This is a genomic window from Streptomyces sp. NPDC020807 (genome assembly GCF_040641575.1).
Classification (GTDB): domain Bacteria; phylum Actinomycetota; class Actinomycetes; order Streptomycetales; family Streptomycetaceae; genus Streptomyces.
Genome location: NZ_JBFADU010000038.1, coordinates 1 through 49712 on the forward strand (window position 1 = coordinate 1; position 49712 = coordinate 49712).

Sequence of the window (49712 nt, forward strand, 5' to 3'; positions counted from 1 at the left end):
CCCGACACCCCCATCATCACCACCGACGCCCGCCACCGCGCGGACGCCAAGAGCGCGCTCATCACCCTCGTCGAGCACGCCCTCATGGCCCGCCTGCGGTAGTCCCGACGGACGTCGGTACCGGTACACACGCGCGAAGGCCCCCGCTCCTCGGAAGGAACGGGGGCCTTCGGCGTACGGCCGGTGGGCGGGGTCAGCCCTGCCAGGAGTGGGAGGGGCGGAAGCCCGACTGGCGCTCGAGGCGGCGCCAGCCGGCCGTGGAGCGGCCGTGGGCGGTCTCGTCGGCGGGCTGGGAGGCGGCGCGGGCGAGCAGGACCGCCGTGATGGCGGCCAGCTCCTCGGGGTCGGCGTGACCCTTCTCGACGCGAAGGATGTTGGCAGGGGTGGACACGTGTGTGGCTCCTCTTACTGAGGCGGGTTGCCGTGCTTGCGGGACGGCAGGTCGGCGTGCTTGGTGCGGAGCATCGCGAGGGACCGGATGAGCACCTGGCGGGTGTCGGCGGGGTCGATGACGTCGTCGACCAGGCCGCGCTCCGCCGCGTAGTACGGGTGCATCAGCTCGGCCTTGTACTCCTTGACCATGCGGGCGCGCATGGCCTCGGGGTCCTCGGCCTCGGCGATCTGCTTGCGGAAGATCACGTTGGCGGCGCCCTCGGCGCCCATGACCGCGATTTCGTTGGTGGGCCAGGCGTACGTCAGGTCGGCGCCGATGGACTGGGAGTCCATGACGATGTAGGCGCCGCCGTAGGCCTTGCGCAGGATCAGGCTGATCCGGGGCACGGTCGCGTTGCAGTAGGCGTACAGCAGCTTCGCGCCGTGGCGGATGATTCCACCGTGCTCCTGGTCGACGCCGGGCAGGAAGCCGGGCACGTCCAGAAGGGTGATGATCGGGATGTTGAAGGCGTCGCACATCTGTACGAAGCGGGCGGCCTTCTCGGAGGCCTCGATGTCGAGGACGCCGGCGAGCGACTGCGGCTGGTTGGCGACGATGCCGACGACTTGACCGTCGAGGCGGGCCAGGGCGCAGATGATGTTGCGGGCCCAGCGCTCGTGGATCTCCAGGTAGTCGCCGTCGTCGACGAGCTCCTCGATGACCTTGTGCATGTCGTACGGGCGGTTGCCGTCGGCCGGGACCAGGTCGAAGAGGACCTCGGAGCGGCGGTCCGCCGGGTCCTCGGAGGCGACGGTCGGCGGGTTCTCGCGGTTGTTCTGCGGGAGCATCGACAGGAGGTAGCGGACCTCCGCGATGCAGGTCTCCTCGTCGTCGTACGCGAAGTGCGCGACGCCGGAGGTCTCGGCGTGCACGTCGGCGCCGCCGAGGCCGTTCTGCGTGATCTCCTCGCCGGTGACCGCCTTGACGACGTCCGGGCCGGTGATGAACATCTGCGAGGTCTCGCGGACCATGAAGACGAAGTCCGTGAGGGCCGGGCTGTAGGCCGCGCCGCCGGCGCAGGGGCCGAGCATCACGGAGATCTGCGGGATGACGCCCGAGGCCCGGGTGTTGCGCTGGAAGATGCCGCCGTAGCCGGCGAGGGCGGAGACGCCCTCCTGGATGCGGGCGCCGGCGCCGTCGTTCAGGGAGACCAGCGGGGCACCGGCCGCGATGGCCATGTCCATGATCTTGTGGATCTTGGTGGCGTGGGCCTCGCCCAGGGCGCCGCCGAAGATGCGGAAGTCGTGCGCGTAGACGAAGACCGTGCGGCCCTCGACCGTGCCCCAGCCGGTGATGACGCCGTCGGTGTAGGGCTTCTTCGCCTCCAGGCCGAAGCCCTGGGCGCGGTGGCGGCGGAGCTGCTCGACCTCGTTGAAGGAACCGGCGTCGAGCAGGAGCTCGATGCGCTCGCGAGCGGTCAGCTTGCCCTTGGCGTGCTGCGCCTCGGTGGCGCGCTCGCTGGGGCCACGGAGGGCCTGCTCGCGCAGGACGTGCAGCTCGGCCACTCGGCCACGGGCGTCAGCGGGCTCGCTCGGGATCTGGTCCACAACGGTCATGTACCGACCCTACGAACTCGAGCAAGAAAACTCCGCCGTCGACTCCGTACAGTCTCCCGTGTCGATTCCTGGTGGGGCTGGACAGAACCCCCACCCCTCCGGCACGAGTCGACAGCCCGGAACCCCTGGTGTTTGTAGGGTTCTGACATAGACCTGTGCCGGAGGAGGGGGCTTCCAGGGGGTGGGGGCCCGCTCCCCCTGTACGCGCCCGGGCTCAGCCCCCGCAGTGGAAGCGGGCGCCGCCCCAGTCCGCGTGGTCGTTGCCGACGCCGTCCCCGCCGTCGTCGACCACCAGGTCGACGTAGGAGGCTCCGGTGACGTCCGCCGTGAGCGCCCAGGCGCCGTCGGTGGCGCGGAGGACCGGCGAGGCCGCCTTCTCGGCGCCGTCGGCGCGGACGGAGAAGCGCACCGTACCGCGGGTGGTCTGGACGTCGTCCACCCCGACCTCGGCGGTGAAGGAGGCGCACCTCCCGCCCAGGTAGTAGCGGACGGTGGACGCGGCGTGGGTGCCGAGGCCCTTGGCGTACGTCACTCCCCCGACGCGCAGCGGGGTTCCGTCGCCCGTGCCGGTCTCGCCGTTGGAGAGGTCGCGCTCGACGGGGCCCCAGCCGTTGGTGGCGGAGGTCCAGTCGAGGTCGCTCGCCCAGCTGTCGGCGCTCGGCGGCGGGGGCAGGGTGCGGACGGTCCGGGCGGCGGTCACCCTCCGCTCGGTGCCGTCGACGGTGTACGAGACGCCCGCGCCGAGCGTGTACGGCTGGTGGGCCGCGTCCGCCGGAGGCGTGACCCGCCAGGTGGCGGTGGCGGTGGCGCCGGGCGCGACCGCGTCGAGGGTGACGGGACCCGCGGGCTCGGCGGTCCAGCCCTCGGGGAGGGTGAGCTCGGCGCGGGCGCCGGAGACGGTGGCGGCCTCGTCGTTGCCGAAGGCGGCGGTCACCTCGTTGGGGCGGCCGGGCTCCAGGGTCTCGGGGGCGGTGACGGAGAGCGTGCCGCAGGCGGCGCGCTCGGCGGCCGGGCCGAGGTCGGTGACGGTGAAGCCGTCGAGGACGAAGTCGGCCCCGGCGGGGGCGTCGTCGCGCTTGCGCAGGCCGACCCAGGTGTCGCCGCAGCCGGCGGTGACGGTCTCGGTGAAGTGGCCGGTGGTCCGCCGCTCGCCGATCGGGGTGCGGCGGGTCTCCAGGGCGTCGCCCCGGCCGGAGGTCCGGTCGTAGCCGGTGACCCACTCGTAGGCGCCGGCCGCGCTGGACTGGTAGTCGTACGCGATCCGGTAGCGGTGGCCGTCGGCCATCGGGACGGTCCAGGGCGCGGTGCGGTAGACGAGGCCGCTGTTCTCGTCGTGGGACTTGAGGGTCTCGGCGCCGCCGATGACGTCGTCGATCGCCTTCCCGTTCCAGCCGGCCTGGGTGTAGGGGGCGTGGAGCTGTGCGATGTGGGTGCGCGGGTCGGTGGTGCCGCCCGCGTCGCCCTTGAGGAAGGGGCCCCAGCCCTGGTCGACGGCCTCGAAGTCCTCGTACACGAGCGTGTCCGGCCGGGTCGCGGGGGAGTTCGCGACGATCCGGACGTCGTCGAGGCGGACGGCGGCGGTGGAGCCGCCCGCGGCCTCGATCCTCAGCGTGGTGACGCCGGTGGCGGGGGCGGTGAAGGTGACCTTGGCGCGCTGGAAGTGGGTGCCGCTCCAGTCGGAGGCGGCGACCCGGTCCTCCAGGACCGACCGGTGGACGGTGACGGACCGGCCGCCGGCGGAGAGCGTGGTCGGGCGCGCCTTGCCGGGTTCGACCTCGACGAGCGCGGAGGCGGTGTAGCGGGCGCCCGGGGTCAGGCCGGTGACCTGCTGGCGTACGGAGGCGGCGGCGGAGCCGGTGAGCCGGGCGCTGTTGCGGCCGCGGTCGTCGGTGTCGCGGGCGACGGCGCCGGCCTTGGTCCAGGCGGTGAGCTTCGCGTCGTTGAAGCCGGGGTCCTTGACCGGGGTGCCCTGGCCCCACCGGGGGTCGACGGCGGCCGGCGCGGTGGCGTGGAGCACGTACGGCTGTCCGGCTACGGCGTCGAGGGTGACCCGGCCGTTCACGGGCCTGGCGGTGCCCACGCGGACGCGGCCGTTGTCGGTGAGCTTGTACACGGTGAAGGTGCCGCTCCCGGCGGGGACGGCCCAACTCGTCCTCCCGCCGCTCTTGTTGTAGTGGTAGAGCTTCGCGCCGTCGTCCCACGGGAGCAGGTAGGCGTCGCCGTCGAGGACCTTGCGGCCGTTCTCGTAGAAGGTGCGGCGGCCGTTCTCGACGGTGCCGCGGACGCCGCCGGTGAAGGTGATGTCGTCACCGTTCCAGCGGGTGATCTCCTGCTGCTGGAGGTACTTGGCGGGCAGGTTGCGCTGCCAGATGTTGGCGGAGAAGGCGGTCCAGTCGTTCTCGCCGGTCCAGCCCTCGAAGTCGACGAGGGCGGTCTGGCCGAGGACCGGGTGGTTGTTCCACACGTCCTTCTCGCCGTTGCGGACGAAGCGGATGATCTTCGAGTTGAGGCCCTTGTTGGTGGCGCCGCCGTAGTCGAGGTCGTTGGCCCAGTGGGACCAGAGCGAGGCGCGCTCGAACTTCTCGGACCACTCGGTGGCGACGTTCCAGCCCTGCGCCTGGACCGCCTGGATCGTCTTGTCGGCGATCCAGCCGTGCGTGTAGTAGACGTCGACGTAGAGCGTGGAGAGGCCGGGGTCGGTCTCGTCGCGGAGCTGCTGGAAGCGGCGGGCGAGGTCGCCGCTGTTCACGTCCCTGCGCTGGTCGATGTAGTAGCTCTGGCCCAGCCAGTCCCAGCCGGGCCTGGTCCTGTCGACGAGGGTCTCGCTGAAGTTCTTCGCCTCGGCGTACGACTCGGTGGCGTTGACGTGGACGCCGAAGTCCGCGCCCCACTTCTTCCCCTCCCGCAGGAGGGTGTTGAGGTCGGCGAGGCCGCCGGCCCGCTTGTTGTAGTTGCCGCCGTAGTCGGGGTGGGCGGAGTCGTGGCCCTCGGAGCCGTACCCCTTGAGCAGGGCGAACTGGCCGAGCCCGTCGGTGGAGAGCGAGATCCGCTTGACGTCGTCGAGGGTGCGCAGGAACGGGTGGGTGGCGTTCGAGGCGAAGTTGAAGGGGATGTGGGCGACGACCCGGTCGGGGGTCCCTTCGCTGCCGGGGGCCTTGATCCCGATCCTGCGGAAGGCGATGGCGCCGTCCTGCCAGTCGGTGGCGCCGTCGGCGTTGGCGTCGGGGGTCACGACGACCTTGGCCCAGGGGAGGTTCTCGCCGCTCTCGGGCGCGGGGGCGCCGGCGCCCCGGTAGGTCCACTGGCCGGACCAGACGCCGACGCGGGTCTCGGTGCCGGTGGCCCTCGCCTGGTGCCAGAAGCGGGCGCCGTCGCGGGCGGAGGCGCCGGAGGGCTTGTCGTAGCTGGAGTTCGACTCGACGGCGGCGGCGAGGCGCCCGGTGCTGACGATCGCGTAGCTCGCGCCGACCGGGGCCGCCTCGGTGGGGGTGGCGGCGCTCACCTGGGCGAAGACGTCGGCGGTGCGGGTGGAGTCGGGGTCGAGGCGGGTGAAGGCGGTGGCGGCTCCGGCGTCGGAGGAGCCGACGGAGACGAGGTCGTGGCCGGGGATGTCGAGGGTGCCGACGCGGAAGGCCTCGGTGTCGCGGACGGCGGTGACCCGGAAGGTGGTGGTCCGGCCGGTGACGGCGAGGCTCGCGTCGATCTCGACGCCGGGCAGGGCGGGGAAGGCCAGGGTGTACGTGGCGGTGGTCGCGGTCAGGACGGGAGCGGCCTCGGCCTCGACGGCGTAGGCGGTGCCGTTGAGCACGACCTGCGTCACCGGGGCCGTACTCCCGAGGAGACGGGCGCCGCTGACGTTGTCCGTGTACGAGAGGACGCGGGGGAAGTCCTCGGCGACGGCGACGGTGAGCTCGGCGGAGGCGATGGCGGCGGCCGCGCTCGCGGCCGGTGCGGCGGCCGCTCCGTCGGCTCGCGGGCCCGCCGCCTGGACGGGGCCCGCGAGGGCGAGGGCGGTCGCCGCGACGGCCGCGAGGGCGCAGGCCGTGCGGAGCCTGGATGTGCGGAGGGGGAAGGACATGCGGACCAGTCAGCCGCGCCCCGCCCGTACCGTCAACGAGATCGCGCGCCGGGGGGCCCGCCAGTCCAAGAACCCCTTCCGATTAGTCCAAGCGGCGTGAAGTGGCTCAGCAGCCACCGCAGTTGTAGAAGGTCACGTCCCAGTGGTTGCCCTCGTCGGCGTAGACGTTGCCCGCGCCGGACCGCCACTGCGGGGCTCCGTCGCCGCGCAGGCCGATGTAGGTGAAGGTGTTCTTGATGTAGCTGCCGAGGCAGGTGTACTTGCTGAAGTCGAGCTTGTAGCCGTTCCAGTGCGAGTACGTGCCGCTCGCGTGCCCGGTCTCGGTGCCGCCGGTGATGTTGAGGGCGCAGCCGCTGGCGCTCCTGAGGGTCTGGGCGCCCTGGGCGGTGGCGAGGTTGAGCTGCTCGAAGGACGTGCACGTGGAGTTGTAGCGGTCGGAGCAGCCGCCGGAGGACGACCAGGTGATGCCCGAGCTGCGGAACATCGAGGTCGCGGTGGCGTGGCTGATCTTGGTGACGGCGTGGGCGTCGGTGGCGGCGGTGAGGGCGCCGAAGCCCGGGGCGAAGAGGGCGCCGAGGACGAGGGCGAGTGCGGTGAGGACGGAGCGGAGCTTCACGGGGGTTCCTCCTGCTGATGACCGTGTGGGTGGGACGGCTGCGGTGCAGGTGGTGCTCGTCGCGCAGGGAGATGGTGCACCAGGTCTACGCGCGTCCGGAAGAGGGCGTACCGATTCCCCTCGACCTGTTCCCGCGCCACCCCTCACCTCCCCCTGAACCAGAAGGTTGAAAGTTGAACTGAATCGCGCTACAGTCATTCTCGTTGAAGGTTAAACAACTCCTTCACCCCCTCCCTCCCCACGTCCTGATCGAGGAGCTGTTCGTCATGGGTCTCTTCAGCCGCAAGAACACCACCGAGTCCGCCGTCGCCGTCGCCACCCTCCCGGTCGACCCCGCCCTGGCCGCCCTGACCGGCGACTACACCATCGACCCCTCGCACAGCAGCATCGGCTTCACCGTCCGTCACGCCATGGTCACCAACGTGCGCGGCACCTTCGGCGAGCACGAGGGCACGCTGAAGCTGGACGGCTCGAACCCGGGCGCCTCCACCGCCTCGATCGACGTCAGGATCGCCTCCGTCGACACGGGCATCGGCGACCGCGACAACCACCTGCGCAGCGGCGACTTCTTCGACGCCGAGCAGTTCCCGCTGATGAGCTTCCGCTCCACCCGCGCCGAGCAGCTGGGCGGCGACAAGTACCGCATCACCGGCGACCTGACCATCAAGGACGTCACGAAGCCGCTCTCCATCGACCTGGAGTTCAACGGCTCCGCCACGGACGTCTACGGCAACGAGCGCGTCGGCTTCGAGGGCTCGACCGAGATCCTGCGCTCCGCGTGGGGCCTGACCTGGAACGCGGCCCTGGAGACCGGTGGCGTCATGGTCAGCGACAAGGTCAAGCTGAACTTCGACATCTCGGCCATCAAGAACGCCGCCTGAGCCTGCCCCGCACACCGGCACCACGAGCGCGCCCGCCCTCCGCAGCAGCGGAAGGCGGGCGCTCGGCGTCGGCCGGGGCGACGGTCGGGGGCGACGGCCAACGGCGTTGTCAGTGGCGGTCGCTAGCGTCGGCGGCATGGAAATCCGCATCGACAGCAGTGCGTTGACCGACGCCGTCGCCTGGGCCGCGCGCGTGCTCCCGGCCCGCTCCCCCATGCCCGTGCTCGGTGGTCTGCTCCTGGAGGCGACCGGCAGTGGGCTGCGGGTCTCCGGGCTCGACCACGAGGCCTCCGCACAGGTCGAGGTGGCGGCCGACGTCTCGGCGCCGGGGCGGGTCCTGGTGCTCGGTCGGCGGCTGCTCGACATCTGCAAGGTGCTGCCGCGCGCGGAGGTGGAGCTGGCCGTGGAGGGCAGCCGTCTCGCGGTGGCCTCGGGGGACGCGCGTTTCGGGCTCTCCCTGCTGCCGCTCGACGACTATCCGGCGCCGCCCGCGCTGCCGGAGGTGCGGGGCCGGGTGGACGGGGACGCCTTCGCGGCGGCGGTGGCGCAGGTGGCCGTGGCGGCGGGACGGGACGACGCGCTGCCGGTGCTGACCGGGATACGGCTGGCGCTGGACGGGGCGACGATGACGCTCGCGGCGACCGACCGCTACCGCTACGCGGTCCGGACGCTGGAGTGGGCACCGGACGACGGGGCGTCCCGGCCGGCCGCCGACGTGGTCGTGCCGGCCCGGCGGCTCACCGAGATCGCGCGCTCCCTCGCGGGCGCCGGGGCGGCCCGGCTCGCCCTGGACTCCGGGTCGATCGGCTTCGAGCGGGACGGCCTGCGGACCACGACACGGCTGATCGACGGGCGGCTCCCCCGCCACGACAAGCTCTTCGCCCTCGGCGACCACGCGCTCGCGATCACCGAGCGGGCACCGCTGGCCGAGGCCGTGAAGCGGGTCGCGGTGGTGACGGAGGGCGACAGTCCGGTCCAGCTGACCTTCACCCCCACAGGGGTGCACCTCCAGGCGGGGTACGAGGACGACGTCGCCTCTCAGCGCCTCCCGGCCACGCTGACGGGGGCGGAGTCGACGACCGTCGCCTTCAACCCGGCCTATCTCCTGGACGCGCTGGGCTCCCTGGCCGGTGCCCCCGAGGTCCGTTTCCACCTCCTCGGACCCGGCCAGCGGGCGCTGCTCACCGACGCCCCCGAGCCGAGCCACCGGCATCTGCTGATGTCCGTGAAGGCTTTGCCCTGAGGGGGGTTGCCGTGGAGTCGCGGATCTTCTCCCCGGTTCTCCCGGGTCCGGGTGTCAGAAGCCTCCGCCGCCGTCGAAACCGCCGCCTCCGCCGAAGTCGCCGCCCCCGAAGCCGCCGGAGTCGCCGAATCCGCCGCCCGAGCCGAAGTCGCCTCCCGAGCCGAAGTCCCCGCCGGGGTCGCCGCCCGCGAAGTCGCCTCCGCCAAAGTCCCCGCCGCCGTACTCGGAGGCGTACGCGGGGGTGGAGAGCATGCCGCCGAGGACGGTGCCCATGAGGAGGCCGGGGAGGATCCCGCCGCCGAAGTAGCCGCCGGCCCAGGGTCCGTACGCGGGGCCCGCCTCCCAGTAGGGGCGGCGGCCGGCGTCGGTGTCGACCGTACGGGAGAGGGGTTCGAGGCCGTCGTCGATGCGGGCCGCGTCGGCGGCGCAGACCGGAACCTGGCGGCTGGTGCCCGCGCCGCCGGAGGGGGTCCAGGCGCGGTCGTCGACGGAGGGGCCGTGGCGCGGGTCGAAGAAGCAGGGGGCGCGGCGCTCGGGCAGCGGTTCGCCGGTGCGGCGGGCGGCGAGGACGGCGAGGGAGTGGCGGCCGTCCTCCAGGGACTGGGTGACCGGGCGGACGTCGTGCGGGTGGCGCGCGGAGCCCATGAGGGACTTGGCCCGGTCGTAGGAGTCGAGGGCTCGCTCGTAGTCGGCGCGCATGGCGTCGTCGGCGCCGGGTTCGGCGGGGTGGAAGTCGAGCCGTTCGAGCTCCTCGCCGAAGGCGGTGATGTCCTCGTCGACGACGACCCGGAGCCGGTCGAGTGCCGCCCGCTCCTCGGCCTCCTTGCGGAGGCGCTTGCGCCGGGAGACGGCGAGGAGTCCGGCGCCTCCCGCGACGACGACCGCGCCGACGGTGACGAGCCCGGCGACGGGGACTCCCGAGCCCTCGCCGACCGCGCCCCATGAGTCGGGGGCGGAGCCGCGCATGGCGGGGAGCGCCTGGTCGACGAGGGCGTTGAGCTCGGTGGCCGCGTCGGCGCCGGGCCGGTCCACGGCGGTGACGATGTTGTCCACGGCCGACCGGGACATCACGGAGGGGTCGGCGTCCGCGTCGAAGAGGTCGCCCTGGCGGGCCGCGTACAGCCCGGCGACACCGGTCTGGGCGCGCAGGTTGGCGAGGAGGCCCCGGGTCGGGAAGTCGGCGGTCGCCGGGACGACGGCGATGAAGAGCGGCTTGTCCGCGTCCTTGATCTTCTGGGCGAGGGCGGCCGCGTCGGAGCTCGACAGCTGGTCGGCGGCGCCGGGGGCCACGTACACCGGCCCCTGCTTGAGGGCGGCGGCCGCGTCGGGCACTCCGCCGGCCCTGGCACCCACGGCGGGGGCCAGGGCCAGGAGCAGCATCAGTGCCAGGCCGGCGAGGGCCGACCATACGGAGAGCGCCCTGGTCCTCATGGTCTGACGCTACCCGAAAAGGTGCACATCAGAACATAGGTGCACATCGGAACGTAGGGGACCGCCCTCGGCTGCTCGGCACTGTCCTCGGCTACTCGGCGGGGTCGACCCCGACCCGCAGCAGCCCGTACGTGAAGGCGTCCTCCAGGGCCTGCCAGGAGGCGGCGATGACGTTCTCGGCGACGCCGACCGTCGACCACTCGGCGTTGCCGTCGCTGGTGGTGATCAGGACCCGGGTCGTGGACTCGGTGCCGTGGCGGCCCTCCAGGATGCGGACCTTGTAGTCGACCAGCTCGAACTTGGCGAGCTGCGGGTAGATCCGCTCCAGGGCCACCCGCATCGCGAGGTCGAGGGCGTTGACCGGGCCGTTGCCCTCGGCGGTCGCGACGATCCGCTCGCCCTTGGCCCAGAGCTTCACGGTGGCCTCGTTGGCGTGGGTGCCGTCGGGGCGGTCCTCGACGATCGCGCGCCAGGACTCCGTACGGAAGTACCGGCGGGCCCGGCCCTCGACCTCCTCGCGGAGCAGCAGCTCGAAGGAGGCGTCGGCGGCCTCGTACGTGTAGCCCTTGAGCTCGCGCTCCTTCACCCGCTCGACGACGCGGCCGACGAGCGCGCGGTCGCCGCCCAGGTCGACGCCGAGCTCCTTGCCCTTGAGCTCGATGGAGGCGCGGCCGGCCATGTCGGAGACGAGCATCCGCATGGTGTTGCCGACGAGCTGGGGGTCGATGTGCTGGTAGAGGTCGGGGTCGACCTTGATGGCGGAGGCGTGCAGCCCGGCCTTGTGCGCGAAGGCCGAGACGCCGACGTACGGCTGGTGGGTCGACGGGGTCAGGTTGACGACCTCGGCGATGGCGTGGGAGATGCGGGTCATCTCGGCGAGGGCGCCCTCGGGGAGGACCTTCTTGCCGTACTTGAGCTCCAGGGCCGCCACGACGGGGAAGATGTTGGCGTTGCCGACCCGCTCGCCGTAGCCGTTGGCGGTGCCCTGGACGTGGGTGGCGCCCGCGTCGACGGCGGCGAGGGTGTTGGCGACGGCGCAGCCGGTGTCGTCCTGGGCGTGGATGCCGAGCCGGGCGCCGGTGTCGGCGATGACGGTGGAGACGACGGCCTGGATCTGGGCGGGGAGCATGCCGCCGTTGGTGTCGCAGAGGACGACGACGTCGGCGCCGGCCTCGTGGGCGGCGCTGACCACGGCCTTGGCGTAGGCCGGGTTGCCCTTGTAGCCGTCGAAGAAGTGCTCGCAGTCGACGAAGACGCGGCGGCCCTGGGAGGTCAGGTAGGCGACGGTGTCGCGGACCATCTCCAGGTTCTCGTCGAGCGTCGTGCGCAGCGCGAGCTCGACGTGCTTGTCGTGGGACTTGGCGACGAGGCAGACGACCTCCGTGCCCGCGTCGAGCAGCGCCTTGACCTGCGGGTCCTCGGAGGCCTTGCCGCCGGCCCTGCGGGTCGCGCCGAAGGCGACGAGCTTCGCGTTCCTGAACGTGATCTCCTCGCGGGCGCGGGCGAAGAACTCGGTGTCACGCGGGTTGGCGCCGGGCCATCCGCCCTCGATGAAGCCGACGCCGAACTCGTCGAGGTGGCGCGCGATGGTCAGCTTGTCGGCGACGGTGAGGTTGATCCCCTCACGCTGCGCCCCGTCGCGCAGGGTGGTGTCGAAGACGTGGAAGCTGTCGTCGAGACGCGGGCTTTCGCCGCTCTCCGTGGTCATGGCTGTGATGGCTCCTGTCGGATGTGGCTCCGGAAGGTCTGGATCCACTTGCCCCCATTCTCACGCGCGGTCCGCCTCCGGCACGGGTGGGGCCGGAAAACGAAAAAACCCCTCGCGGGTGCGAGAGGTCTGCGCGCGGGTCTGGGGCACGGTGTCCACCGCCGCGGGGGTTGTGCCGCGGGTCAGTGGCCACTGCGGACCGGCGCGCTGCTGCCGATAATCATCGTGGTAGCAAGCACGCCGGAAGTCTGACACACGGACGGCCGCGGGCGACGACCGGTCTCACGATACGGGCAGCAGTTCCTGCTCCACGAACTCGCGTACGTGGTCGAGGACCTGCTCGCGGCCCGTGCCGGGGATCCCCACGGCCACGTGCACGCTGAAGCCGTCGAGCAGGGCCCGGGTGCGGGTGGCGAACCGGTCCGGGTCGACCGGCCGGAACTCCCCGCGCGAGACGCCCTCGGCGAGGATCGCGACGAGGTCCCGGTGCCAGGCCATCTCGATGGCCGCCTGGCGGGCGCGGGCGTCGTCGTCGGCGGTCTGCGAGCGGTTCCACACCTCCAGCCAGAGCGTCCAGTGCGGGTCGCGCGGGCCCTCGGGCACGTACACCTCGACGTATCCGTCGAGCCGCTCGCGCGCCGTTCCGGGGCGGGAGAGCAGCGCGCTCCGCTCGGCGCCGAGCCGCCCCTCGCTCCACTCCAGGGTCTGCAGCAGCAGCTCGTCCTTGGTGCGGAAGTAGTAGAGGAGGTGGCCGCTGCTCATGCCGACCTGCCGGCCGAGCCCGGCCATGGTGAGGCCGTCGAGCCCGCGGTCGGCGATGGTCTCCATGGCCGCGGCGAGGACGTCCTCGCGGGGCGGGGCGGCCTGGTTGCGGCGGCGGGGGTGGGCGGGGCTCGGGTTGCTGCTCTGACTCACTCGTACGTTCTACAGGACGTTGCGCGAGGGGACTTCACGCGCGGCGCCTCGCCACGGCCCGCTCCGGGCACGGCGGCCGGGGCCCCGCCGCACGACGGGGCCCCGGTCGCGCCGGTCACACGCGCGGCTGCTGCTGCGTGATGCAGTGGATGCCGCCGCCGCCCGCGAAGATCGTCCGCGCGTCGACGAGGACGACCTCGCGCTCGGGGAAGAGGCGGCGGAAGATCTCGGCGGCCAGCTCGTCGTGCGGGTCGTCGAAGGCGCAGAGGACCACGCCGTCGTTGCAGAGGTAGTGGTTGATGTAGGAGTAGTCGACCCAGTCGCCCTCCTCGTCCTTGAGGACGGTGGGCGCCGGGACCTCGATGACCTCCAGCGGGCGGCCCTGGGCGTCCGTCTGGCCGCGCAGGAGCTCCACGTACAGGCGCGAGCGCTCGTAGTCGGGGTGGGCCGGGTCCTGCTGGCTGTGGACGAGGACGGTGCCGGGGCGGGCGAAGGCGGCGACGATGTCGACGTGGCCCTGGGTGCCGTAGGTGCCGTAGTCGCCGGCGAGGCCGTGCGGCAGCCAGATGGCCTTGGTGGTGCCGAGCTTGGCGTGGATCTCGGCCTCGACCTGCTCGCGGGTCCACTCGGGGTTGCGCCCGGGGCCGAGCTGGACGGTGTCGGTCAGCAGAACCGTTCCCTCACCGTCGACGTGGATCGCGCCGCCCTCGTTGACGAGCGGCGAGGAGAGCACGGGCACCCCGGCGGCGTCCGCGACATGGCGGGCGATCTTCGAGTCGTGCTCCCAGCGGGCCCAGTCCTGGGCGCCCCATCCGTTGAACACCCAGTCCACGGCCGCCAGTCCGGTGCCGTCGGTGACGAAGGTCGGGCCGATGTCCCGCATCCAGGCGTCGTCGAGGTCCCGCTCGACGAGCTCGATCCCGGGGCCGAGGAGCTCGGCGGCCGACTCGGCGTCGCCGGGGGCGACGACCACGGTCACCGGCTCGAAGCGGCTGACCGCGCGGGCCACGGAACCCCAGGCCTCGCGGGCCTCGGCGAGCTCGGCCTCGTTGGTGAAGGTCGGGTTGGGGCTGGGCCAGGCCATCCAGGTGCGCTCGTGCGGCATCCACTCGGCGGGCATGCGGTACGCGGTCATCGATGAGGTCCTCGGTCTTGGCGGAAGGCGGGGGAGGCCCGGCGTACGGTCTCGCCGGCCCTCCCCCGCTCCTTTGAGCGTCACTCTAAATGCTGGAAAGCCCGATGCCAAACATTGACTCGGAGACCGGCGGTAAGTCACATTGAGCGTCACTCTAAATCTCCCCCTGCTTCCTCCCCCGCCAAGGAGTACCCATGCCGAGAGAACAGCGCGGAGTCGACACCATCCCCGAGGCCGAGCGCACCAGCGGCCCCCGCGACCTGATCGCGATCCTGCTCGGTTCCAACCTCTGCCTGGGGGTGATCGTCTTCGGCTGGCTGCCGGTCTCCTTCGGCCTCGGGCTGTGGGGGTCGGCGACCTCCGTCGTCGCCGGAACCGTCGTCGGGGTCGCCGTCACCGCCCCGCTCGCCCTCGTGTCGCTCCGTACCGCCACCAACCTCTCCACCTCCTCCGGCGCCTTCTTCGGCGTCCGCGGCCGGCTCGTCGGCTCCGTGGTCGGCCTGCTGCTCTCCCTCGGCTACACGGCGCTGACGCTGTGGATCGGCGGGGACGTCATGGTCGGCACGCTCGACCGCCTGATCGGCCTGCCCACCGGCGGCGCCTCGCACGCCGCCGTCTACGCGCTGCTCGCCGCCTGCACGGTCGTCGCCGCGGTGTACGGGTACGGGCTGCTGCTCCGGCTCAGCAAGGGCCTCGCGATCGGCATGACCGTGCTCCTCGCGCTCGGCCTCGTCGCGTACGCCGGCGACTTCTCGGCGGCCCCGGTCGCCGACACCCCGTACCTGCTCGGCTCGTTCTGGCCGACCTGGCTGCTCTCCGCCGTGGCCGCGGGCCTCAGCGGACCGGTCGCCTTCATCACCCTGCTCGGCGACTACACCCGGTACGTCTCCCCCGAGCGCCACAGCGCGAGGAAGGTCTGGGGAGCCACCTGTCTGGGCCTCCTCGTCGGCCTGCTGATCCCGCAGCTCTTCGGCACCTACACGGCGCTCGCCGCGCGCGGGGCCCTCGACTACGCGGGACCGCTCGTCGAGGCCTCCCCCGGCTGGTACCTCGTACCGCTGCTCCTCGCAGCCACCGCCGGAACCGTCGGCAACGCGGGCCTGATGCTGTACTCGATGGGCCTCGACCTCGACGCGATCCTGCCCCGCGCCACCCGCGCGCACGCCACGCTCGTGGTCGCGGCCGTCGCCACGGGCTTCGTCTTCCTCGGCCACTTCGCCTCGGACGCCCAGTCGGCGATGACCTCCTTCGTCCTGCTGCTCACCGCGATCGGCACCCCGTGGGCGGTCATCACCCTGATCGGGCACGCGCGGTGCGGCGGCCTGTACGACGCCGAGGCGCTCCAGGTCCACAACCGCCGGTCGCGCGGCGGGATCTACTGGTTCTCGGGCGGCTGGCACCCGCGCGCCACCGCCTCGTGGGCGATCGGCGCGGCGGTCGGCCTGGCCGCGGTGTCGACGCCGCTCTACGAGGGGCCGCTGCTCGCCCTGACGGGCGGGATCGACTGCAGCTTCGTGCTCTCGGGCGTGGTGGGCGGCGCGCTGTACGCCGTACTGACGCCGAAGAGGGCCCCCGGGGCGGCCGAACCGGCCCCGGAAGCCCTCGTGACGAGCAAGTAGCCGCTCGACTCGGCCGGACGGCTACTTGCCGAGCTGGTGCATCCAGCCGTGGACGTCCTCGGCCTTGCCGGTCTGGATCGCCAGCAGCTTCTCGCGGAGCTTCATCGTGACCTCGCCGGGCTCCCCGCCCGACTGCCGCCACTCGCCCCGGGCGGACTTGACCGTGCCGACCGGGGTGATGACGGCGGCGGTGCCGCAGGCGAAGACCTCGTGGAGGGTGCCGTTCTCGGTGTCGGCCTGCCACTGGTCGAGCGAGACGCGGGCCTCCTCGGCCTCGTAGCCGAGGTCGCGGGCGACCTGGAGGAGCGAGTCGCGGGTGATGCCCTCCAGGATGGAGCCGGTGAGCTTCGGGGTGACGATCCTGTTGCCGTACACGAAGTACAGGTTCATGCCGCCCAGTTCCTCGACCCACTTGTGCTCGACCGCGTCGAGGTAGCAGACCTGGTCGCAGCCCTTCTCCGCCGCCTCGGCCTGCGCGAGCAGCGAGGCGGCGTAGTTGCCGCCCGTCTTGGCGTCGCCCATGCCGCCCGGGACGGCGCGGACGCGGTCCTCGGAGGCCCAGATGGAGACGGGCTTCACGCCGCCGGGGAAGTAGGGGCCGGCCGGGGAGGCGATGACGACGAAGAGGTACTCGTTGGCCGGGCGGACGCCCAGGCCGACCTCGGTCGCGATCATGAACGGGCGCAGGTAGAGCGAGGCCTCGCCGCCGTGCTCGGGCACCCAGGCCTCGTCCTGGCGGACCAGCGCGTCACAGGCCTCGACGAAGGTCTCGACGGGCAGCTCGGGCATGCCGAGGCGGTGGGCGGAGCGCTGGAAGCGGCGCGCGTTGGCGTCCGGGCGGAAGCTGGCGACCGAGCCGTCGGGGCGGCGGTAGGCCTTCAGGCCCTCGAAGATCTCCTGCGCGTAGTGCAGGACGTTCGTCGCGGGGTCGAGGGAGAGCGGGCCGTACGGCACGAGCTGGGCGTCGTGCCAGCCGCGGCCCTCGGTCCACCGGATGGTCACCATGTGGTCGGTGAAGTGGCGGCCGAATCCCGGGCTGGCCAGGATCGCCTCGCGCTCCGTGTCGGACAGCGGGCTGGAGGAGGGCTTGAGCTCGATCGTGGGCGTCGTCATGAGTGCGTGTCCTTCACCGTATGTGTATGACGGACCGCGTTCACGCCTCGGCCGGTGACTGGTGTCCCCGACCGTGTGGACGTACGGGCATGCGCGCATGCCGCGGCCCCACGTCCGATTATCGCTCGTGGGGACCGGTGGATGAAACGGGTGAAGGCGGTCCAGGTTTCGATGGTGGCACCCGGCGACCGCACAGGTACAGCCGCCGGGTCCCGATGCGACCCGGCGGCTGCGCTGTCAGTGCTCTGTCAGACGGCCCGGGTCAGCTCGCTACTCGCGCGGCGAGCGCGTCGCCGATCTCGGCCGTCGTACGGGCGGCGGTGCCGCGCTCGGTGAGGTCGGCCGCGACGGCCTCCTCGACCCGGGCGGCCTCGGCCTCGTACCCGAGGTGACGCAGGAGGAGGGCGACGGAGAGGACGGTGGCCGTGGGGTCGGCCTTGCCCTGGCCCGCGATGTCCGGCGCGGAGCCGTGGACCGGCTCGAACATGGACGGGAACTCGCCGCTCGGGTTGATGTTGCCCGAGGCGGCGACGCCGATGCCGCCGGAGACGGCCGCGGCGAGGTCGGTGATGATGTCGCCGAAGAGGTTGTCGGTGACGATGACGTCGAAGCGGGCCGGGTCGGTGACGAGGAAGATCGTCGCGGCGTCGACGTGCAGGTAGTCGGTGGTGACCTCGGGGAACTCCTGGGCGACACGGTTGAAGATGTCGGTCCAGAGGTGGCCGGCGAAGGTCAGCACGTTGTTCTTGTGGACCAGCGTCAGCTTCTTGCGCGGACGGGCCTGGGCGCGGGCGAAGGCGTCCCGGACGACCCGCTCGACACCGAAGGCGGTGTTGACCGAGACCTCGGTGGCGACCTCGTGCGGGGTGCCCTTGCGGATGGTGCCGCCGTTGCCGGTGTACGGGCCCTCGGTGCCCTCGCGGACCACGACGAAGTCGATCGCGGGCTGCCCGGCGAGCGGGGTGGCGACGCCGGGGAGCAGCTTCGACGGACGCAGGTTCACGTGGTGGTCGAAGGCGAAGCGGAGCTTCAGGAGGAAGCCGCGCTCCAGGACGCCGGAGGGCACCGACGGGTCGCCGATGGCGCCGAGCAGGATGGCGTCGTGCTTCTTGAGGGAGGCGAGGTCGGCGTCGGTGAGGGTCTCACCGGTGGCGTGGTAGCGCTTGGCGCCGAAGTCGTACTCCTCGGTCTCCAGCTTCACGTCCTGGGGAAGGACGGCCGCGAGGATCTTGAGGCCTTCGGCCACGACCTCCTGGCCGATGCCGTCGCCGGGAATGACTGCGAGATTGATGCTGTGAGACATGTCGGCACCCTACTCTTCGTCCCATCGTCTGACACGTTCCGTCCGCCATGTGGACGATGCGCCAGGTTCGGCGGACGGGTCAGTGACCGGTGGAGCCGCCGTTGTCGCGGCGGTCGAGGGCGCGCTGGAGGGCGGCGGCGGCGTTCTGGCGGGCCTCGTCGGAGCGGGAGGCGGAGCGGCGGACGCGGCGGGTGGTCTGCGTGGTCATGAGGGATCGACTCCTTGAGATCAATTGGTGATCCGGGCGTGCGGAGATCAGCTTGTGATCGAAGGTGCCGGAAGGGGCGGGGAGCGCCGCCGCAGGGGTTGCCTGCACAGGGCGTCGCGCTCTCGACCGCCATTCGCTGATGAAGCGAGACGTTCGGCTTCTACAAAGCTAGGGCAGCGTGCCGCATCTGTCTCCACAATTACTCGGACTTCCTACTATCTGAGACGGCGCATCACCCGGCGTGCCGCCCGCCGTCACCGTCCGGCGGCCCGCAGCTCCCTGATGAACGCCCGCACGACGAGGGATCCGGCCAGCTCAGGGGTGGTGACGTAGCCCACGGAGCGCGTCGGGCGCTCCGGTCCGAGATCGGTGATCTCCACCGAGGGCGGTGCTCCGATCAGGGACAGCTCGGGCATCACGGCCATGCCGAAACCACTGCTCACCATCGAGAGCACCGCTCCGTCGTCCTCCGCCTCCACCGTCGCCGCCGGCAGCCACTCCTGGGCCGCCCACCAGTCCCGGGTGTACGAGGAGCAGTTCTCCGCCCAGTCGACCAGCGGCAGCGAGCGCGGCGCCGGATGCCGCGCCGGGTGGACGAGCGCGTACCCCTCCTCCCTGAGGACCCCGCCGACCAGCTCCGGCGGCACCGGCGAGGCGGCGCCGACCGTCGCGATGCCGATGTCGGCGCGCCCGTCGAGCACCTCGCCCGCCGTGCCCCGTCCCACCTCCCGGACGATCCGCACCTCGGGCACGACCCCCGGGTGACGGGCCGTCAGCCGCGCGAGCGCGCCGGGCAGCAGGTGCAGGGCGGCGCTGCGGAAGGCGGCGATCCGCAGCGGGCCGGAGACCGCGGCCGACCCGCCACCGGCCCCGTCCCGCGCCCCCGCTCCCCGCACCTCCGCGCCCATCACCTCCAGGAGCCGCAGCACCCGCCGGGCGTGGGCGAGCGCCCGCTCCCCCGCCTCGGTCGGGGTCGCCCCGGAGCGGCCACGGTCGAAGAGGACGGCCCCGAGCTTGCGCTCGCTGCCGCGCACGGAGTGGGACACGGCCGACTGGGTCATGCCGAGCGCGACGGCGGCCGCGGAGAAGCCGCGCTCGCGCCCGACGGCGACGAGGACCCGCAGTTCATGCGGCGCGAGATCGGTCACGAGGGGCCTCCCACCTCGACGTATGAGCGGCGCTCATGGATCGGTCCGTTCCATGAGGGCAACCCCCTGCCCGGCCGCCGGATTCCTTCCTACGGTCTGCGGCATGACGAACGAGACCATGATCACCGTCCAGCAGACCGCCCGCCCCCACGGCTTCCCCTCGCGCGGGCACTTCGCCTTCGTGGAGGCCCCGGTCCCCGCCCCCGCCCCGGGGACCGCCCTCGTCGAGAACCTCCTCTGGTCCGTGGACCCGTACCACCGCGAGGCGATGGACGACGACCAGCTGTGGACCCTGAACGCCCCGATGGAGGGCCGCACCCTCGGCCGCGTGCTCGACTCCCGCGACCTCTCGCTGAAGCCCGGCGACCTCGTCATGCACCGCAAGGGCTGGCGCACCCACTCCCTGGTCTCCCGGCGCGAGGTCCGCCCGGTCCCCGACCTCGGCCCCGGCGTCCCGCTCGCCGCCCACCTCAGCCTCCTCGGCGGTACGGGCCTGTCGGCCTACGTCGGCCTGACCCGGATCGCGCGGCTCCAGCCGGGCGAGGACCTGTTCGTCTCGGCGGCGGCCGGCGGCGTGGGCACGGCGGCGGGCCGGATCGCGCGGCTGCTCGGGGCCGGGCGGCTCGTCGGCAGCGCGGGTTCGGCGCGCAAGGTCGCGTACCTGACGGAGGAGGTCGGCTTCGACGCGGCCTTCGACTACCACGAGGGCCCGGTGGCGGAGCTGCTCGCGAAGGCCGCCCCCGAGGGGGTCGACGCGGTCCTCGACGGGGTGGGCGGGGACCACCTGGAGGCGTCGATCGCCTCGCTGCGCGAGCACGGCCGGATCGCCTGGGTCGGCGCCGTCGCCCAGTACCACTCCCTCTCCGCTCCCCCGCCGGCCCCGCGCAACCTCTTCGACCTGGTCGGCAGGAGCATCCGGCTCGAAGGCTTCCTCGTCCGCGACCACATGGACGCGCAGGAGGAGTTGTACGACCTCGTGGTGCCGCACCTGCGGAGCGGGGCACTGCCGCTCGACGTGACGGTGGCCGACGGCTTCGATCGGATCGTGGACGCGTTCCTCGGGATGCTGTCCGGCGAGAACCTCGGGAAGATGCTGGTCGCCGCGTAGCTATCTAGATTGCGTTCCTACCTAGGTAGTGCTGAAATGACGTCATGGCCTCAGACCGCAGATCCAGCCTGCTCAAGGGAGTCCTCGACCTGCTCGTCCTCTCCCGCCTGACCGACGGCGAGAGCTACGGGTACGAGATCGCCAAGGCGCTCGCCGAGGCGGGACTCGGCGAGATCAAGGGCGGGACGCTCTATCCCGTCCTGAACCGCCTGGAGCAGGCCGGCCTGGTGGAGGCCGAGTTCCGCGCCGCCGAGCGCGGACCGGGGCGCCGCTACTACCGGCTCACCGCGCGCGGGCGTGACCACCTCGCCGCCGAGAGCCGTGACTGGCTGCGCTTCCACGACACCGTACGGACGTTGCTCAGCCCAGGGGGAACCACACCATGACCACCGTCGACGCCTACTTCACCGAGCTCTCCGACGCGCTGCGCGCCGCCGGGGTGCCGGACGAGCAGATCGCCGCGACCACCGAGGACCTGCGGGCGCACCTCGCCGAGACGGGCACGGACCCGGTGCGGGAGTTCGGCGCGGCCGCCGCCTTCGCGGCGCGGCTCGGCGGACTCGCGCCCGCGCCGGGCGAGCCGGACGAGCGGGCCGAGTCCTGGACCTGGACCGCGGACCTCTTCAACGACCGCCGGATGCTCGCCGTCCACGGCGACCAGGGCTGGGAGGTCGAGTCGCTCGACTCGATCGGCCGGTTCGTCTGCCGCCGCTCGACGACGGCGCCGCTGCGCTGGGAGTACCGCCGGGAGATACTCACCGGCCGCCGCCCGAAGGTCCTGGCCGAGCTCGAACCCGAGGGCTGGGAGCCGTGCGGCGAGTGGCTGGTGTACGGCTACTTCAAGCGGCCCCGCGCGGCGACGGCGGGCCCGGCCGGCGCCCTGGAGGCCCGCCCGGCCACCCCGCGCCGGCAGCTGTTCCTCGGCCGTACCGGCAAGCTGGTGCTCGCCCTCTGGGCCGTCGTCGTCGGCGGCGCGACCGCCGCCTTCTTCGTCGGCACCCTCGGCACGGCCGGCCTCGCGATCACGATCGCGTTCGCCTCCATGGTCTCCGGCCTGGTGACCGCGCAGCTGGAGACGGCGAAGGGGACCGAGAGGGAAGCGGGGGAATGAGAACCGCCCCCGTCCTCAAGTTGGGGGACCGAGGAGGGGGGCGGTGTCAGGGGGCCGCGCAGCGGCGGAGGGGGCCGCTGCGCGGCGGGGCGGGCGTCAGCCCATGTGCGGGTAGCCGTACTCGGTCGGCGGGACCAGCGTCTCCTTGATGGCGCGGGTCAGCGTCCAGCGCATCAGGTTCTGCGGCGCGCCGGCCTTGTCGTTCGTACCCGAGGCGCGGCCGCCGCCGAAGGGCTGCTGGCCGACGACGGCGCCGGTCGACTTGTCGTTGATGTAGAAGTTGCCCGCGGCGAAGCGGAGCTTCTCCATCGTGTACGCGGCGGCCGCGCGGTCGCCGGAGATGACCGAGCCGGTGAGGGCGTAGTCCGAGACCGACTCCATCTGGGTCAGCATCTCGTCGTACTGGTCGTCCTCGTAGACGTGGACGGCCAGGATCGGGCCGAAGTACTCGGCCTTGAAGACCTCGTTCTCCGGGTCGGTGCACGCGATGACGGTCGGGCGGACGAAGTAGCCCACCGAGTCGTCGTACGTGCCGCCGGCGATGATCGTGCAGGTCGGGTCGGCCGCGGCACGGTCGATCGCGGCCTTGTTCTTGGCGAACGAGCGCTCGTCGATGACGGCGCCGATGAAGTTCGACAGGTCGGTGACGTCACCCATGGTGATGCCGTCGACCTCGGCCGCGAACTCCTCCCTGAAGCCGTCGTTCCAGATGGAGGCCGGGACGTACGCACGCGAGGACGCGGAGCACTTCTGGCCCTGGAACTCGAAGGAGCCGCGGGTCAGCGCGGTCTTGAGGATGGCGCGGTCGGCGCTGGGGTGCGCGACGACGAAGTCCTTGCCACCGGTCTCGCCGACGATCCGCGGGTACGAGCGGTACTTCTCGATGTTGTTGCCGACCGTCTTCCACAGGTGCTGGAAGGTCTTGGTCGAACCCGTGAAGTGGATGCCGGCCAGGTCGCGGTGGTTCAGGGCCACCTCGGAGACGGCGATGCCGTCGCCGGTCACCAGGTTGATGACGCCCTTCGGCAGGCCGGCCTCCTCCAGGAGCTCCATGAGGAGCACGGCGGAGTGCGTCTGCGTCGGGGACGGCTTCCAGACGACCACGTTGCCCATGAGGGCGGGGGCGGTGGGCAGGTTGCCCGCGATGGCCGTGAAGTTGAACGGCGTGATCGCGTAGACGAAACCTTCCAGCGGACGGTGGTCCAGACGGTTCCAGACGCCCGGGGAGTTCGCCGGCGGCTGCTCGGCCAGGATCTGGCGGGCGTACGCGACGTTGAAGCGCCAGAAGTCGACGAGCTCGCACGGGGTGTCGATCTCGGCCTGCTGGGCGGTCTTCGACTGGCCGAGCATGGTGGACGCGGCCAGCGTCTCGCGCCACGGGCCGGCCAGGAGCTCTGCGGCCCGCAGGATGATCGCGGCGCGGTCGTCGAAGGACATCGCGCGCCAGGCCGGGGCGGCGGCCAGGGCGGCGTCGATCGCGTCCTGGGCGTCCTGCTCGGTGGCGCCGCGGAAGGTGCCGATGACGGCCTGGTGGTTGTGCGGCTGCACGACCTTGAATTCCTCGCCGCCGCCGAGGCGCTTCACGCCGCCGATGGTCATCGGCAGCTCGCGCGGGTTCTCGGCCAGCTCCTTGAGCTTGATCTCGAGGCGGGCGCGCTCGGGGGAGCCGGGGGCGTAGCTGTGCACCGGCTCGTTGACCGGAGCGGGGACCTGGGTGACAGCGTCCATGAGTCGCGTAACTCCTTGTGAGAGGTGGGGCTCAGCCCTTGGTGAGGATGGAGCGGACGAAGAAGAGGAGGTTGGCCGGCTTCTCCGCGAGGCGGCGCATGAAGTATCCGTACCAGTCGGTGCCGTACGCGGTGTAGACACGCATGCGGTGGCCCTCGGCGGCGAGACGGTTCTGCTCCTCGCTCCGGATGCCGTACAGCATCTGGAACTCGTACTCGTCCAGCTTGCGCCCGGCGCGGCGGGCCAGCTCCTGGCCGATGGAGATCAGGCGCGGGTCGTGCGAGCCGATCATCGGGTAGCCCGTGCCGTCCATGAGGATCTTCATGATCCGGACGTACGCCTTGTCGATCTCGGGCTTGTCCTGGATGGCGACCTCGGCGGGCTCCTTGTAGGCGCCCTTCACGATCCGGACGCGGGAGCCGTTCGCGGCGAGGCGGCGGGCGTCGCCCTCGGTGCGGAAGAGGTAGGCCTGGATGACGCAGCCGGTCTGCGGGAAGTCCTTCCGCAGCTCCTCGTGGATGGCGAACATCGAGTCGAGGGTGGTGTGGTCCTCGGCGTCCAGGGTGACCGTGGTGCCGATCTCGGCGGCGGCCTCGACGACCGGGCGCACGTTCGCGAGGGCCAGCTCGTGGCCGCTTCCGGGGCCCTCGGGGTCCAGCGACTGGCCGAACATCGACAGCTTCACGGACATCTCGGCGCGCTCGCCGAGACCCAGCTCCTTCAGGCGCCCGATGAGCTCCAGGTACGCGTCGCGGGCCGCGTACGACTGCTCGACGGTGGTGATGTCCTCACCGACGACGTCGAGGGTGACCTCCAGGCCACGGCCGCTGAGCTCGGAGACGATCGGGACGACGTCGTCGACCGTCTCACCGGCGATGAAGCGGGCGACGACCTGCTTGGTCCCGGGGGCGGCCGACACCAGACGACGCATCTTGTCGCTGCGCGACGCGGCGAGGATCACGGGACCCAGCACGGGGCACCTCCAAAAGGCAGGGAAGAAGGGGGCCGCAACCGGATCAGGGGAACGAACCGGGAACAGCACGGAGAACCACCGTGAAACCTATGGATCAGTCCGATCCTGCGCCATCTACAGCTGTCACGCATCCGTGCGCGGCGTCTCATACACATGTCTGAGGGGGTGCGAGAATGGGTCCGTGAAGGGCGATTACCAAGACCTGGTCGACGAGATCTCGGCGCTGCTCGGCGAACCCGCGACGCTGGAGAACCGCGACTTCGGGCTGATCGCCTTCGGCGCGCACGACAGCGACGACGACTCCGTGATGGACCCGGTCAGGACCCGCTCGATCCTCACCCGCAAGTCCACCCCGGCCGTCCGCGCCTGGTTCGAGGGCTTCGGCATCACCCGGGCGACCGGGCCGGTCCGCATCCCGGCCGCCCCGGACGCGGGCGTCTTCCGCGACCGCGTCTGCCTGCCCGTGCGCCACCGGGGCGTCGTCCTCGGATACGTCTGGCTGCTCGACGCGGGGCCCGGCCCCTCCGACGAGCGGCTCGCCGCCGCGATGGAGGTCGCGGGCCGGATCGGGGAGCTCCTCGCCGACGAGGAGCAGGCGGGCGCCGACATCTCGCGCGAGTTCGCGGCGGTCCTCACGGCCGGGCGCGGCTGGCAGAGCGACATGGCCGTCGCGGCGCTGCGGGCCGCCCTCGGCCCGAGCGCGGACGGCCTGCACGCCGTCGTGTGCGTGACCCCCTGGCAGGGCGAGGCCCCCTCGGTCCGCGCCGTGCCCGGCGCGGCGGCGGTCGCCACGCTCCCGGACACCGACGCGCTCGCCGCGCTCGTACGGCTGCGCACGGCCGACGACCTCTCCCCCGCCCACAAGGCCGCCGACCGGCTGCGCGGCACCGCGCCCGCCGGGATCGCCACCCCCCGCAGGGGCCTCACCGAGCTCCCGGCCGCCTGGCGCGAGGCGAACACGGCGGCCCGCGCGGCGACGGCGCAGCCGACGCTCGGCCCCGTGGCGGAGTGGGCCGGCATCGGCCCGTACCGCCTCCTCGCGGCGCTCTACCACCCCGAGGTCGACCCGGCCGTGGCCCCGCTGCTCGCCCCGGCCCACGCCGAACTGGCCCGCACCGCCGAGGTGTTCCTCGACAGCGCGGGGCAGGCGGGCCGGACGGCGGCGGCCCTGGGCATCCACCGGCAGACCCTCTACTACCGGCTCTCCCGGGTAGAGCAGCTCACCGGCCTCGACCTGGACGACGGCGAGGACCGGCTGCTGCTCCACATGTCCCTGAAGTCGGCCCGCCTGTAGCCCTTTCGGCCGATGGACCCCCGGGAGGATTCAGGGGTGCGTCCGGGTCGTCCCGGATGGTCCGGCGGCACCCGGCCCCCTAACGTCGTTCCCACAGGGACCGGGACGGGGTGAGGGGACGCCATGAGGGCCTGGACGCAGGAGCGGTACGGATCGGCGGACGTGCTGGAGTTCGCGGAGGTCGAGCGGCCGGTGCCGGGGGCGGGCGAGGTGCTCGTACGGGTCCACGCGGCGTCGGTCAACGCGGCGGACTGGCACCTGATGCGCGGCGATCCGTACGTGGCCCGGCTGGCTCTCGGCCCGAGGAGACCGAAGGAGCCGGTCAGGGGCCGGGACTTCGCCGGGGTGGTGGAGGCCGTGGGCGACGCGGTGACCGAACTGCGCCCCGGCGACGAGGTCTTCGGAGAGGCCCCGGGCTGCTTCGCCGAGTACGTGCGCGCGCCCGTGAGGACGACGGAACGCAAACCGGCCGGGCTGAGCTTCGAGGAGGCCGCCGCGATACCCCTGGCGGGGAACACCGCGCTGATGGGCCTGCGGGACCTCGGCGGGATACGGCAGGGCGCGAAGGTCCTCGTCAACGGCGCCTCGGGGGGCGTCGGGACCTTCGCCGTGCAGCTCGCGAAGGCGTTCGGCGCCGAGGTGACGGGGGTGTGCGGCGGGCGGAACGGGTCGCTGGTCCTCGGACTCGGCGCCGACCGGGTCATCGACTACACGCGGCAGGACTTCACCGCCGGCCAGGACCGCTACGACCTGGTGCTCGACCTCGTCGGCAACCGCGCGCTGCGCGAGCTGCGGCGGATCCTCTCCCCCACCGGCACGCTGGTCCTGTCCGGCGGTGGCGTCTTCGAGGGCGGCAGCGTCCTCGGGCCCATGGGGACGATCCTGAGGGGGCAGCTGCTCTCGAAGACCCTCGACCGGCGGCTCCGCGTCCTGACGGCCCAGCCGCGGCGGGAGAACCTGGTGGCGCTGCGGGAGTTCGCCGAGTCCGGCGGGATCGCCCCGGTGATCGGGCGGACCTACCCGCTGGCGGAGGCGGACCGGGCCCTGCGGTACGTCGAGGAGGGCCACGCCCGCGCCAAGGTCGTCCTCAGCTGCCTTCCGCCATCAGGACCCTGAGCCCGGCAGTGAGGTCGTCCGCGCTCGGCGCCGTCTCCGGGTCGACCATCCACTGGATCATGACGCCGGTCGCGAGGGCCTGGCAGAGCAGTCCGGCGACCCGGGCCTTCTCGGGCTCCGCCTCGGGGTCGATGCCGAGGAAGCCCTCGGCCATCCCGAGGCGCCCCTCGCGCTGGGGCTCCTTGATCGCGTCGCGGAGCTTCTCGTCGTCGTCGAGGCGGGTGACCACCTCGGTCTGGAGCTTCCAGAGCGGCCTGCTCGCCCCCGCGGCGGCGATCACCTGCTCCCAGACGGCGTGGAAGCGGGCGTACGGGTCGGCCGGCAGCTCCCGCCTGTCCTCGCCGGTCCCCGCCGCACCCGCCCGGCCGCCCCACTCCTCGGTGAGGGCGAGGAAGGCCTGCTGGAGGAGGGCGTCCTTGGAGCCGTAGTGGTAGCCGATGGAGGCGAGGTTGGTGCCGGAGGCGGCGACGATGTCGCGGGCCGTCGTGCGCCCGTACCCCTTCTCCAGGAGGCAGCGCTTGGCGCCTTCGAGGAGGTCTTCCTTGTGTCCCATGGCAGCACTGTACCCGGCCGATAGACAGTCGTGTAAGACATGCGTCTATCGCACCGGGTACGAAGCCTGGACCGAGGCACCCCGAGCCGGGAGGCCCGGGGCCGGGAGGATCAGATCAGGTTGACCGAGCGGGCCGAGGTGGCACCGATCTCCTGCGCGATCTCCGCGAGCACCGAGGCCGGCAGCGAGTCGTCGACGGTGAGGACGACGAGCGCCTCGCCCCCCTCCTCCGCGCGGGAGACCTGCATGCCGGCGATGTTCAGACCGGCCTCGCCGAGGATGCGGCCGACGGTGCCGACGACACCCGGGCGGTCCTCGTAGCGCAGGACGACCATGTGGTCGGCGAGCGCCAGGTCCACGTCGTACTCGCCGACGGCGACGATCTTCTGAAGGTGCTTCGGGCCGGCCAGCGTGCCGGAGACCGCGACCTCCTCGCCGCTCGCGAGCGTGCCGCGCACGGTGACCACGTTGCGGTGGTCGGGCGACTCGGAGCTCGTCGTCAGGCGCACCTCGACACCGCGCTCCTGCGCGAACAGCGGGGCGTTGACGTAGCTGACGGTCTCGTCGACGACGTCCTCGAACACGCCCTTGAGCGCGGAGAGTTCGAGCACCTTCACGTCGTGCTGGGTGATCTCGCCGTAGACCTCGACGTCGAGGCGGGACGCGACCTCGCCCGCGAGCGCGGTGAAGATCCGGCCGAGCTTCTCGGCGAGCGGCAGACCGGGCTTCACGTCCTCGGCGATGACACCGCCCTGGACGTTGACCGCGTCCGGGACCAGCTCGCCCGCCAGCGCCAGGCGCACCGACTTGGCGACGGCGATGCCGGCCTTCTCCTGGGCCTCGTCCGTGGAGGCACCGAGGTGCGGGGTGCAGACGACCTGGTCGAGCTCGAAGAGCGGGGAGTCCGTGCAGGGCTCCTTCGCGTACACGTCGAGGCCGGCACCGGCGACCCGGCCCTCCTTGAGGGCGGTGTACAGCGCGGCCTCGTCCACGATCCCGCCGCGGGCGGCGTTGACGATGCGGACGGACGACTTGACCTTGTGCAGCGCCTCGTCGCCGATGAGACCGATGGTCTCCGGGGTCTTCGGCAGGTGGACGGTGATGAAGTCGGCGACCTCGAGGAGCTCGTCGAGGGCCAGGAGCTTCACGCCCATCTGGGCGGCGCGGGCCGGCTGCACGTAGGGGTCGTACGCGACGATCTTCATGCCGAAGGCGGACATGCGCTGCGCGACCAGGACGCCGATGCGGCCGAGGCCGACGACACCGAGGGTCTTCTCGCTCAGCTCGACGCCGGTGTACTTGTTCCGCTTCCACTCGCCGTTCTTCAGCGCGGTGTTGGCCTGCGGGATGTTGCGCGCGGTGGCGACGAGCAGACCGCACGCGAGCTCGGCGGCGGTGACGATGTTGGAGGTCGGGGCGTTCACGACCATGACGCCGGCCTTGGTGGCGGCGGAGACGTCGACGTTGTCCAGACCGACGCCGGCACGGGCGACGACGCGGAGCTTGTTCGCGGCGGCGAGGGCCTCGGCGTCGACCTTGGTCGCGGAGCGGACCAGGATCGCGTCCACGTCGGCGATGGCGGGGATCAGCTCGGCGCGGTCGGCGCCGTTGCAGTGCCGGATCTCGAAGTCCGGGCCCAGGGCGTCGACGGTGGCGGGCGACAGCTCTTCAGCGATGAGTACGACAGGTTTCGAGCTCACGTGAGTCCTCACAGGTCCAGTGCGGACGGCCGTCCCGACGGCCGCAGGCGGTGGAGGGGGCTTGCCGCGTGAAAGCGCACGACGCTGTGGGCCTGACGCGTATGTTGTTGAGAAGTGTAGTGGTGCATCAGCACAGCTCATACGCCTCGTTGGAAGGATCACCCGTCCGTGGTTGGACGAGGTGTCCAACGATGTGGGAAGGGGCCGGACACACTGTCCGGCCCCTCCCCCGAGGACTTACGCCTCTTCGTCGTTCACCCAGCTCATGAGCTTCCGCAGCTCCTTGCCGGTGGTCTCCAGGAGGTGGTTCGAGTCCTGGTTCTTGTACTCGTTGTACTTCTTCAGACCGCCGTGGTACTCGGCCATCCACTCCTTGGCGAAGGTGCCGTCCTGGATCTCCGCGAGGACCTTCTTCATCTCCGCCTTGGTGGCGTCGGTGATGATCCGCGGGCCGGTGACGTAGTCGCCCCACTCGGCGGTCTCGGAGACCGACCAGCGCATCTTCTCCAGGCCGCCCTCGTACATGAGGTCGACGATGAGCTTCAGCTCGTGGAGGCACTCGAAGTACGCGATCTCCGGCTGGTAGCCGGCCTCGGTCAGGGTCTCGAAGCCCGCCTTGACCAGCGCCGCGGTGCCACCGCAGAGGACGGCCTGCTCACCGAACAGGTCGGTCTCCGTCTCCTCCTTGAAGGTGGTCTTGATGACGCCGGCGCGGGTGCCGCCGATGCCCTTGGCGTACGAGAGGGCCAGCGCGAAGGCGTTGCCGGTCGCGTCCTGCTCGACGGCCGCGATGCACGGAACGCCGCGGCCCTCCTCGTACTGACGGCGGACCAGGTGGCCCGGGCCCTTCGGGGCGACGAGCGCGACGTCGATGCCCTCGGGGACCTCGATGAAGCCGTAGCGGACGTTGAGGCCGTGACCGAAGAACAGGGCGTCGCCCGCCTTCAGGTTGTCCTTGATGGACTCCTCGTAGACCTTGGCCTGGATCGGGTCCGGGGTCAGGATCATGATGAGGTCGGCCTCGGCGGCGGCCTCGGCGACGGACACGACGCGCAGACCCTGCTCCTCGGCCTTGGCCTTGGACTTCGAGCCCTCCTGGAGGCCGACGCGGACGTCGACACCCGAGTCACGGAGCGACAGCGCGTGGGCGTGTCCCTGGCTGCCGTAGCCGATCACCGCGACCTTGCGGCCCTGGATGATGGACAGGTCGGCATCGGCGTCGTAGAACAGCTCGGCCACTGGATATCTCCTTGAGGTGCTGGTGTTGCGTCCCACCGTACGGCGGGGAGCGGAAGAAAAGTTTTCGGGTCTCGTCAGTCGGACCGCCGAGTGGACCGGCGGTCGACCTCCGGTGACTCTCAGGCGCTGCGGTCGAGGGAGCGCAGGGAGCGGTCCGTGATGGACCGCGATCCACGCCCTATGGCGATCGTGCCGGACTGGACGAGCTCCTTGACGCCGAACTGCTCCAGCATCTTGAGCATCGCGTCGAGCTTGTCACTCGAACCGGTGGCCTCGATGGTGACCGCCTCGGGCGAGACGTCCACGGTCTTGGCGCGGAACAGCTGCACGATCTCGACGATCTGGGAGCGGGTCTCGTTGTCGGCGCGGACCTTCACCAGGACGAGCTCGCGCTGGATCGCAGCGCTGGGCTCGAGTTCGACGATCTTCAGGACGTTGACCAGCTTGTTGAGCTGCTTGGTCACCTGCTCGAGGGGCAGGTCCTCGACATTGACCACGATGGTGATGCGGGAGATGTCGGGGTGTTCGGTGACGCCCACCGCGAGGGAGTCGATGTTGAAGCCGCGGCGGGAGAACAGGGCGGCGATCCGGGCGAGGATGCCGGGCGTGTTCTCGACGAGAACGGAGAGCGTGTGCTTGGTGGACATGTCTGGGTCTCTTCCTTTTCGCTCTGCGCGCTCAGTCGTCTTCGCCGTCGCCGAAGTCGGGGCGGACGCCCCGCGCGGCCATGACCTCGTCGTTGGAGGTGCCGGCGGCGACCATCGGCCAGACCTGCGCGTCCTCGTGGACGATGAAGTCGATGACGACCGGACGGTCGTTGATGGCGTTCGCCTCGGCGATGACCTTGTCGAGGTCGGCCGGGTCCTCGCAGCGCAGGGCGACGCAGCCCATGGCCTCGGAGAGCTTGACGAAGTCGGGGACGCGGGTGCCCTTGTTCGCCTGGACGTCGTCCGGCCCGGAGTGCAGGACGGTGTTGGAGTAGCGCTGGTTGTAGAACAGCGTCTGCCACTGGCGGACCATGCCGAGGGCGCCGTTGTTGATGATGGCGACCTTGATCGGGATGTTGTTCAGGGCGCAGGTGGTGAGTTCCTGGTTGGTCATCTGGAAGCAGCCGTCGCCGTCGATCGCCCAGACCGGGCGGTCCGGCAGGCCGGCCTTGGCGCCCATCGCGGCGGGGACCGCGTATCCCATCGTGCCGAGGCCGCCCGAGTTCAGCCAGGTGGCCGGCTGCTCGTAGTCGATGAAGTGGGCCGCCCACATCTGGTGCTGGCCGACGCCCGCGGTGAAGATCGTGCCCTCGGGGGCGAGCCGGCCGATGCGCTGGATGACCTGCTGCGGCGAGAGGCTGCCGTCCTCCGGCAGGTCGTAACCGAGCGGGTACGTCTCGCGCCAGCGGCTGAGGTCGCTCCACCAGGCGCTGTAGTCGCCCGCGTTGCCCTCGTTGTGCTCGGCCTGGACGGCCTGGATCAGGTCGGCGATGACCTCGCGGGCGTCACCGACGATCGGGACGTCGGCGGCACGGTTCTTGCCGATCTCGGCCGGGTCGATGTCCGCGTGGACGATCTTGGCGTACGGGGCGAAGCTGTCGAGCTTGCCGGTGACGCGGTCGTCGAAGCGGGCGCCGAGGGCGACGATCAGGTCGGCCTTCTGCAGCGCGGTGACGGCCGTGACCGAGCCGTGCATGCCGGGCATGCCGACGTGCTGGGGGTGGCTGTCGGGGAATGCGCCGAGGGCCATCAGCGTGGTGGTGACCGGGGCGCCGGTGAGCTCGGCGAGGATCCGCAGCTCGGCCGTGGCGCCGGACTTGATGACACCGCCGCCGACGTACAGGACCGGGCGCTTGGCGGCCGAGATCAGCTTCGCGGCCTCGCGGATCTGCTTGGCGTGTGGCTTGGTCACCGGGCGGTAGCCGGGCAGGTCGGTCTGCGGCGGCCAGCTGAAGGTGGTCTTCGCCTGGAGGGCGTCCTTGGCGATGTCGACCAGGACCGGGCCCGGGCGGCCGGAGGCGGCGATGTGGAAGGCCTCGGCGATGGTCCGCGGGATGTCGTCGGCCTTGGTGACCAGGAAGTTGTGCTTCGTGATCGGCATCGTGATGCCGCAGATGTCCGCCTCCTGGAAGGCGTCCGTACCGATGGCCTTCGAGGCGACCTGGCCGGTGATCGCGACCAGCGGGACGGAGTCCATGTACGCGTCGGCGATCGGGGTGACGAGGTTGGTCGCGCCGGGACCGGAGGTCGCCATGCAGACGCCGACCTTGCCGGTGGCCTGGGCGTAGCCGGTGGCGGCGTGGCCCGCGCCCTGCTCGTGGCGGACGAGGATGTGGCGCACCTTCTCCGAGTCCATCATCGGGTCGTACGCCGGGAGGATGCAGCCGCCCGGGATGCCGAAGACGGTGTCGGCGCCCACTTCCTCGAGAGAGCGGATGAGGGACTGCGCACCCGTGACGTGCTCGACGGTGCTGGCGGGCTGCGCGCCGCCGCGGGGCCGCGGCTGCGGATGGTGCCCGGTGGCCTGCTCGGTCATCATCATCTCTTCTCGAAGCAGAGGGTTTGTGCGAGGTGTTTTGCGGGGGTTCGCACCGTCTTCGAAGGGAGCCGGTGCAACAAAAAACCCCTCGTGCCGTGAGGCAAGCGAGGGGAGCGCGTCGGGTGCTTCTCAGCGGGGCCTAGAAGGGCCCTGCCTCATCCGACGCGCTTTCCAAGTACGAGAATTCGGGTGCGCATGGCACTGACCCTCCCTCTCCCGCCGTGTGGATGTCAAGCAGGTGGGACGTGGGTCTCACTATGTGAGCGGAACGGCGGACGGTTTCCGACACGTACGGGCATGGCCCCGGGAAGCGGGTACTCGTCCCGTACGAGGGCTCTGCGCAGGCGGTACTCGTCCAGCGGGCCGGAGAAGGCCATGCCCTGGGCGTGGCTGCATCCCATGGCCCGCAGGGCCAGCACCTGCTCCGGCACGTCCACGCCCTCGGCGACGGTCTGCATGCCGAGCTCGCCGGCGATGCGGAGCACCCCTCGGGTGATCTTGCGGAGACGGGCGGATTCGACGACGCCCTCGACGAGTCCCCTGTCCAGTTTCAGTATGTCGGCCGGGAGCCGCCGGAGGGCGTCGATCGCCACTTGTCCGCTGCCGAATCCGTCGAGGGCGATCCGCACCCCGAGGCGGCGCAGCGTCGCGAGGCGCTGCTCCAGCTCGTCGAACGGGGTCCGGTGGTCGCTGTCGGCGAGTTCGATGATCAGCGAGCCGGACGGCAGCCCGTGTCGGGTGAGGAGGGACTCGATCGAGCCGAACGGCATCGAGCGGTCCAGGAGGCGGCCGGCGGAGAGCCGGATGCAGACCGGTGCGCGATGGCCGATTCCCGCCCGCTCGGCGGCCTGCTCCACGGCCTCCTCGAGGAGCCAGCGGCCCAGCTCGGCGGTCCGCTCCCCGTCGTCGGTGACGCGGAGGTACTCGGCGGGGGTGAAGAGAATGCCCTGCGTCGAGCGCCAGCGGGCCTGCGCGCTGACGGCGGCGATCCGGCCGGTGGCGAGGTCGACGACGGGCTGGTGGAGCAGGGCGAACTCGCCGTCGTGGAGGGCGGTGCGCAGCCGGGCGGCCAGCTCGGTCCGCCGGACGACCTCGGCCTGCATCTGGGGCGCGTAGAGCTCGACGCGGTCCTTGCCCGCGGCCTTGGCGCGGTACATCGCGAGGTCGGCGTTGCGCAGGAGGTCCCCGGCCTCGATGCCGGGCTCGGCGAAGGCGACGCCGATGGAGGCGGCGACGCGCACCTCGGTGCCGCCGTCGACCTGGTACGGCTGGGAGAGCGTGATCCGCAGCCGGTCGGCGATCTCCTGGACCTGGCACTCGCGGGCGGCCTGCTCGCGGCCGCCGTCGCCGAGGATGAGGGCGGCGAACTCGTCGCCGCCGAGCCGGGCGGCGGTGTCCCCGGCCCGCACGGACTCCTGGAGGCGGCGGGCGGCCTGCACGAGGAGATCGTCGCCCGCCTGGTGGCCGAGGCGGTCGTTGACCGCCTTGAAGCCGTCGAGGTCGATGAAGAGCACGGCGGTGCCGGCGTCGGAGGCGCGCCGTCCGGTGAGCGCCTGCCGGACCCGGCGGGTGAAGAGCGCCCGGTTGGGCAGGTCGGTCAGCGGGTCGTGCTCCGCGTTGTGCTGGAGCTGGGCCTGGAGCCTGACCCTCTCGGTCACGTCCCGGCTGTTGAAGATCAGGCCGCCCTGGTGGCGGTTGACGGTCGACTCCACGTTGAGCCAGTCGCCGCGGCCGGAGCGGAAGCGGCACTCGATCCGGGTGGTGGGCTCGTCGACGGGCGAGGCCGCGAGGAAGCGGCGCACCTCGTGGACGACGGCGCCGAGGTCCTCGGGGTGGATGAGTCCGGCGAGTTCGGTGCCGATGAGTTCCTCGGCGTCGCGCCCGTACACGCCGGCGGCGGCGGGGCTGACGTACCGCAGGACGCCGCTCGGCGCGGCGATCATGATGACGTCGCTCGACCCCTGCACGAGGGAGCGGAAGTGGTTCTCCTTCTGGGCCAGTTCGTGGGTGAGCGCGATGTTGTCGAGGAGCATGATGCCCTGGCGCACGACGAGGGCGAGGACGACGGCGCAGCCGGTCAGCACGACCACCCGGTCGACCCTCCGCCCCTCGACGACGTTGTACAGGATGCCGAGGGTGCAGACCGCGGCGGCGAGGTACGGGGTGAGGGCGGCGAGCGAACCGGCGACGGGGCGGCTGTGCAGCCAGGGCCCGCGCGCGGCGGCGGTGGTGTCGGGCAGCCGGCGCACGCCCCAGGGCGCGTACGCGAGGAGCAGCGAGCCGGCGAACCACCCGGCGTCGAGGAGCTGGCCCGAGGCGTAGTTCTCGCGGAGCAGCGGCGAGGTGAACAGCGCGTCGCAGAGCACCGTCAGGGCCAGCGCGGCGATGGCGGTGTTGGTCGCCGAACGGTTCGCCTGGGAGCGCCGGAAGTGCAGCGCGAGGACCATGCTGACGAGGACGATGTCGAGCAGCGGGTACGCGAGGGCCAGCGCGGACTGCGCGACGGACTCGCCCTCGACGTGGGCGGCGCGGGCGAGGGCCAGGCTCCAGGAGAGGGTCAGCAGCGAGCCGCCGATGAGCCAGGCGTCGAGCCCGAGGCAGACCCAGCCGGCCCGGGTGACGGGCTTCTTGGCGAGGACGAGCAGGCCGACGACGGCGGGCGGGGCGAAGAGTAAGAAGAACAGGTCCGCGACGGAGGAGTCGGGCACGGGGACCCGGAGCACGACCTCGTACCAGCCCCACACGCCGTTTCCGGCGGCGGCCATGAACGAGGAGAAGGCGAAGAGCAGCCACGCCGGGCGGTCTCCGCCGCGGTGGGCGCGGGCGTAGAGGAAGCAGGAGACGGCGGCGGTGAGGGCGGCGGCGCTCAGCCCGAAGTCGCCCATGAAGAGGGCGAGCTCCGGCGAGCCCCAGCCGAGCGAGGCGCCGGTGGTGTACCCCGCGCAGACGAGTCCGAGGGCGATCTGCGCGACGACGGAGCCGATCCCCTGCCGGTCGCGGTCGGGGTTCCCGGACTCGCCGACGGAGCTGCGCGCGATGACGGCTCCGGGCGTGCTCACCGCGACCTCCGGGCGCGCGTCACCGCGCTCGGACGGGAACCGCTCGTGAGGTCGCGCGCCCGACTCCTCGGCACCACCGAGCGCACGCCGAAGGGCCCACCCGCCGGAGCGGTCGGCGCCGTGCCCACCTGTGCGGCTGGTGTCGCGGCCGCCTGCGCGGTCGGCGTCATGGACGCCGGAGCGGTCGGCGTCGTGGACGCCCGTGCCGATGGCGGCGTGAGCGCCGGTGCCGTCGGCGTCGTGAGTGCCGGGGCGGTCGGCGCCGTGGACGCCGGTGCCGTCGGCGTCGTGAGTGCCGGGGCGGTCGGTGCCGTGGACGCCGGTGCCGTCGGGCGTCCGTTCGGCGTCGTCGTGTGGCGCCCGGCGTGCCGTGGCCTGATACGGCACCGAACGCGCGAGACTGGCAGCGAGGCGCGGGAGGTTCGCGCGCGGCGTCGCCGCCGCGTCGGACCGTCGGTCTTTCGGCCGTGCTTCACCCGTCGCCCCCCTCGGAATCTGATGACCCGTCACTACGCTCCCCAGCGTCAGCCCGACTTCGACGCATGTCCCCCGATCCGGGACGATACACCAGGACCGTCACACAGGGACAGGGTTGCAGTACTCTCCGTGACTGTCCGGGGCTCGTGAGCGGCGCGCGGCGGGGGCGCACGGCGCCCCGCGCGCGTGGGGCCGGGCTCAGCCCGTGGTCAGCAGGACGTTGGCGAGCTCCTCGCCGGCCGCGAACCGCCGCAGCTGCCCCGCGATCAGCCGCTTCGCACGCGGCATGAACGCCGACGTGGAACCCCCCACATGGGGACTGATCAGGACACCGGGAGCGTGCCACAGCGGGTGGCCCTGCGGAAGCGGCTCCGGGTCGGTGACGTCGAGCGCCGCCGCGATCCGGCCGGCCTCGACCTCCTTGAGCAGGGCCGCCGTGTCCACGACGGGCCCGCGGGCGACGTTCACGAGGAGCGCCCCTTCCTTCATCCTGGCCAGGAAGCCGGCGTCGGCGAGATGGCGGGTCTCGGGCGTGAGCGGCGTCGAGAGGACGACCACGTCGGCCTCGGGGAGCAGTGCGGGCAGCTCCGCGAGGGCGTGGACCGGACCGCGCTCGGTGGTGCGCGCGGAGCGCGCGACGCGCACGACCCGCGCGCACTCGAAGGGCGCGAGCCGGTCGTCGATGGCCGCGCCGATCGCCCCGTACCCGACGATCAGGACGGACTTGTCGGCGAGCGCCGGGTAGAACCCGGCCCGCCACTCCTCGGCGTCCTGACCGCGGACGAATCCGGGGATCCCGCGCAGCGAGGCCAGGATCAGGGCGATCGTGAGCTCGGCGGTGCTCGCCTCGTGGACACCCTTCGCGTTGCAGAGGGAGACGCCCGGCGGGAGCAGACCGATGCCGGGGGTGACGTGGTCGATGCCGGCCGACATGGTCTGCACGGCGCGCAGCGAGGTCATCGCGGCCAGCGGACGCACGGCGATCTCGGAGCCCTTCATGTACGGGACGACGTAGAAGGCGCAGTCCGCCGGATCGGCCGGGAACTCCGGTCCGCCGTCCCAGAAGCGGTAGTTCAGCCCGGACTCGCCCGAGTCGGGCAGTCCGTCGATCTCGTCGGCGGGAACCGGAAGCCACACGTCGGCGGGCGTCTGTGCGTATCTCATGACCGGGAGGCTATGCGAAGAATCCCGCGGCCCATTGGTTACTTTGGGGGACGGCAGAGGGAGGGGTACCGGCACGTGGAGCGCAGGACTATCGGGGCGACGGCGCTCGGCGTGGGGGCGATCGGCCTCGGGTGCATGCCGATGAACTGGGCGTACGGCCCCTCGCAGCAGCGGGGCGACCGCTCGCTCCGGGCGGTGCACGCGGCCCTGGACGCCGGGGTGAGCCTGCTCGACACCGCCGACATGTACGGACCGTTCACCAACGAGCTGCTGCTGGGAAGGGTGCTGAAGGAGCGTCGGGCGGAGGTCTTCGTCTCGACGAAGGTCGGACTGCTCGTCGGGGACGGCGGTGGGCGTCGGCACGTGGTGGCCAACGGCAGGCCGGGGTACGTGCGTCGGGCCTGCGACGCCTCGCTGCGCAGGCTCCAGACCGACGTGATCGACCTCTACCAGCTGCACCGCGCCGACCCCGAGGTGCCGGTCGAGGAGACCTGGGGCGCGATGGCCGAGCTCGTGTCGGCCGGCAAGGTGCGGGCGCTCGGTCTCTGCGCGGTGGGCGCGCGCTCCGCCCGCAGGGGCGCGACCGGGGTCGCACGCGACGGCTATGAGGGAACGATCCGTCAGCTGGAGCGGATCCAGCAGGTCTTCCCGGTCTCGGCCGTCGAGGCCGAGCTGTCGGTCTGGTCACCCGAGGCGCTCACCCGGCTGCTGCCGTGGTGCGCGGCACGCGGGGTCGGGTTCCTCGCGGCGATGCCACTGGGCAGCGGTTTCCTGACGGGGACGCTGACCCCGGGCGGCGGCTTCGAGTCCGACGACCCGCGGGCGCGGCACCCCCGCTTCACGGCCGAGATGATGGCGGCGAACCAGCCGCTGGTGGCGGGCCTGCGGCGGATCGCGGCACGGCACGGGGCCGAGGTCACCCCGGCCCAGGTGGCGCTGGCGTGGGCGCTGGCCCAGGGGCCGCACGTGGTGCCGGTGCCGGGTGCGAAGCGGGAGCGGTGGGCCGTGGAGAACGCGCGGGCGGCGGAGGTGCTGCTCACGGGGGCGGACCTGGCGGAGATCGCGGCGCTTCCGGCACCCCGGGGCTCCTGGGACTGACGCGCCCTCCCGCGCCGGGGTCGGGGTGATCACCCCCGGCGTCCCTGACGAATGGTCAGTGATCTGTTCGAGGATCGCCCGGAGGTCTTCTCCGGGATCTCCCCGGCATCTCCCCGGGATCCCCCGCGAAGCCCGTCGGGAGCGGGTCGGGCGGTGTATCAAAGGTGGGGAAGCCGCTCGAACTCGTCGAAGGGGAACGGACCATGAGCCGTCCTGCTGTGCTGAAGGCCCTGTGGGGCGCCGCCGCGCTGCTGCTCGTGGCGGGCTGCTCGTCGGGCGGGGGCGGCGGAGGCGGCGCGCCTTCGGGTACGGCTCCGGCGACGGCCTCGGCCACCGCCTCCGCCCCGGCCGCCGCCCCCACCGCGACGCGCGACGGGCGGGTCACCGTGGCGGGCACGCTCACCGAGGGCCTGGTCTCGCCCTGGGGGCTCGCGAGGCTGCCCGACGGCGATCTGCTCGTCTCCTCGCGGGACGAGCGGACCGTCACCCGGATCGACGGCCGCAGCGGCGCGAAGACCTCGCTCGGCGAGGTGCCGGGCGTGGTCCAGGGCGGCGAGGGCGGCCTGCTCGGGCTCGCGGTCAGGGACGACTGGGTGTACGCGTACCTGACGGCCGCGTTCGACAACCGGATCGTGCGGATGCGGTACGGAGGCGGGGAGGGCGACCGGCTCGGGGCGCCGGACCCGGTGCTCACCGGGATCCCGAAGGGCTTCGTGCACAACGGCGGGCGGATCGCCTTCGGGCCCGACGGGATGCTGTACGCGGGGACGGGCGAGACGGGTCGGACGGGGCTCGCGCAGGACCGGTCCTCGCTCGGCGGGAAGATCCTGCGGATGACGCCCGAGGGCCGTCCGGCGCCCGGCAACCCGTTCCCGGACTCGGTGGTCTATTCGTACGGGCACCGCAACGTGCAGGGGATCGCCTGGGACGACGCGGGGCGGCTCTGGGCGGCCGAGTTCGGTCAGGACACCTGGGACGAGCTGAACCTGGTCCGGCCCGGCCGGAACTACGGCTGGCCGACGGTCGAGGGGCGGGCGGGCCGGGCGGGGTTCGTGGACCCGGTCGCCCAGTGGAAGACCTCGGAGGCCTCCCCCAGCGGCATCGCGTACGCGCGGGGCGCGATCTGGATGGCCGGGCTGCGCGGCGAGCGACTGTGGCGCATCGCTCTCTCCGGAACGGAACGGTCCGGGGAGCCGGAGGCGTTCCTGAGAGGTGCGTACGGACGGCTGCGGACGGTTCTCGCCGGGGGCGACGGCCGGCTGTGGCTGGTGACCAGCGAGACCGACCAGCGGGGCACGCCCGAGGCCGGGGACGACAGGATCCTCCGGCTGGAGGTGAACTGACACGGAAAGGCGGTGACCGACGTGTTCGGCGGACTGGAGGAGTTCTTCGCGCCCGGTCGCAGACACACCGAGGAGGAGCTCCGCAGACAGGCCCTGACCAGGGAGGACCCTGGCGACGCCGACCCGTCGCGCGGCCCGGTGGACCTGCTGTCGGGCCGTGTCACGATACGGCTCCCCGCTCCGGCGCCGGCGCCGGACGGGGACCCGTCGGGCGGGGGCTCGCCAGGTGGGGAGGGGTCAGAGGACGGCGTCGGCGTCCAGGAGGTGGAGGCGGTGGGCGAGGGCGGCGGCTTCGCCCCGGCCGGAGACGCCGAGCTTGGCGAGGATGTTGGAGACGTGGACGCTCGCCGTCTTCGGTGAGATGAAGAGCTCCTCGGCGATCTGCCGGTTGGTGCGGCCGGCCGCGACGAGGCGGAGGACGTCCTGTTCGCGGGGGGTCAGGCCGAAGGTGTCGTCGCCCGCCTCCGCGGGCGCCTGCTTCTCGGGGGTCAGGGAGAGCCGGGCGCGGGCGGCGAGGAGTTCGACGTCCTCGCGGAGCGCGCGGGAGCCGAGCGCGACGGCGGTGGCCCGGGCCTCGCGCAGCAGGGCCGCGGCCTCCTCCCGGTGGCCGCCCTCGACGAGGAGGGCGTCGGCGAGGCGGTGGCGGGCCCTGGCCAGTTCGGCCGGGCGGCCGAGCGGCTCGTAGGCGGCGACGACCTCCGCCCAGCGGGCGGCGGACTCCCGGCCCTCGGCGCGGGCCAGTTCCTCGGAGACCTGCTGGGAGTGCGCGGCCCAGACGGGCGCCGGGGCCGCCAGGGACCGTACGCAGCGGCGGATCAGGGCGAGCGCGTCGGCGCGGCCCTCGTCGGCGGCGGGCAGGCCCCGGCTGTCGGCCTCGGCGACGGCGGCGGTGAGGACGAGCGGCCAGGCGTAGCGGTGGGTGCCGGGCGGGAACCCGGCCTCCGCGGCGGCCGCGAGTTCGGCCCGTACGTCGAGGACGCGGCCCTCGGCGGCGGCGACGGCGACGGCGACCTGGGCCATCGGCAGGGTGTACTGCGGGATGGGGTCGCGGGCGCCGTAGGCGGCGCGGGCGGCGGCGAGGTGGGCGGCGGCCGCGTCGGTCTCGCCCCGGGCGGCGGCGATCTGGGCGAGGCGGAGGGAGGCCGAGCCGAGGGGCTTGGTGCTGGTCGCGGAGGACCGGAGCCGTTCGGCGGTCTCGCGGGCCTCGTCCCAGCGGCCGAGCGAGACGAGGGACTCGGCGCGGTTGGCCTCGATCCAGCCGACGCTGTCGACCAGTCCGTAGGTGCGGGCGAGCCGGATGCCGGAGTCCGTGACCTCGACGGCCTCGGCGGAGCGGCCGAGGGACTCCAGGGAGGAGGAGATGTTGATGTGGGCGCGGGAGGCCTCGCCGTACTGGCCGATGGCCGTGGTCCGTTCCCGTACCGCGTGCATCTCGGCCAGGCCGGCCTCGACGTCCCCGGCCGCGGTCATGATGGTGCCGAGGGTGAGGCGGGCGTTGAGCTCGATCGACTCGGCCTTGACCAGCCGGGCGTACTCGACGGCGCGTTCGGCGGCGGCGAGGGCCTCGGGGCCGGGGTTGCGGAGCATGCCCCAGCCGGCGGCGCCGACGAGGACGACGGCGTGCACGGCGGACGGCGGGAGGCCCTTGACGAGCTCCTGGGCGCGGGCGATCTCCTCCGAGCCGTCGCCGCGGCCCAGGTTGGACTGGAGGCGTGCCTTCTCGGTCCAGAACCAGGCGGCCCGCAGGGGGTCGCCCACGTCCTCGGCGTCGAGGAGCCTGAGGGCCATCTTGCCGATCTTCAGGGCGCGTTCGCGTTCGCCGCTGAGCCGGGCGGCGACGGCGGCCTCGGCGAGCAGGTCGAGGTAGCCGAGGGGGGTGGTCTCGGGGTCGCAGCCGCAGGGCGGGTAGGCCTCGGCGTAGTCCATGGGCCGCAGGGCGCGGCGGACCTCGTCGGGGGCCTTGTCCCAGAGCTCCATGGCCCGTTCCAGGAGGCCGAGCTGCTCGGCGTACGCGTGGCGCTTGCGGGTGGCGACGGAGGCGCGCAGGACGGCGGGCAGGGCCTTCGCCGGGTCGTGCGCGTGGTACCAGTACGTGGCGACGCGGGTGGCCCTCTCGTCGGCCCGGACGAGCGTGGGGTCGGCCTCCAGGGCCTCGGCGTAGCGGCGGTTGAGGCGGGAGCGCTCTCCGGGGAGCAGGTCGTCGCTGACGGCCTCGCGGACGAGGGAGTGACGGAAGCGGTAGCCGTCGCCGTCGGGGACGGCGAGCAGGATGTTGGCGCCGACGGCGGCCCGCAGGGCCTCGATGAGCTCGTCCTCGGAGAGGCGGGCGACGGCGGCGAGGAGTCCGTACTCGACGGTGGATCCGCCCTCGGCGACGATCCTGGCGACCCGCTGGGCGTCTTCGGGGAGCGTCTCGACCCGGACGAGCAGGAGGTCGCGCAGGGAGTCGCTGAGCTGGCCGACGGCGCAGCCGGCCTCGTGGGAGACGACGAGTTCCTCGACGAAGAAGGCGTTGCCGTCGGAGCGGGCGAAGACCTCCTCGACGAGGGCGGGGTCGGGTTCGGCGGCGAGGATGCCGGTGAGCTGGCGGTGGACCTCGGCGCGGGTGAAGCGGGGGAGCTCGATACGGCGGATGGTGCGGAGCCGGTCGAGTTCGGCGAGGAGGGGGCGCAGCGGGTGGCGGCGGTGGATGTCGTCGGCGCGGTAGCTGGCGACGACCACGATCCGGCCGCGCCGCAGGGTGCGCAGGAGGTAGGTGAAGAGGTGGCGGGTGGAGGCGTCGGCCCAGTGCAGGTCCTCCAGGACCAGCACGATCGTGCGGTCGGCGGCGAGCCGCTCCAGGAGCCTTACGGTCAGCTCGAAGAGGCGCGCGGTGGAGTCCTCGTCGGTGCCGGAGTCGTGGCTTCCGGGGTCGCCCAGTTCGGGCAGGAGGCGGGCGAGTTCGCCCTCCTGGCCGTCGGCGGCGGCCTTCAGCTCCTCGGGGAGCCTGCGGTGGAGTCCGCGGAGGGCGGCGGCGAAGGGGGCGAAGGGCAGTCCGTCGGCGCCGAGTTCGACGCAGCCGCCGAGGGCGACGACGGCGTCCCGCTCGCAGGCCGTGTCGAGGAACTCCTCGATGAGCCGGGTCTTGCCGACTCCGGCCTCACCGCCCACGAGCAGGGCCTGCGGCTCTCCCGCGGTCGCGCGGGAGAGCGCCTCGGTGAGGGCGGTGAGTTCGCCGGCCCTGCCGACGAAGACGGGACTGACTGACCTGGTCTCCACGGCGCCGAGCATCGCACAACCGTCCGTGACATCGCTCATACGGGGGTCACGCGGCCCGGGCGAAACGGTCGCGGTCGGTGCCGCTCACCCGCCCCTCCGTGCCGTGGCCTCCGTGCCGGCGGCCGAAGAGGCCGCGGCCGCGGCCGGCGCCGGTGGTCTCGGCGGCCTCGTGGGAGAGGCGCTGGGCGGCGGCCTCGCGGACCAGCTGGGCGTGGTTCATGGTGTGCAGCTCGTACTCGAACATCGTGTGCTCCCTGGCGTTTCGCTGTGTCGGTATCGCTCCTTGCGATGCCTCTACTGTCGTCCGCCAGGGGGTGCCGTCACATCGGGCGAGTGCCGCATGTTCGGGGTACGGGGGGCCTTAGAGGGTCCCCGGGGATGCCTTAGGCCGTCTCAGGATCCGGTCGTGGGCAGGCTCAGGAACAGGTCGAAGTAGGTACCCACCGACAGGAGCAGCCCCAGACCGCCCAGGACGGCACCGGCCACCGCGACCGCGCGGACCCAGACGGGGCGCTCGGGACGGGCGAGGACGAGGACCAGGACCGCGGTGACCAGCGCGGCGAAGGCGAAGACGCCGTTGACGAGCGCGGTGCTGTGCCAGGCGTCACCGTAGATCTCGGAGATCTGCTGGGCGGGGCTGCCGCTCTGGGAGGTGTTGATCTGGCCGATGAGCGTCTCGCGCTCGGCGACGACCTTGCCGGCCCAGGTGCCGGTGAGGGCGACGGCGCCGAGGGCGGCGGAGACGACGGCGGCACCGGCTGCGCCGAGGCCGGAGCCGGGGTCGGTGACCTGGAGGAGCTCGTCGTCCTCGTCGTCCTCGTCGGTGCCGTCCCCGGCGGTGCCGTCCTCGTCGGTGGCGTCCACGAGCTCGGCGTCGGAGCCTGCGGCGCCCTGGTCCCGCTCGCCCGTCTTCTCCTCGGCCTGCTCGTCGGCCTGCTCGTCGAGCTTCTCTGCGGGCTTCTCGTCGGTCTTCGTGATGTCCATGCGGCGCACGCTAGGCCGCCCACATGAGAGGGGCCTTAAGAAGCCCGCTCCGCCTTCGCCGCGCGCCACTCCGGGGCCAGTACGGCCCACACCTCGGTGTCCGTACGGACCCCGCGGTGCGGGTAGTTCTCGCGCAGGACGCCGTCCCGGGTCATGCCCAGACGGCGGGCGACGGCGATGCTGCCCTCGTTCCTGGAGGAGGCGTGCCATTCGACGCGGTGGATGCCGCGCTCCTCGATCGCCCAGTCGATGATGACCCGGCAGGCGCGGGTGATCAGGCCCTTGCCCGCGGCGGAGGGCTCAAGCCAGCAGCCCGCCTCGGCGACGCCGTACCGCACGTCCATCGAGCGGAAGAGGACGCCGCCGACGAGCGTGCCGTCGGTCCAGATGCCGTAGATCCGGCCGGCGTCGTCGGCCGCCTTCTCGGCGTACGAGCGGAGGAAGGAGCGGGCCGAGTCGAGGTCCGCGACGAAGTCGGGGAGGGCGATGTGCTCGCCGACGTACTCCCGGCCGCGGTCCATGTGCGCCAGGAACTCCTCGGCCTGCCAGGGTTCGAGGGGCCGCAGCTCGGCGCCGTCGTCACCCAGCGATATCGCGAACATCGTCGTTCTCCTCCGCGGTCGGAACCGTCACTCGTTGCCCTGGGATCTTCGCACGGGCGTCGGCGGCCTCCCGGCACTCCGGGGGTTCGATGCTGATGCGGGGCAGGATCCGGTCGAGCCACTTCGGGAGCCACCAGTTCGCGCCGCCGAGCATGTGCATGAGGGCGGGGACGAGCAGGGTGCGCAGGACGAAGGCGTCGAGGGCGACGGCGGCGGCGAGGGCGATGCCGAACATCGCGATGACCCGGTCGCCGGAGAGGACGAAGGCGAGGAAGACCGAGATCATGATGACGGCGGCGGAGTTGATCACGCGGCTGGTCTCGGCGAGGCCGACCCGGACCGCCCTCCGGTTGTCGCCGGTCTCCAGCCACTCCTCGTACATCCGGCTGACCAGGAAGACCTGGTAGTCCATGGAGAGCCCGAAGAGGACGGAGACCATGATCACGGGGAGGAAGGGTTCGATCGGCCCGGCGCTGCCGAGACCGAGGAGCTCGCTCCCCCAGCCCCACTGGAAGATCGCCACGACGATGCCGAAGGCGGAGGCGACGGCGGCGACGTTCATGGCGGCGGCCTTGAGCGGGATGCCGATCGACCGGAAGGCGAGCAGGAGCAGCAGGCAGCCGAGGGCGATGACGGCGCCGACGAAGAGCGGCAGCTTGCCGACGATGATCGAGGCGAAGTCGTCGTACGAGGCGGTGACGCCGCCCACGGCCACGTCGAGCGAGGTCCCGGCCTCGGCCTTCGGGATCACGTCGGTACGGAGCCGGTCGACGAGGTCGCTGGTCGCCTTGGACTGGGGCGAGGAGTCGGGGACGACGGTGAGGACGGCGGTGTCGCCCGAGCTGTTGTACGTGACCGGGGAGACGGAGGCGACGCCCCTGGTGGCGGCGAGGGCGGTCGGCAGCTGGTCGAGGGCGACGCGGTCGTCGGCGCCGTCGAGCCCGGCGACGAGGGTGAGCGGGCCGTTCACGCCGGGGCCGAAGCCGTCGGCGAGCAGGTCGTACGCCTGCCGGGTGGTGGCGCTCGCCGGGTTGTTGCCCTGGTCGGAGGTGCCGAGGTGGAGCGAGAGGGTCGGCAGCGCGAGGACCGCCATGACGACGGCGGCGACGGCGCCGAGGAGCTTCGGGTGGCGCTCGACGAACGCGGACCAGCGGGCGGCGAAGCCCGTGGGCAGCTCGGGCTGCGGGCCGCGCTCGGCGAGGGCGCGGCGCTCGCGGCGGGAGAGCGCGCGCATGCCGATGAGGGAGAGCAGCGCCGGCAGCAGGGTCACGGAGGCCGCGACCGTGAGGACGACGGTGAGGGAGGCGGCGATGGCGACGCCGTTGAGGAAGCTGAGCCGCAGGATCAGCATGCCGAGGAGGGCGATGCAGACGGTGGCCCCGGCGAAGACCACGGCGCGGCCGGTGGTGGCGACGGCCGTCTCGGCGGCCTCGGGGACGGAGAGACCGCGTTTGAGGCCCTTGCGGTGCCGGGTCACGATGAAGAGCGCGTAGTCGATGCCGACGCCGAGGCCGACGAGCATGCCGAGCATGGGGGCGAAGTCGGCGACGGTCATGACGTGGCCGAGGAGCACGATCCCGGAGTACGCGATGCCGACGCTGACGAGCGCGGTGGCGATGGGGAGCGCGGAGGCGGCGAGCGAGCCGAACGCGAGGAAGAGGACGACGGCCGCGACGGCGATGCCGACGGCCTCGGCGATGTGGCCCTCGGGGGCCTCGGTGAGGGCGACGGCGGTGCCGCCGAGCTCGACCCGGAGGTCCTCGTCCGCGGCGGCCTTCGCGGTGTCCACGAGGGCCTCGGCCTGTCCCTTGGGGATGTCGTCGGCCTGCGCGTCGAAGGTGACGGTGGCGTAGGCGGTGTGGCCGTCCTCGCTGACCTGGCCGGCGCCGGCGTCCCCGTACGGGGAGGTGACGGCGGCGATGCCGGGGAGCTTCGCGACCTCGTCGAGCATCGCGGTCGTGCGCTGCTGGACGGAGTCGGCGCGGACGCTGCCCCGGTCGGTGTGCCAGACGATGGTGTCGGTGTCGCCGCCGAGACCGTGGAAGCCCCGTTCGAGGAGGGCCGTGGCCCGGCCGGACTCGGTGCCGGGGACCTCGTAGTCGTTGGAGTACGCGTTGCCGGCGAGGATCGCGCCCGTGCCGGCGCCGCCGAGGGCGAGCAGCCAGAGAAGAACGGCGACGAGACGGTGCCGGACGCACCATCGGGCGATGGCTGCCAAAGGACGTTCTCCCTGCGACTGGGTCGATACTCGGCCCACTGTTGTCGATACTCGGCCCACTGTTACAGCCAAACGTGATCGTTTGTCCGTTTCGTGGCGATCCTCACAGGCGGGACTCTCCGGACGGGCCCGAGCCCGGCCTGACCGGCAAGACACCCCCTAGAACGGGACGCGCGGGTTTCCGCCCTCCAGGAGGGCCAGGCCCAGGTCCGTGAGCGTGTGGAGCGTCGCGTTGCGGTGGCGCTGGCTGGAGACCAGCGCCGCCTCGCGCAGGGCCGTGAGGTGCCGGCTGGCGTTCGGCGCCGTCGTACCGGCGAGGCGGGCGAGCTCACCCGTGTTGGCCGCGCCGTCGGCCAGCGCGGACAGCAGCGTGGCCCGGGTCGGGCCGATGAGCGCCGCGAGCGCCTGCCCGTCCGCCGGACCCCCGCCCGGGGTCGCCCAGTGGATGTCGCGCTCGATCGGATGCACGAGGACCGGGGGCAAGGTCGGGTCGCCGGGCACGAGCGGCCCACAGCGGCGGAAGAACGCCGGCTGGAGCCGCAGACCCCGTCCGCCCAGGTGGAGATCGCGGTCGCCCGGGCCGTCCACCCGGAGCACCGGGTACTCCCACCGCACGGACGGATGGAGCGTGCTGAGGACCGCTTCCCAGCCGCCCTCCGCGAGCAGGGTCGAGCGGCGCGCCCGGTCACGGCTCACCTGCGCGCGGATGCGCTCCCAGAACGGGCCGAGGACCGCGTCGACGTAGGCGTGCGCCGCGTCCGCGACGCGGCCGATCCCCTCGGGCTCCCCCTCCGCCAGCTCCCGGAGCCACGTCGGCGGCCGCCGCGACACGCCCTGCCGGGTGAACCCCCTGAGATCGCGCAGCAGTCGATGTCCGGGGGTGGACCGTAACGCCTCCACCTGGGCGGCGAGGCCCCCGCCGACCGGGGGCGTCAGGAAGTCCGGGGCGATGCCGCCGGGAGGCACGAGCGCCGTCAACAGCTTGGTGGTCGGGGGAATCCGCGTCAGCGACTCCCGCAGCCACGGCCCCAGGACGACGCCCGCGTCCTTCTTCTGCAGCCGGTGCAGGCTGAGCAGCATCTCCCACATCGGGTCCGGCTCGTTCGCGATCCGGATCCGTGCGAGATCTTCCCCCGTGAAGTGAATGCGCAGCACCTCAGCCCCTCCCACCTGGGAAATTACGCTCCAGCGCACACATGTTCACCGTGCTCCCCCCGTCCCTGCAGACTCTGAGCCGTCCGGTGCTGACCAGCACGAATCCCCAACAGGACGGTGGACCGAAAAATGCCCGAGGCCCTGTCGAGGAGGCGCTCCGTACGGGCTCTGGCCGTCGGTGCGGCCCTCGTCGTGAGCGCCGGATGCTCCGGTACGGCCGAGAGGCCGCCCGCCGCCCTCGCCCCGGCGAAGGCCCTGGACACGACCCGGCTCACCGCACTGCACCGACTGCCCCCCGTCACCGGTCTGCTCTTCACCCCACGTCTGCGCGACGCCCGGGCCCAGCGGAAGATCGCCGTCGCCTGCATGGCGGCGCGCGGATACAGGTACGCCCCCGCTCCCCCGCCCGAGAGCCCGGCGGGCACCGACGAGCTCCCGAAGCCCTTCGGCCTGGAGTCCACGGCTCCGCCCGCCGCCGCCCCCACGGCCTCCCCCGAGGCGCCGCCCCGACCCGGCAGCCCGGAGAGCACCGACGCGTACGCGCGGGCGCTCTTCGGCGACGAGGCCAAGCGGGTCACCGCCAGGGGTGAGCGGCTGAGCGTCTCCCGCCCGGGCAACGGCTGTCTCGCCGAGGCGGAGACACGCGTGCTCGGCGACGGGCGGATGCGCTGGCTCCAGGTGCGCATCCTGCTCTTCGAGGCGGAGGAGGACTCCCGGGCGGACGTCGAGAAGGACGCCGCGTTCCGTGCGGTGACCACGCGCTGGCGGGAGTGCATGGACCGGGCCGGGGTCAAGGCCCTGAACCCCGTACAGGTGCAGCGCTCGCTGCGCTCGGCGGAGGAGCGGCGGACCAGTCCCGTCGCCGCCGCGGATCTGCGCTGCAAGGCGGAGACGGAGTACCTGACCACCGCGTACGAGCGGCTGGCCGCCGTGCAGCAGCGGTGGCTGGACGAGCACCCCGACATCGGCCGGGACTGGAGGAAGCTCTCCGCCCGGCAGGAGAAGGCGGCCGGCGAGGTGCTCGGCACCCGGGGCTGAAGCCGCCTCACCCAAGGTTTCCGCTGCTGGTCCCAGGAGCGGATGTTCCCCAGACACCAGAGGGAGATCAACCATGTCCACGACCCACCCGAAGTCCGGCCTCCGCCGGAAGGCCGCGGTCCTCGTCGGCGCGACCGCGCTCCTCGTGGGCGGCGGCATCGCGACCGCCTCGTCCGCGTCGGCCGGCCCCAACTGCCCCGCGGGCTACCACTGCGTCTTCGAGGGCAGCATCGGGACCTCCGCGCACAACTACTTCAACAGCGACGCCGACTTCCGGGACGACGCGTTCTACCCCAGCGGTGCCGTGGTGAACGACAACTCGTGGTCGGCCAGCAACTCCAGCACCGGCGGTTACGAGAGCCACTACTTCAAGGACCCCGGCTACCAGAGCTTCAACTTCTGTGTGAACCCGGGCAGCTACGTGACCCACGACCGGCTGTCGGACGACGGCAGCGACGGCAACGGCGTGGGCCAGCGTGACGAGTCCAGCTCCCTGCAGGTCAAGCCGACGACGTCGGTCCGCTGCTTCTGATCCCGCACCCCGCACGAAAGGCGGCCCCGCACCGGAGTTCCGGTGCGGG

The 49712-nt window shown here is 72.4% G+C and carries 39 protein-coding genes and 2 pseudogenes; 14 read left to right on the plus strand and 27 right to left on the minus strand.

The annotated features are described in order from the left end of the window. Positions 1–102 (plus strand): annotated as a pseudogene (locus tag AB0G79_RS31825) (ATP-binding protein); the annotation flags it as partial. A gap of 91 nt (positions 103–193) precedes the next feature. Here AB0G79_RS31825 and AB0G79_RS31830 read toward each other — a convergent pair. From AB0G79_RS31830 to AB0G79_RS31845, 4 genes are all read right to left on the minus strand, one after another. Further along, entirely contained in the window at positions 194–391 is a 198-nt protein-coding gene (locus AB0G79_RS31830; protein ID WP_360812673.1) for an acyl-CoA carboxylase subunit epsilon, read from the minus strand. Between the two features lie 14 nt (positions 392–405). Beyond that, positions 406–1989 (minus strand): acyl-CoA carboxylase subunit beta, encoded by a 1584-nt coding sequence (locus AB0G79_RS31835; RefSeq protein ID WP_360812675.1) that lies wholly within the window; start codon positions 1987–1989, stop codon positions 406–408. Positions 1990–2203: 214 nt separating this feature from the next. Then, on the minus strand, positions 2204–6067 hold the full coding sequence (locus tag AB0G79_RS31840) for an endo-alpha-N-acetylgalactosaminidase family protein (protein WP_360812677.1): 3864 nt from the start codon (positions 6065–6067) through the stop codon (positions 2204–2206). 106 nt (positions 6068–6173) lie between these two features. Next, positions 6174–6683, minus strand: a complete 510-nt coding sequence (locus tag AB0G79_RS31845; RefSeq protein ID WP_360812679.1) for a hypothetical protein — start codon at positions 6681–6683, stop codon at positions 6174–6176. 266 nt (positions 6684–6949) lie between these two features. On the opposite strand from AB0G79_RS31845, the gene AB0G79_RS31850 reads away from it, so the two are divergent. Together AB0G79_RS31850 and dnaN are read left to right on the plus strand one after the other, a co-directional pair. After that, complete coding sequence (locus AB0G79_RS31850; RefSeq protein ID WP_360812681.1) at positions 6950–7564, plus strand: YceI family protein; 615 nt, start codon at positions 6950–6952, stop codon at positions 7562–7564. A gap of 136 nt (positions 7565–7700) precedes the next feature. Next, positions 7701–8807, plus strand: a complete 1107-nt coding sequence (gene dnaN / locus AB0G79_RS31855) for a DNA polymerase III subunit beta (protein WP_360812683.1) — start codon at positions 7701–7703, stop codon at positions 8805–8807. A gap of 54 nt (positions 8808–8861) precedes the next feature. Here dnaN and AB0G79_RS31860 read toward each other — a convergent pair whose 3' ends face one another. The 4 genes from AB0G79_RS31860 to AB0G79_RS31875 all read right to left on the minus strand — a co-directional run bounded on the left by AB0G79_RS31860 (position 8862) and on the right by AB0G79_RS31875 (position 13996). After that, positions 8862–10238, minus strand: a complete 1377-nt coding sequence (locus AB0G79_RS31860; protein ID WP_360812685.1) for a hypothetical protein — start codon at positions 10236–10238, stop codon at positions 8862–8864. 91 nt (positions 10239–10329) lie between these two features. Next, the gene (cimA, locus tag AB0G79_RS31865; protein ID WP_360812687.1) at positions 10330–11946 is read right to left on the minus strand and encodes a citramalate synthase; all 1617 of its coding nucleotides are present in this window, start codon (positions 11944–11946) and stop codon (positions 10330–10332) included. A gap of 282 nt (positions 11947–12228) precedes the next feature. Beyond that, positions 12229–12774: a TetR/AcrR family transcriptional regulator gene (locus tag AB0G79_RS31870; RefSeq protein WP_360812747.1), complete on the minus strand. Its 546-nt coding sequence runs from the start codon at positions 12772–12774 to the stop codon at positions 12229–12231. Between the two features lie 202 nt (positions 12775–12976). Further along, a complete protein-coding gene (locus tag AB0G79_RS31875; RefSeq protein WP_360812689.1) occupies positions 12977–13996 on the minus strand; it encodes an agmatine deiminase family protein in 1020 nt (339 codons plus the stop codon). Positions 13997–14190: 194 nt separating this feature from the next. Here AB0G79_RS31875 and AB0G79_RS31880 point away from each other — a divergent pair, with 194 nt between their 5' ends. Beyond that, positions 14191–15615 carry a cytosine permease gene (locus AB0G79_RS31880; RefSeq protein WP_360812691.1) on the plus strand — a complete coding sequence of 475 codons (1425 nt, stop codon included), beginning with the start codon at positions 14191–14193 and terminating at the stop codon, positions 15613–15615. Positions 15616–15636: 21 nt separating this feature from the next. Here AB0G79_RS31880 and AB0G79_RS31885 read toward each other — a convergent pair whose 3' ends face one another. From AB0G79_RS31885 to AB0G79_RS31900, 4 genes are all read right to left on the minus strand, one after another. Beyond that, positions 15637–16728: a branched-chain amino acid aminotransferase gene (locus AB0G79_RS31885; RefSeq protein WP_360812693.1), complete on the minus strand. Its 1092-nt coding sequence runs from the start codon at positions 16726–16728 to the stop codon at positions 15637–15639. Between the two features lie 262 nt (positions 16729–16990). Next, the gene (locus tag AB0G79_RS31890; protein WP_360812695.1) at positions 16991–18031 is read right to left on the minus strand and encodes a 3-isopropylmalate dehydrogenase; all 1041 of its coding nucleotides are present in this window, start codon (positions 18029–18031) and stop codon (positions 16991–16993) included. 79 nt (positions 18032–18110) lie between these two features. Then, positions 18111–18239 carry a hypothetical protein gene (locus AB0G79_RS31895; protein WP_360812697.1) on the minus strand — a complete coding sequence of 43 codons (129 nt, stop codon included), beginning with the start codon at positions 18237–18239 and terminating at the stop codon, positions 18111–18113. Between the two features lie 254 nt (positions 18240–18493). Further along, positions 18494–19387, minus strand: a complete 894-nt coding sequence (locus AB0G79_RS31900; RefSeq protein WP_360812699.1) for a LysR family transcriptional regulator — start codon at positions 19385–19387, stop codon at positions 18494–18496. Between the two features lie 103 nt (positions 19388–19490). Here AB0G79_RS31900 and AB0G79_RS31905 point away from each other — a divergent pair, with 103 nt between their 5' ends. The 3 genes from AB0G79_RS31905 to AB0G79_RS31915 are packed head-to-tail and all read left to right on the plus strand — an operon-like array spanning position 19491 to position 21606. Beyond that, positions 19491–20495: an NADP-dependent oxidoreductase gene (locus AB0G79_RS31905; protein WP_360812701.1), complete on the plus strand. Its 1005-nt coding sequence runs from the start codon at positions 19491–19493 to the stop codon at positions 20493–20495. Between the two features lie 44 nt (positions 20496–20539). Further along, positions 20540–20881 (plus strand): helix-turn-helix transcriptional regulator, encoded by a 342-nt coding sequence (locus AB0G79_RS31910; RefSeq protein ID WP_360812703.1) that lies wholly within the window; start codon positions 20540–20542, stop codon positions 20879–20881. After that, on the plus strand, positions 20878–21606 hold the full coding sequence (locus tag AB0G79_RS31915) for a hypothetical protein (protein WP_360812705.1): 729 nt from the start codon (positions 20878–20880) through the stop codon (positions 21604–21606). The genes AB0G79_RS31910 and AB0G79_RS31915 overlap by 4 nt, the downstream gene beginning before the upstream one ends. A 96-nt stretch (positions 21607–21702) precedes the next feature. Here AB0G79_RS31915 and pruA read toward each other — a convergent pair whose 3' ends face one another. Continuing rightward, positions 21703–23334, minus strand: coding sequence for an L-glutamate gamma-semialdehyde dehydrogenase (pruA, locus tag AB0G79_RS31920; RefSeq protein ID WP_360812707.1), 1632 nt, complete (start codon positions 23332–23334; stop codon positions 21703–21705). A gap of 31 nt (positions 23335–23365) precedes the next feature. After that, positions 23366–24307: a proline dehydrogenase family protein gene (locus AB0G79_RS31925; RefSeq protein ID WP_360812709.1), complete on the minus strand. Its 942-nt coding sequence runs from the start codon at positions 24305–24307 to the stop codon at positions 23366–23368. 181 nt (positions 24308–24488) lie between these two features. On the opposite strand from AB0G79_RS31925, the gene AB0G79_RS31930 reads away from it, so the two are divergent. Next, positions 24489–25601: a helix-turn-helix domain-containing protein gene (locus AB0G79_RS31930; RefSeq protein ID WP_360812711.1), complete on the plus strand. Its 1113-nt coding sequence runs from the start codon at positions 24489–24491 to the stop codon at positions 25599–25601. 123 nt (positions 25602–25724) lie between these two features. Then, entirely contained in the window at positions 25725–26717 is a 993-nt protein-coding gene (locus AB0G79_RS31935) for an NAD(P)-dependent alcohol dehydrogenase (protein ID WP_360812713.1), read from the plus strand. Here the strand turns inward: AB0G79_RS31935 and AB0G79_RS31940 are convergent. From AB0G79_RS31940 to AB0G79_RS31970, 7 genes are all read right to left on the minus strand, one after another. Next, the gene (locus AB0G79_RS31940; protein ID WP_360812715.1) at positions 26689–27270 is read right to left on the minus strand and encodes a helix-turn-helix domain-containing protein; all 582 of its coding nucleotides are present in this window, start codon (positions 27268–27270) and stop codon (positions 26689–26691) included. The genes AB0G79_RS31935 and AB0G79_RS31940 overlap by 29 nt on opposite strands. 110 nt (positions 27271–27380) lie before the next feature. Further along, positions 27381–28970: a phosphoglycerate dehydrogenase gene (gene serA / locus AB0G79_RS31945; protein ID WP_360812717.1), complete on the minus strand. Its 1590-nt coding sequence runs from the start codon at positions 28968–28970 to the stop codon at positions 27381–27383. Between the two features lie 237 nt (positions 28971–29207). After that, a complete protein-coding gene (gene ilvC / locus AB0G79_RS31950; protein ID WP_360812719.1) occupies positions 29208–30209 on the minus strand; it encodes a ketol-acid reductoisomerase in 1002 nt (333 codons plus the stop codon). A gap of 119 nt (positions 30210–30328) precedes the next feature. Further along, positions 30329–30856 (minus strand): acetolactate synthase small subunit, encoded by a 528-nt coding sequence (ilvN, locus tag AB0G79_RS31955; protein WP_360812721.1) that lies wholly within the window; start codon positions 30854–30856, stop codon positions 30329–30331. 31 nt (positions 30857–30887) lie between these two features. Beyond that, on the minus strand, positions 30888–32738 hold the full coding sequence (locus AB0G79_RS31960) for an acetolactate synthase large subunit (RefSeq protein WP_360812723.1): 1851 nt from the start codon (positions 32736–32738) through the stop codon (positions 30888–30890). 227 nt (positions 32739–32965) lie between these two features. Next, positions 32966–35794 carry an EAL domain-containing protein gene (locus AB0G79_RS31965; protein ID WP_360812749.1) on the minus strand — a complete coding sequence of 943 codons (2829 nt, stop codon included), beginning with the start codon at positions 35792–35794 and terminating at the stop codon, positions 32966–32968. Positions 35795–36469: 675 nt separating this feature from the next. Further along, on the minus strand, positions 36470–37435 hold the full coding sequence (locus AB0G79_RS31970) for a 2-hydroxyacid dehydrogenase (RefSeq protein WP_360812725.1): 966 nt from the start codon (positions 37433–37435) through the stop codon (positions 36470–36472). 75 nt (positions 37436–37510) lie between these two features. Between AB0G79_RS31970 and AB0G79_RS31975 the strand changes: the two genes are divergently transcribed. The 3 genes and pseudogenes from AB0G79_RS31975 to AB0G79_RS31985 form a co-directional block, all read left to right on the plus strand. After that, positions 37511–38533, plus strand: coding sequence for an aldo/keto reductase (locus AB0G79_RS31975; protein WP_360812727.1), 1023 nt, complete (start codon positions 37511–37513; stop codon positions 38531–38533). Between the two features lie 203 nt (positions 38534–38736). Continuing rightward, positions 38737–39876, plus strand: coding sequence for a PQQ-dependent sugar dehydrogenase (locus AB0G79_RS31980; protein ID WP_360812729.1), 1140 nt, complete (start codon positions 38737–38739; stop codon positions 39874–39876). A gap of 21 nt (positions 39877–39897) precedes the next feature. Then, positions 39898–40032: pseudogene (locus AB0G79_RS31985) on the plus strand (DUF6191 domain-containing protein); the annotation flags it as partial. Between the two features lie 81 nt (positions 40033–40113). On the opposite strand, the gene AB0G79_RS31990 reads toward AB0G79_RS31985, so the two are convergent. The 6 genes from AB0G79_RS31990 to AB0G79_RS32015 form a co-directional block, all read right to left on the minus strand. Continuing rightward, positions 40114–43173, minus strand: a complete 3060-nt coding sequence (locus AB0G79_RS31990; RefSeq protein WP_360812731.1) for an AAA family ATPase — start codon at positions 43171–43173, stop codon at positions 40114–40116. Between the two features lie 7 nt (positions 43174–43180). After that, positions 43181–43378, minus strand: a complete 198-nt coding sequence (locus AB0G79_RS31995; RefSeq protein WP_360812733.1) for a hypothetical protein — start codon at positions 43376–43378, stop codon at positions 43181–43183. Between the two features lie 149 nt (positions 43379–43527). Further along, positions 43528–44118, minus strand: a complete 591-nt coding sequence (locus tag AB0G79_RS32000) for a hypothetical protein (RefSeq protein ID WP_360812735.1) — start codon at positions 44116–44118, stop codon at positions 43528–43530. A 35-nt stretch (positions 44119–44153) separates the two neighbouring features. After that, positions 44154–44720: a GNAT family protein gene (locus tag AB0G79_RS32005; protein WP_360812737.1), complete on the minus strand. Its 567-nt coding sequence runs from the start codon at positions 44718–44720 to the stop codon at positions 44154–44156. Then, positions 44698–46938, minus strand: a complete 2241-nt coding sequence (locus AB0G79_RS32010; protein ID WP_360812739.1) for an MMPL family transporter — start codon at positions 46936–46938, stop codon at positions 44698–44700. Before AB0G79_RS32010 ends, AB0G79_RS32005 begins: the two co-directional genes overlap by 23 nt. 159 nt (positions 46939–47097) lie before the next feature. After that, positions 47098–48093, minus strand: a complete 996-nt coding sequence (locus AB0G79_RS32015; protein ID WP_360812741.1) for a winged helix-turn-helix domain-containing protein — start codon at positions 48091–48093, stop codon at positions 47098–47100. A gap of 129 nt (positions 48094–48222) precedes the next feature. On the opposite strand from AB0G79_RS32015, the gene AB0G79_RS32020 reads away from it, so the two are divergent. Both AB0G79_RS32020 and AB0G79_RS32025 read left to right on the plus strand, forming a co-directional pair. Further along, positions 48223–49131 (plus strand): hypothetical protein, encoded by a 909-nt coding sequence (locus tag AB0G79_RS32020; RefSeq protein ID WP_360812743.1) that lies wholly within the window; start codon positions 48223–48225, stop codon positions 49129–49131. Positions 49132–49204: 73 nt separating this feature from the next. Further along, positions 49205–49663 carry a hypothetical protein gene (locus AB0G79_RS32025; RefSeq protein WP_360812745.1) on the plus strand — a complete coding sequence of 153 codons (459 nt, stop codon included), beginning with the start codon at positions 49205–49207 and terminating at the stop codon, positions 49661–49663. Positions 49664–49712 lie beyond the last annotated feature (49 nt).

What these genes read in the sequence shown, in the direction of transcription:
- AB0G79_RS31835 (WP_360812675.1), bottom strand. Translation starts at nt 1,989, where the DNA reads ATGACCGTTGTGGACCAGATCCCGAGCGAGCCCGCTGACGCCCGTGGC.
- AB0G79_RS31840 (WP_360812677.1), bottom strand. Translation starts at nt 6,067, where the DNA reads ATGTCCTTCCCCCTCCGCACATCCAGGCTCCGCACGGCCTGCGCCCTC.
- AB0G79_RS31850 (WP_360812681.1), top strand. Translation starts at nt 6,950, where the DNA reads ATGGGTCTCTTCAGCCGCAAGAACACCACCGAGTCCGCCGTCGCCGTC.
- dnaN (WP_360812683.1), top strand. Translation starts at nt 7,701, where the DNA reads ATGGAAATCCGCATCGACAGCAGTGCGTTGACCGACGCCGTCGCCTGG.
- AB0G79_RS31860 (WP_360812685.1), bottom strand. Translation starts at nt 10,238, where the DNA reads ATGAGGACCAGGGCGCTCTCCGTATGGTCGGCCCTCGCCGGCCTGGCA.
- cimA (WP_360812687.1), bottom strand. Translation starts at nt 11,946, where the DNA reads ATGACCACGGAGAGCGGCGAAAGCCCGCGTCTCGACGACAGCTTCCAC.
- AB0G79_RS31870 (WP_360812747.1), bottom strand. Translation starts at nt 12,774, where the DNA reads ATGGAGACCATCGCCGACCGCGGGCTCGACGGCCTCACCATGGCCGGG.
- AB0G79_RS31875 (WP_360812689.1), bottom strand. Translation starts at nt 13,996, where the DNA reads ATGACCGCGTACCGCATGCCCGCCGAGTGGATGCCGCACGAGCGCACC.
- AB0G79_RS31880 (WP_360812691.1), top strand. Translation starts at nt 14,191, where the DNA reads ATGCCGAGAGAACAGCGCGGAGTCGACACCATCCCCGAGGCCGAGCGC.
- AB0G79_RS31885 (WP_360812693.1), bottom strand. Translation starts at nt 16,728, where the DNA reads ATGACGACGCCCACGATCGAGCTCAAGCCCTCCTCCAGCCCGCTGTCC.
- AB0G79_RS31890 (WP_360812695.1), bottom strand. Translation starts at nt 18,031, where the DNA reads ATGTCTCACAGCATCAATCTCGCAGTCATTCCCGGCGACGGCATCGGC.
- AB0G79_RS31895 (WP_360812697.1), bottom strand. Translation starts at nt 18,239, where the DNA reads ATGACCACGCAGACCACCCGCCGCGTCCGCCGCTCCGCCTCCCGCTCC.
- AB0G79_RS31905 (WP_360812701.1), top strand. Translation starts at nt 19,491, where the DNA reads ATGACGAACGAGACCATGATCACCGTCCAGCAGACCGCCCGCCCCCAC.
- AB0G79_RS31910 (WP_360812703.1), top strand. Translation starts at nt 20,540, where the DNA reads ATGGCCTCAGACCGCAGATCCAGCCTGCTCAAGGGAGTCCTCGACCTG.
- AB0G79_RS31915 (WP_360812705.1), top strand. Translation starts at nt 20,878, where the DNA reads ATGACCACCGTCGACGCCTACTTCACCGAGCTCTCCGACGCGCTGCGC.
- pruA (WP_360812707.1), bottom strand. Translation starts at nt 23,334, where the DNA reads ATGGACGCTGTCACCCAGGTCCCCGCTCCGGTCAACGAGCCGGTGCAC.
- AB0G79_RS31935 (WP_360812713.1), top strand. Translation starts at nt 25,725, where the DNA reads ATGAGGGCCTGGACGCAGGAGCGGTACGGATCGGCGGACGTGCTGGAG.
- AB0G79_RS31940 (WP_360812715.1), bottom strand. Translation starts at nt 27,270, where the DNA reads ATGGGACACAAGGAAGACCTCCTCGAAGGCGCCAAGCGCTGCCTCCTG.
- ilvN (WP_360812721.1), bottom strand. Translation starts at nt 30,856, where the DNA reads ATGTCCACCAAGCACACGCTCTCCGTTCTCGTCGAGAACACGCCCGGC.
- AB0G79_RS31960 (WP_360812723.1), bottom strand. Translation starts at nt 32,738, where the DNA reads ATGATGATGACCGAGCAGGCCACCGGGCACCATCCGCAGCCGCGGCCC.
- AB0G79_RS31970 (WP_360812725.1), bottom strand. Translation starts at nt 37,435, where the DNA reads ATGAGATACGCACAGACGCCCGCCGACGTGTGGCTTCCGGTTCCCGCC.
- AB0G79_RS31980 (WP_360812729.1), top strand. Translation starts at nt 38,737, where the DNA reads ATGAGCCGTCCTGCTGTGCTGAAGGCCCTGTGGGGCGCCGCCGCGCTG.
- AB0G79_RS31990 (WP_360812731.1), bottom strand. Translation starts at nt 43,173, where the DNA reads ATGAGCGATGTCACGGACGGTTGTGCGATGCTCGGCGCCGTGGAGACC.
- AB0G79_RS31995 (WP_360812733.1), bottom strand. Translation starts at nt 43,378, where the DNA reads ATGTTCGAGTACGAGCTGCACACCATGAACCACGCCCAGCTGGTCCGC.
- AB0G79_RS32000 (WP_360812735.1), bottom strand. Translation starts at nt 44,118, where the DNA reads ATGGACATCACGAAGACCGACGAGAAGCCCGCAGAGAAGCTCGACGAG.
- AB0G79_RS32005 (WP_360812737.1), bottom strand. Translation starts at nt 44,720, where the DNA reads ATGTTCGCGATATCGCTGGGTGACGACGGCGCCGAGCTGCGGCCCCTC.
- AB0G79_RS32020 (WP_360812743.1), top strand. Translation starts at nt 48,223, where the DNA reads ATGCCCGAGGCCCTGTCGAGGAGGCGCTCCGTACGGGCTCTGGCCGTC.
- AB0G79_RS32025 (WP_360812745.1), top strand. Translation starts at nt 49,205, where the DNA reads ATGTCCACGACCCACCCGAAGTCCGGCCTCCGCCGGAAGGCCGCGGTC.